At 43.5% G+C, this 57,671-nt stretch carries 56 protein-coding genes (2 of these 56 cut by a window edge); 29 read left to right on the forward strand and 27 right to left on the reverse strand.

All coding sequences use genetic code 11. From position 1 onward, the window contains the following. From ABIC84_RS22680 to ABIC84_RS22710, 7 genes are all read right to left on the reverse strand, one after another. Window positions 1–105 carry the beginning of a sodium:solute symporter family transporter gene (locus tag ABIC84_RS22680; protein WP_090528891.1) on the reverse strand. 1,596 nt of this gene lie to the left of the window's left edge, so only the first 105 of its 1,701 coding nucleotides appear in the window; it begins with the start codon at window positions 103–105; its stop codon lies off the left edge, out of view. 513 nt (window positions 106–618) lie between these two features. Next, window positions 619–2,109, reverse strand: a complete 1,491-nt coding sequence (gene araA / locus ABIC84_RS22685) for an L-arabinose isomerase (RefSeq protein WP_429265031.1) — start codon at window positions 2,107–2,109, stop codon at window positions 619–621. A 46-nt stretch (window positions 2,110–2,155) separates the two neighbouring features. Beyond that, window positions 2,156–3,517 carry a glycoside hydrolase family 27 protein gene (locus ABIC84_RS22690; RefSeq protein ID WP_429265032.1) on the reverse strand — a complete coding sequence of 454 codons (1,362 nt, stop codon included), beginning with the start codon at window positions 3,515–3,517 and terminating at the stop codon, window positions 2,156–2,158. Between the two features lie 5 nt (window positions 3,518–3,522). After that, a complete protein-coding gene (locus ABIC84_RS22695) occupies window positions 3,523–4,221 on the reverse strand; it encodes an L-ribulose-5-phosphate 4-epimerase (protein WP_176627999.1) in 699 nt (232 codons plus the stop codon). Between the two features lie 7 nt (window positions 4,222–4,228). Continuing rightward, window positions 4,229–5,935 carry a ribulokinase gene (locus ABIC84_RS22700; RefSeq protein ID WP_429265033.1) on the reverse strand — a complete coding sequence of 569 codons (1,707 nt, stop codon included), beginning with the start codon at window positions 5,933–5,935 and terminating at the stop codon, window positions 4,229–4,231. Window positions 5,936–6,362: 427 nt separating this feature from the next. After that, complete coding sequence (locus ABIC84_RS22705; protein ID WP_429265034.1) at window positions 6,363–7,178, reverse strand: alpha/beta hydrolase; 816 nt, start codon at window positions 7,176–7,178, stop codon at window positions 6,363–6,365. A gap of 148 nt (window positions 7,179–7,326) precedes the next feature. Then, entirely contained in the window at window positions 7,327–8,001 is a 675-nt protein-coding gene (locus tag ABIC84_RS22710; protein ID WP_429265035.1) for an NAD-dependent epimerase/dehydratase family protein, read from the reverse strand. A gap of 141 nt (window positions 8,002–8,142) precedes the next feature. Between ABIC84_RS22710 and ABIC84_RS22715 the strand changes: the two genes are divergently transcribed. Beyond that, window positions 8,143–10,653: an AsmA-like C-terminal region-containing protein gene (locus tag ABIC84_RS22715; RefSeq protein ID WP_429265036.1), complete on the forward strand. Its 2,511-nt coding sequence runs from the start codon at window positions 8,143–8,145 to the stop codon at window positions 10,651–10,653. A gap of 333 nt (window positions 10,654–10,986) precedes the next feature. After that, window positions 10,987–11,847: a sigma-70 family RNA polymerase sigma factor gene (locus ABIC84_RS22720; protein WP_090528912.1), complete on the forward strand. Its 861-nt coding sequence runs from the start codon at window positions 10,987–10,989 to the stop codon at window positions 11,845–11,847. Between the two features lie 219 nt (window positions 11,848–12,066). On the opposite strand, the gene ABIC84_RS22725 is transcribed toward ABIC84_RS22720, so the two are convergent. Both ABIC84_RS22725 and carA read right to left on the reverse strand, forming a co-directional pair. Then, on the reverse strand, window positions 12,067–12,564 hold the full coding sequence (locus ABIC84_RS22725) for a helix-hairpin-helix domain-containing protein (protein ID WP_373612666.1): 498 nt from the start codon (window positions 12,562–12,564) through the stop codon (window positions 12,067–12,069). 122 nt (window positions 12,565–12,686) lie between these two features. Further along, window positions 12,687–13,787, reverse strand: a complete 1,101-nt coding sequence (carA, locus tag ABIC84_RS22730; RefSeq protein ID WP_176627995.1) for a glutamine-hydrolyzing carbamoyl-phosphate synthase small subunit — start codon at window positions 13,785–13,787, stop codon at window positions 12,687–12,689. Between the two features lie 348 nt (window positions 13,788–14,135). Between carA and panB the strand changes: the two genes are divergently transcribed. Together panB and ABIC84_RS22740 are read left to right on the forward strand one after the other, a co-directional pair. Next, window positions 14,136–14,951, forward strand: a complete 816-nt coding sequence (panB, locus tag ABIC84_RS22735; protein ID WP_429265037.1) for a 3-methyl-2-oxobutanoate hydroxymethyltransferase — start codon at window positions 14,136–14,138, stop codon at window positions 14,949–14,951. A gap of 60 nt (window positions 14,952–15,011) precedes the next feature. Next, window positions 15,012–15,758 carry an RluA family pseudouridine synthase gene (locus ABIC84_RS22740; RefSeq protein ID WP_090528924.1) on the forward strand — a complete coding sequence of 249 codons (747 nt, stop codon included), beginning with the start codon at window positions 15,012–15,014 and terminating at the stop codon, window positions 15,756–15,758. Window positions 15,759–15,783: 25 nt separating this feature from the next. Here the strand turns inward: ABIC84_RS22740 and yiaK are convergent, their stop codons facing one another. Next, window positions 15,784–16,767 carry a 3-dehydro-L-gulonate 2-dehydrogenase gene (yiaK, locus tag ABIC84_RS22745; RefSeq protein WP_429265038.1) on the reverse strand — a complete coding sequence of 328 codons (984 nt, stop codon included), beginning with the start codon at window positions 16,765–16,767 and terminating at the stop codon, window positions 15,784–15,786. Window positions 16,768–16,856: 89 nt separating this feature from the next. Between yiaK and ABIC84_RS22750 the strand changes: the two genes are divergently transcribed. Both ABIC84_RS22750 and purN read left to right on the forward strand, forming a co-directional pair. Then, window positions 16,857–17,363: a DUF5004 domain-containing protein gene (locus ABIC84_RS22750; protein WP_429265039.1), complete on the forward strand. Its 507-nt coding sequence runs from the start codon at window positions 16,857–16,859 to the stop codon at window positions 17,361–17,363. 107 nt (window positions 17,364–17,470) lie between these two features. Then, on the forward strand, window positions 17,471–18,049 hold the full coding sequence (purN, locus tag ABIC84_RS22755; RefSeq protein WP_090528933.1) for a phosphoribosylglycinamide formyltransferase: 579 nt from the start codon (window positions 17,471–17,473) through the stop codon (window positions 18,047–18,049). 44 nt (window positions 18,050–18,093) lie between these two features. Here purN and ABIC84_RS22760 read toward each other — a convergent pair whose 3' ends face one another. Both ABIC84_RS22760 and ABIC84_RS22765 read right to left on the reverse strand, forming a co-directional pair. After that, complete coding sequence (locus ABIC84_RS22760; RefSeq protein ID WP_176627992.1) at window positions 18,094–18,378, reverse strand: type II toxin-antitoxin system RelE/ParE family toxin; 285 nt, start codon at window positions 18,376–18,378, stop codon at window positions 18,094–18,096. Between the two features lie 14 nt (window positions 18,379–18,392). Further along, complete coding sequence (locus ABIC84_RS22765; RefSeq protein WP_176627991.1) at window positions 18,393–18,629, reverse strand: hypothetical protein; 237 nt, start codon at window positions 18,627–18,629, stop codon at window positions 18,393–18,395. Window positions 18,630–18,824: 195 nt separating this feature from the next. Between ABIC84_RS22765 and purH the strand changes: the two genes are divergently transcribed. The 6 genes from purH to rodA all read left to right on the forward strand — a co-directional run bounded on the left by purH (window position 18,825) and on the right by rodA (window position 26,410). Continuing rightward, window positions 18,825–20,351: a bifunctional phosphoribosylaminoimidazolecarboxamide formyltransferase/IMP cyclohydrolase gene (purH, locus tag ABIC84_RS22770; RefSeq protein ID WP_429265040.1), complete on the forward strand. Its 1,527-nt coding sequence runs from the start codon at window positions 18,825–18,827 to the stop codon at window positions 20,349–20,351. 273 nt (window positions 20,352–20,624) lie between these two features. Next, complete coding sequence (locus tag ABIC84_RS22775) at window positions 20,625–21,647, forward strand: rod shape-determining protein (protein ID WP_090528947.1); 1,023 nt, start codon at window positions 20,625–20,627, stop codon at window positions 21,645–21,647. 126 nt (window positions 21,648–21,773) lie between these two features. Beyond that, window positions 21,774–22,607, forward strand: coding sequence for a rod shape-determining protein MreC (mreC, locus tag ABIC84_RS22780; protein ID WP_429265041.1), 834 nt, complete (start codon window positions 21,774–21,776; stop codon window positions 22,605–22,607). After that, entirely contained in the window at window positions 22,600–23,118 is a 519-nt protein-coding gene (locus ABIC84_RS22785; protein WP_090528953.1) for a rod shape-determining protein MreD, read from the forward strand. The genes mreC and ABIC84_RS22785 overlap by 8 nt, the downstream gene beginning before the upstream one ends. Beyond that, the gene (mrdA, locus tag ABIC84_RS22790; protein WP_429265042.1) at window positions 23,115–25,148 is read left to right on the forward strand and encodes a penicillin-binding protein 2; all 2,034 of its coding nucleotides are present in this window, start codon (window positions 23,115–23,117) and stop codon (window positions 25,146–25,148) included. Before ABIC84_RS22785 ends, mrdA begins: the two co-directional genes overlap by 4 nt. Beyond that, window positions 25,145–26,410 carry a rod shape-determining protein RodA gene (gene rodA / locus ABIC84_RS22795; protein ID WP_429265043.1) on the forward strand — a complete coding sequence of 422 codons (1,266 nt, stop codon included), beginning with the start codon at window positions 25,145–25,147 and terminating at the stop codon, window positions 26,408–26,410. The genes mrdA and rodA overlap by 4 nt, the downstream gene beginning before the upstream one ends. An 87-nt stretch (window positions 26,411–26,497) precedes the next feature. Here rodA and ABIC84_RS22800 read toward each other — a convergent pair whose 3' ends face one another. Continuing rightward, a complete protein-coding gene (locus tag ABIC84_RS22800; protein ID WP_429265044.1) occupies window positions 26,498–27,565 on the reverse strand; it encodes a hypothetical protein in 1,068 nt (355 codons plus the stop codon). A gap of 73 nt (window positions 27,566–27,638) precedes the next feature. Between ABIC84_RS22800 and ABIC84_RS22805 the strand changes: the two genes are divergently transcribed. The 13 genes from ABIC84_RS22805 (at window position 27,639) to ABIC84_RS22865 (ending at window position 40,389) form a co-directional block, all read left to right on the forward strand. Then, a complete protein-coding gene (locus ABIC84_RS22805) occupies window positions 27,639–28,220 on the forward strand; it encodes a thymidine kinase (RefSeq protein WP_090528965.1) in 582 nt (193 codons plus the stop codon). Window positions 28,221–28,352: 132 nt separating this feature from the next. Then, a complete protein-coding gene (locus tag ABIC84_RS22810; protein ID WP_354485984.1) occupies window positions 28,353–28,721 on the forward strand; it encodes a response regulator in 369 nt (122 codons plus the stop codon). A 367-nt stretch (window positions 28,722–29,088) separates the two neighbouring features. Next, the gene (locus tag ABIC84_RS22815; RefSeq protein WP_090528970.1) at window positions 29,089–29,415 is read left to right on the forward strand and encodes a DUF6686 family protein; all 327 of its coding nucleotides are present in this window, start codon (window positions 29,089–29,091) and stop codon (window positions 29,413–29,415) included. Window positions 29,416–29,579: 164 nt separating this feature from the next. Continuing rightward, window positions 29,580–30,431: a helix-turn-helix domain-containing protein gene (locus tag ABIC84_RS22820; RefSeq protein WP_426584954.1), complete on the forward strand. Its 852-nt coding sequence runs from the start codon at window positions 29,580–29,582 to the stop codon at window positions 30,429–30,431. 76 nt (window positions 30,432–30,507) lie between these two features. Then, window positions 30,508–31,221, forward strand: a complete 714-nt coding sequence (locus ABIC84_RS22825) for a hypothetical protein (protein WP_426584952.1) — start codon at window positions 30,508–30,510, stop codon at window positions 31,219–31,221. A 676-nt stretch (window positions 31,222–31,897) separates the two neighbouring features. Next, the gene (locus ABIC84_RS22830) at window positions 31,898–32,104 is read left to right on the forward strand and encodes a DUF2945 domain-containing protein (RefSeq protein WP_429265045.1); all 207 of its coding nucleotides are present in this window, start codon (window positions 31,898–31,900) and stop codon (window positions 32,102–32,104) included. A 766-nt stretch (window positions 32,105–32,870) separates the two neighbouring features. Continuing rightward, complete coding sequence (locus tag ABIC84_RS22835) at window positions 32,871–33,635, forward strand: ABC transporter ATP-binding protein (protein ID WP_091165640.1); 765 nt, start codon at window positions 32,871–32,873, stop codon at window positions 33,633–33,635. Window positions 33,636–33,742: 107 nt separating this feature from the next. Beyond that, entirely contained in the window at window positions 33,743–34,867 is a 1,125-nt protein-coding gene (locus ABIC84_RS22840) for an ABC transporter permease (RefSeq protein WP_429265046.1), read from the forward strand. Between the two features lie 234 nt (window positions 34,868–35,101). Further along, window positions 35,102–35,839, forward strand: a complete 738-nt coding sequence (locus ABIC84_RS22845; protein ID WP_426584947.1) for a DUF2490 domain-containing protein — start codon at window positions 35,102–35,104, stop codon at window positions 35,837–35,839. A gap of 418 nt (window positions 35,840–36,257) precedes the next feature. Further along, a complete protein-coding gene (gene eno / locus ABIC84_RS22850) occupies window positions 36,258–37,553 on the forward strand; it encodes a phosphopyruvate hydratase (protein WP_090528991.1) in 1,296 nt (431 codons plus the stop codon). A gap of 273 nt (window positions 37,554–37,826) precedes the next feature. Further along, complete coding sequence (gene lspA, locus ABIC84_RS22855; RefSeq protein ID WP_429265047.1) at window positions 37,827–38,363, forward strand: signal peptidase II; 537 nt, start codon at window positions 37,827–37,829, stop codon at window positions 38,361–38,363. Between the two features lie 153 nt (window positions 38,364–38,516). Beyond that, complete coding sequence (locus tag ABIC84_RS22860; protein ID WP_429265048.1) at window positions 38,517–39,884, forward strand: DEAD/DEAH box helicase; 1,368 nt, start codon at window positions 38,517–38,519, stop codon at window positions 39,882–39,884. Between the two features lie 181 nt (window positions 39,885–40,065). Beyond that, complete coding sequence (locus ABIC84_RS22865) at window positions 40,066–40,389, forward strand: FtsB family cell division protein (protein ID WP_413321701.1); 324 nt, start codon at window positions 40,066–40,068, stop codon at window positions 40,387–40,389. A 66-nt stretch (window positions 40,390–40,455) separates the two neighbouring features. Here the strand turns inward: ABIC84_RS22865 and ABIC84_RS22870 are convergent, their stop codons facing one another. The 5 genes from ABIC84_RS22870 to ABIC84_RS22890 form a co-directional block, all read right to left on the reverse strand. Then, window positions 40,456–40,878: an endonuclease domain-containing protein gene (locus tag ABIC84_RS22870; RefSeq protein WP_429265049.1), complete on the reverse strand. Its 423-nt coding sequence runs from the start codon at window positions 40,876–40,878 to the stop codon at window positions 40,456–40,458. Between the two features lie 225 nt (window positions 40,879–41,103). After that, a complete protein-coding gene (locus tag ABIC84_RS22875) occupies window positions 41,104–43,185 on the reverse strand; it encodes a hypothetical protein (RefSeq protein ID WP_429265050.1) in 2,082 nt (693 codons plus the stop codon). A gap of 183 nt (window positions 43,186–43,368) precedes the next feature. Beyond that, on the reverse strand, window positions 43,369–44,112 hold the full coding sequence (gene fabG / locus ABIC84_RS22880; RefSeq protein ID WP_090529006.1) for a 3-oxoacyl-[acyl-carrier-protein] reductase: 744 nt from the start codon (window positions 44,110–44,112) through the stop codon (window positions 43,369–43,371). 191 nt (window positions 44,113–44,303) lie between these two features. Continuing rightward, a complete protein-coding gene (locus tag ABIC84_RS22885) occupies window positions 44,304–44,831 on the reverse strand; it encodes a hypothetical protein (protein ID WP_429265051.1) in 528 nt (175 codons plus the stop codon). Between the two features lie 220 nt (window positions 44,832–45,051). Further along, complete coding sequence (locus ABIC84_RS22890) at window positions 45,052–47,409, reverse strand: TonB-dependent receptor (RefSeq protein ID WP_429265052.1); 2,358 nt, start codon at window positions 47,407–47,409, stop codon at window positions 45,052–45,054. 203 nt (window positions 47,410–47,612) lie between these two features. Here ABIC84_RS22890 and ABIC84_RS22895 point away from each other — a divergent pair, with 203 nt between their 5' ends. Continuing rightward, complete coding sequence (locus ABIC84_RS22895) at window positions 47,613–47,816, forward strand: hypothetical protein (RefSeq protein WP_426584932.1); 204 nt, start codon at window positions 47,613–47,615, stop codon at window positions 47,814–47,816. 250 nt (window positions 47,817–48,066) lie between these two features. Here the strand turns inward: ABIC84_RS22895 and ahcY are convergent, their stop codons facing one another. The 3 genes from ahcY to ABIC84_RS22910 form a co-directional block, all read right to left on the reverse strand. Next, window positions 48,067–49,383: an adenosylhomocysteinase gene (gene ahcY / locus ABIC84_RS22900; protein ID WP_429265053.1), complete on the reverse strand. Its 1,317-nt coding sequence runs from the start codon at window positions 49,381–49,383 to the stop codon at window positions 48,067–48,069. A gap of 160 nt (window positions 49,384–49,543) precedes the next feature. Further along, on the reverse strand, window positions 49,544–49,885 hold the full coding sequence (locus ABIC84_RS22905) for a bactofilin family protein (RefSeq protein ID WP_429265054.1): 342 nt from the start codon (window positions 49,883–49,885) through the stop codon (window positions 49,544–49,546). A gap of 123 nt (window positions 49,886–50,008) precedes the next feature. Then, window positions 50,009–50,875, reverse strand: a complete 867-nt coding sequence (locus tag ABIC84_RS22910; protein WP_429265055.1) for a M23 family metallopeptidase — start codon at window positions 50,873–50,875, stop codon at window positions 50,009–50,011. Between the two features lie 202 nt (window positions 50,876–51,077). On the opposite strand from ABIC84_RS22910, the gene ABIC84_RS22915 reads away from it, so the two are divergent. Further along, the gene (locus tag ABIC84_RS22915; RefSeq protein WP_090529680.1) at window positions 51,078–51,488 is read left to right on the forward strand and encodes a BrxA/BrxB family bacilliredoxin; all 411 of its coding nucleotides are present in this window, start codon (window positions 51,078–51,080) and stop codon (window positions 51,486–51,488) included. Between the two features lie 137 nt (window positions 51,489–51,625). Here the strand turns inward: ABIC84_RS22915 and ABIC84_RS22920 are convergent, their stop codons facing one another. Next, window positions 51,626–52,183 (reverse strand): hypothetical protein, encoded by a 558-nt coding sequence (locus ABIC84_RS22920; protein ID WP_090529033.1) that lies wholly within the window; start codon window positions 52,181–52,183, stop codon window positions 51,626–51,628. A gap of 78 nt (window positions 52,184–52,261) precedes the next feature. Here ABIC84_RS22920 and purD point away from each other — a divergent pair, with 78 nt between their 5' ends. Beyond that, window positions 52,262–53,536 carry a phosphoribosylamine--glycine ligase gene (gene purD / locus ABIC84_RS22925; protein WP_429265056.1) on the forward strand — a complete coding sequence of 425 codons (1,275 nt, stop codon included), beginning with the start codon at window positions 52,262–52,264 and terminating at the stop codon, window positions 53,534–53,536. A gap of 111 nt (window positions 53,537–53,647) precedes the next feature. Here the strand turns inward: purD and ispG are convergent, their stop codons facing one another. Further along, the gene (gene ispG, locus ABIC84_RS22930) at window positions 53,648–55,720 is read right to left on the reverse strand and encodes a (E)-4-hydroxy-3-methylbut-2-enyl-diphosphate synthase (RefSeq protein WP_429265057.1); all 2,073 of its coding nucleotides are present in this window, start codon (window positions 55,718–55,720) and stop codon (window positions 53,648–53,650) included. A 135-nt stretch (window positions 55,721–55,855) separates the two neighbouring features. Between ispG and ABIC84_RS22935 the strand changes: the two genes are divergently transcribed. Continuing rightward, window positions 55,856–56,062, forward strand: a complete 207-nt coding sequence (locus ABIC84_RS22935) for a hypothetical protein (protein WP_429265058.1) — start codon at window positions 55,856–55,858, stop codon at window positions 56,060–56,062. On the opposite strand, the gene ABIC84_RS22940 is transcribed toward ABIC84_RS22935, so the two are convergent. From ABIC84_RS22940 to ABIC84_RS22955, 4 genes are all read right to left on the reverse strand, one after another. Continuing rightward, entirely contained in the window at window positions 56,059–56,316 is a 258-nt protein-coding gene (locus ABIC84_RS22940; protein ID WP_429265059.1) for a Txe/YoeB family addiction module toxin, read from the reverse strand. The two genes, ABIC84_RS22935 and ABIC84_RS22940, sit on opposite strands and share 4 nt — an antisense overlap. After that, window positions 56,307–56,504 carry a DUF2683 family protein gene (locus ABIC84_RS22945; RefSeq protein ID WP_129569119.1) on the reverse strand — a complete coding sequence of 66 codons (198 nt, stop codon included), beginning with the start codon at window positions 56,502–56,504 and terminating at the stop codon, window positions 56,307–56,309. The genes ABIC84_RS22940 and ABIC84_RS22945 overlap by 10 nt, the downstream gene beginning before the upstream one ends. Window positions 56,505–56,544: 40 nt before the next feature. Continuing rightward, window positions 56,545–57,156, reverse strand: a complete 612-nt coding sequence (locus tag ABIC84_RS22950; RefSeq protein WP_426584919.1) for an RDD family protein — start codon at window positions 57,154–57,156, stop codon at window positions 56,545–56,547. A 137-nt stretch (window positions 57,157–57,293) separates the two neighbouring features. Next, a protein-coding gene (locus tag ABIC84_RS22955; protein WP_429265060.1) for an MBL fold metallo-hydrolase crosses the window boundary here: on the reverse strand, window positions 57,294–57,671 show its end. The gene runs 621 nt beyond the window's last position; the window shows 378 of its 999 coding nt (coding positions 622–999); its start codon lies off the right edge, out of view; the stop codon is at window positions 57,294–57,296.

Here is a 57,671-nt window from a genome sequence, read left to right on the forward strand (position 1 = left end):
TACGCCTTTGATCTTTTTACGGCTGTATACCCAGTACCCGTAGCTCGTAACTACAATAAAATAGATTACGAAGATCACGTAATCGATAGTGGAAAATTTGTTCATTATTTGGTTTAAATTAGTTGCCCCTCCCAACCCTCCCCTAAAGGGTGAGGGCTTTTTAAAGCATTGGTTAAGTTTATACTCTTCTCATTTTTGCCTGAACCGAAACCTGTGGAATAAAGAAATTAATATCATACTAAATAAATTCCTTAATTCCATGAATTCGAGTTCAGACAATTCCGAAATCGAAAATTCACATGGCGTTGCCTGCGGCCGGGCTATCCGCTCATACTGCACAAGGCCTTAGCCACGTGGCCGGTATCCGCTTCTATCCCTAACGCGAAACAGCGCAGAACTTAAGACTTACGAAGTTTTAAAAACTTCGTAAGTCTTTAAAAAAAAACGCCGCCGCTCGGCTTCAGCCGAGTGGCTATTATCCCCAGGCCTCTGGCCTGCTACTCCAATCCCGGCGGCCAGAGGCCGCTTAATAGTTGCCACTCGGCCGGAGCCGAGCGGCAGCTATCTTATATTTTTTTCCAAGTCTCCCCTTCTGGGGGAGATTTAGAGGGGCTGGGGCTATTTATACGCCGCGTCATTCCACCTGATCTCGTTCCTGAACTGATCAAGCTTGGTGTCTTTGCCTATACGCAAAAACTCGATACCAGCCATATCTGCGAAATCATTGATCAACTCGGCCGACAGATTTTGGCTGTATGCGGTGTGGTGTGCACCACCGGCGTAGATCCAGGCCGCGCAACCGGTTTTCATATCCGGCAGTGGTTTCCAAAGCACCCTTGCAACTGGCAATTTCGGTAGATCTTCAACCGGCTCGATGGCTTCAACCTCGTTAACAATTAAACGGAAACGGTTGCCCATATCCACAATTGAAGCATTGAGCGCAGCACCACCGGCTACATTAAATACCAAACGTGCAGGATCGGCCTTGCCACCAATACCTAAGGCATGTACTTCTAATGCTGCTTTACCATTAGCTAAGCTGCTATCAACCTCGAGCATGTGTGAGCCTAAAACCAAGGCATTGTTCGGATCGAAGTGATAAGTATAATCTTCCATGAAAGCGTTACCGCCAGGCAAGCCGGCACCCATTACTTTGAATGCACGTACCAGGGCAGCAGTTTTCCAGTCGCCTTCACCAGCAAAACCGTAACCATCGGCCATTAAGCGCTGCGAAGCAATACCCGGTAACTGGATCATGCCGTGCAGGTCTTCAAAAGTATCGCTGAAACCTTTGTAGCCGCCGTCCTGTAAAAACTTACGTAAGCCAAGCTCAATTTTAGCAGCGTCATAAACCGACTGATACCTTGCGCCGCCTTGCTTAAGGTCATCGGCCATAGTGTAAGTAGCTTCGTACTCATCTGTAAGGGCTTTAACTTCAGCATCGCTGATACTGTCAACTACAGCTACTAAATCACCAATACCATAAGTATTTACAGCGAAACCAAATTTCAATTCGGCCTCAACTTTATCACCATCGGTAACAGCTACAAAGCGCATGTTATCGCCAAAGCGAACAAACTTAGCACCTTGCCAATCGTACCAGCCGGCAGCTGCACGGCTCCAGCTTTCAATATCTTTCAACACCTCGCTATCCTGCCAGTGGCCAACAACCACTTTACGGTTCATGCGCATGCGTGATACCATGAAACCAAACTCCCTGTCGCCATGGGCGCTTTGGTTCAGGTTCATGAAATCCATATCAATTGAACTCCATGGAATATCGCGGTTATATTGGGTATGCAGGTGCAGCATCGGTTTTTTAAGGATACTTAAGCCCCTGATCCACATTTTGGCAGGCGAAAAAGTATGCATCCAGGCAATAACACCGATACAGTTTTCGGCAACGTTAGCCTGCTGTAAAGTGTTATAGATTTCTTCGGTTGATTTAACAACTGGTTTGTACACTACCCGCACAGGAATATTGGCAGCGCCATCAATACCTTTAGCAATTTCCTGCGAGTGCTCGGCAACTTTTTTCAGTGTTTCTTCTCCGTATAAATTCTGGCTCCCGGTTATGAACCATACTTCAAATGTTTTCAGATCGATCATTATAATTAATTATTGATTTAGCGAATGAGTGATTTAGTGAATTGGTTTAGTTTTTTGGCGACAGCCTGAATAATGCTGCGCCGTGCTTGTTTATTTTTTGCTGATAGCTTGTTTTGTACTGGCCAACATCCTGTTTTTTCCACAGGTCACGTACGGTTACCTTGCCTTTCAGGTCCAGGTCTTTGAAGTTCAGGGATACGGATTTATCATCATCGCCGATATTGAAAAAGGCGGCATAAATATCCTTGCTGCCGGGGATCTGCGAATACCAGATCATGGCGCCACCTTTTTTGTATAACTGCTTGGGGTTCGATCCTTTTTGGTTTACCGCAATTACCTCATCATTGGTAAAAAGCTTCAACTCAAAATCGCGGTTCTCGGGCAGGTTGCCTCCTATCATCAGTGGTGAACGGAAGATACTCCAAAACGTCATATGGGTATATTCCTCATCTTCAGTAAAACGGCTAAAGCGCTCCTGGCCTACAGGTCCACGTTTACTCAGCTTGCCAATCTGGATCATGTCGCAATCGGGCCAGTGACCGGGGCCGCTTACGCCTTCCCAGCTTTTAGCATAATCAAACATGTGCAGGATCTCTTTCCAGTTATCCCAAAAATCATCAGCCATGCGCCACATATTGGCATATTTGGTAGCATGAGCCGCTTGCGCAACCGGGGTTTCACCGGGCGATAAGCTTAATACAACAGGCCTGCCGCATTGCTGAATGGCTTTCTGATAACCTTCAACCTCGGCATTACTATATGGGCGTGAAAGGTCATCTACCTTAATAAAATCAACTCCCCACGAAGCATAAAGCTCCAGCAGCGAGTTCAGGTATTCCTGCGCGCCGGGCTTTTTCATATCCAGCCCGTACATGTGGTTCATCCATGGGCATTTTGAGTTGGTGTCAGCCACCATATCGGCAGTAATGCCATTGGTACCTTTAACCGGCGATTTTGACCAAACAGCTTGTCTCGGGATGCCGCGCATTACGTGGATCCCAAATTTTAAGCCTTTGCTGTGAATATAATCGCCCAGCGGTTTAAAACCGTTACCGCCAAATGCTGATGGAAATTTAGTGGGTTGCGGAGTTAACCTTCCCCATTTATCCATAGTTAACCATGGAACATATGAACCATCCTGTAAACGCAATTGGAAGGGGTTGCCGATATTGCTGCCCGGAGGGTTATCGTACGACCATAAAAAGTCGACTACCACATACTCCCAGCCATGTTGTTTCAGATGCTCTGCCATATAATCGGCATTGGCCTTAACTTCATCTTCATGTACTGCCGAACCAAAACAGTTATAACTGTTCCAGCCCATAGGCGGTGTAGCTGCCACCTGTGCCGATAAACGGGTGCAGGCAAAAAAACAAAGCAGCAGGAAAAACAGGTTTATTTTTTTCATCAGGCTTATTGTCCGTAATATGAATCGGGTCCGTGTTTACGTTCGTAATGCTTTTTAATTAGTGCATCTTTTAAGCGGGGGGCGCTTTTATCAATTTGCTCGGTAAGGTAAGCCATCTGGGCTACAGCTTCCAGTACGGCGCTGTTATACACCGCTTTTTCGGCGGTTTTACCCCAGGTAAACGGCGCGTGGTTACCAACCAACACCATTTCAACCTCTTTATAATCCAGGCCTTTTTCCTCAAAACATTCCATGATTTGGAAACCGGTTTGGTACTCGTAGTTGCCTTTAATCATTTCATCATTCATAGGCGGTGCGCAAGGGATATCAACCGTTAAATGATCGGCATGGGTAGTACCGAAGATAGGGATATCCCGCTGCGATTGTGCCCAGGCTGTTCCGTAGGTAGAGTGCGTATGCACAATACCATTGATGCCTTCCCAGTGTTTATAAAGTACGGCATGTGTTTTGGTATCGCTTGATGGGCGCAGATCGCCTTCGATGGTGTTGCCATCAAAATCAACGATTACCATTTTTTCCGGTGACAAGTCTTCATAAGGCACGCCGCTTGGTTTTATCGCAAATACACCTAATTCCCTGTCGGCGGCGCTTACGTTACCAAAAGTGAACAGCACCAGGCCCAATTTGGGCAGCTGCATATTGGCATTATAGGCACTAAGCCTTATATGATCATATTTACTCATGTCTTTATTAAGCGTTTTGCAGTTCAGGATTATTTTTCAAAGCAACTTCGGCAGCTACAAACTTGCCCAATATGCTGTATTGGTTATAGCGTTGCTGATAAACTTCCTTCAACGCGATGTTTGGCTCATAAACCACGTCAAAGCCGCGGCCCATGGCTGTCATAGCCTCTTCGATAGTTGGGTAGATGCCAGCAACCACCGCAGCAAACATCGCAGCGCCCAAAGCACAGGTATGTTTAAACTGGTGAATGCGGATAGGCATTCCCAAAACATCGGCCATCATTTGCATCACGAAAGGTGATTTTTTTGCTACGCCGCCGATACCGATGATCCCTTTAACCGGGATACCCTCGCTGATAAAACGATCAACAATGCTCTTGGCACCAAAGCAGGTAGCCTCGGCCAGCGCACGGAATACCCGTGGTGCATCACTGCCCAAACCTAAACCGGTAATAGCGCCCTTCAATTCCTGGTTAGCATCCGGTGTGCGACGGCCGTTAAACCAGTCGATAGCCAGCTCATTGCTTTCTTCAATTGGTAATAAAGCTGCCTGCCTGCTTAGCTCAGGGATGATCATTTCTGAAATCTCCTCTTTCAACGCTTCGGCAGTGGCCGCGTCAATTACCTGCGATTGCGAAAGCAGGTTATTCAATGGCCAGGCCAGGATATTTTTAAACCAGGCATAAGTATCGCCAAAAGCCGATTGACCAGCCTCTAAACCTGCCATTCCCGGAATAACCGAACCATTCACCTGTCCGCAGATTCCGCGTACCAGTTTGCCTTCCATCTCTGATGTTGGAGCAACCAGGATATCGCAGGTTGATGTGCCCATTACCTTGCTCAGGTGGTAAGGCTCAATTTGCCCGCCAACAGCACCCATGTGTGCGTCAAAAGCGCCGGTACCTACAATCACATCGGTTGAGAGTCCCAATATCTCCGCCCACTCCGCGCTAAGGTTTCCGGCTGCTTCATCGGCCGTGTATGTATCTTCATATAATTTATCCCTGAAACCAGCCAGCACCGGATCAAGGGAAACAAAAAATTCTTCGGGGGGCAGGCCATTAAATTCCTCGGCCCAAAGGGCTTTATGCCCTGCAGAGCAACGGCCACGTTTAATAGCTTTAACATCATTACCGCCGGTTAATAGAAAAGGGATCCAGTCGCAATGCTCAACCCATGAGGCAGCGGCATCACGTACACTTTTATCAACCCTTAGCACATGCAGCAGCTTAGCCCAAAACCACTCAGACGAGTAAATGCCGCCAACATATTTCAAATAATTGGTATCAAATTTTGTAGCATGTTCATTGATCTGCGCTGCTTCTTTAACCGAAGTATGATCTTTCCACAATACAAACATGGCATTGGGGTTAGTTTCAAAACCGGGGGTTAAGGCAAGCGGAGTACCGGCAGCATCAACCGCAACGGGGGTTGAGCCGGTGGTATCAACAGAAATGCCTTTTATATTTTTTGCAATGGCTTCACCGCCGGCCTGTGCAATACAATCTTTAATGGTGGCTTTAAGTCCGTCGATGTAATCCTGCGGATGCTGGCGGAACTGGTTTTCGGCAGGTACACAATACTTGCCATCGCGCCAACGGGGATAATTAAATACTGATGATGCTATTTCTTCTCCGTTGGCCGCGTTTACTATCACGGAGCGCACGGAGTCAGACCCGTAATCAACCCCGATCACTAATTGGTTATTGCTCATATAAAGATTTATAATTATTGTCGAAATAACACTTAATTTTTGACAAAGAAAAATTTTATTTAAAATTTTATTCAGATAAAATGCATTATTTACTTAAAGGAACCTTTTGGCCTGTAAAAAAGTCATTACATAGTTCAAGTACCTGTCGAAAAAATCGCCGGTACGTCTATTCAGCCCGGCAATAATTAGTGTTGTTTTAACAATATAAAATAAGCTTTACAAAACGGATTGGCTGTTTTGGGATGGTAAAACGTTTAATTTACTCATAAAGTATATAGCATTGCCGTTACTAAAAATGAATCCGGCGCACTGGGAAAATCAAATAACATCTTTGCCCTTGTGACAACACTTTTCCGGCAAACCAATAAAAAAGCGGAACAGTCAATCATGACCAATTCCGCTTAAAACTGTAACAAAAACTATCTGATTATTTAACGCCATTTGCCGCGTCGATGATGACTTTGGCAACGGCCTCGGGCTGCGAAATGAAGATCACGTGGCTGCCTTTTACCTCTGTTACTTTTGCACCGGCACGTTTGTACATGGTACGCTCAACATCGGGCACAATGCTTTTATCTTCGGTGGCCACTATAGCATAGCTTGGTTTGGTTTTCCATGCCGCTTCGGCAACAGGCGTAACAAAACATTGAACCGAAGTTGGCCCCTGCGATGCAAACATGAAGTCGGCTTCGGCTTTACTTAGGTCGCCGGCAAAACCGCCATGAAATTTGGCTTTATCATAGTAAACAAAACCTTTATCATCTGGCGGCAAAATACCGTTTTCGGGAGCCGGAGGAGCCGACTGTACCCATTTTATCGTATTTTCCCCTTTATCGGGCATAAAAGCGGCTATATAAACCAATGCTACTACTTTTGAATTATTCCCGGCTTCGGTAATTACCGTGCCGCCATAAGAGTGGCCTACCAATACCGTCGGGCCATCCTGTTTATCCAGGATCCGGTTGGCAGCGTCAACGTCGTCCTTTAAAGAAGTAAGCGGATTTTGCACTACGGTAACATTATAACCTTTTTTGGTAAGGATATTGTACACGGCCTTAAAGCCCGAGCCATCGGCAAAGGCCCCATGCACTAATACAATGTTTTTAACGGGCTGTGCCTGGGCAGCGGCCTTAAAAGTAAAGGCAAACAAGCTGCCTAATAAAATAGTCGCCGCAATTAAATGTGCTTTTAAGCGGCCTTTCATGAATTTTGTGTTCATTTTTTGCTGGAGTTTAAGTTTCATAAATAATAATGTTGACAGTACCATTTCAAAGCTTGCTCCAAAAACACAAAATACTATTAATCAATGCATTAATTAAAATACAGCTACCCAACATTTACGATATATCGGGTTTTACACGATAGCCTTCTCCATATATCATTACCCACTGTTAGCTATTCGCCATGGCAACAATATCTTTTCCATCTAATATCCAGCGGCCGGCGCCGCGGTTCGCGGTATTGATCATGGCTTTGCCAACTTCCTCCAGCGTAATAAAACCCTTTGGGTAAATAAGGCGGCCTATGGGGTACATCCAACTGATGTATTTATAAAATGGCAGGGTATTTTTTGCCCCCTTAAAGCTTTTCATAAACCCCGGCCTGAAGTTGACTACCTGTTTGAAGGGCAGCTTCATCAAATCATTTTCGGTTTTACCTTTTACCCGGGCCCACATACTACAGCCCTTTTCAGTACTGTCGGTACCGGCACCAGATACATAACAAAAAGTCATATCCGGATTAATTCGGCTCAAAATTTCGGCCACGTGCATGGTTAGCAGGTAAGTTACTTTATAATAAGCTTCTTCGCTCATCCCTACCGACGAAACGCCTAAACAAAAAAAGCAGGCATTGTAACCTTCTAACTGATGCTGAATGGGTGTAAGGTTAAAAAAATCAGTATGTACAATTTCCTTCAGTTTAGGATGGTTTACGCCGCTTGGCTTACGGTTAATAATCAATACTGCTTCAACCTTATCGCTCAATAAGCATTGATGCAATACCCCCTCGCCTACCATGCCGGTAGCTCCTGTTATAATAGCCCTTATTTTATTAGCTGTTTCCATGATACTGATGTAGCCGATTATACCTTTAAAATATTGTATCTTATAGCAGATTTATTTGCCTATTCCTATACCGTGTGTTAATTATATGTTACAATACAAACAATTATATAACCATAACGCTTTAACAGTAAATTAGTTGAAATGCCAAAATGGTTAAAAATAACCTTAAAGATCGCCGGAGCGCTTGTTGGTTTAATTATAATTATGTTCATCGCCCTTACTGTTTATGTTAGTTATAACAAACAGAAAGTACTTGCTATGATCACCTCCGAGCTTAACAAAAACCTAAACGGCACTTTAACTATCGGCACCATTGATCCAACGTTGTTCAAAGGTTTTCCCGGTGTATCTGTTGAGTTGAAAAATGTGGTATTGAAAGATAACCGCTGGGCGCAACATCATCATACACTGCTTACCGCTAAAGATTTTGAAGTATCTGTAAATGCTTCGGCCCTTTTAAAAGGCGAAGTGGTGATCAATAAAATAGATATCAGCAATGCCGATATCGACCTGTTTACCGACAGCAGTGGTTATAGCAATACATCTATATTTAAAACAAAACCTACAGTTGAAAAAAACCCAAAAGAAAAACAAACCAGCTCTTCCACACAAATTAGGAGGTTTTCGTTAAACAAGGTAAACTTTGTTGTTGATGACCGTCATGCTTATAAACTATTCAAATTTGCAGTTAATGATATCCGGGGCCGCCTGGATTACCCTGCTAAAGGATGGAACGCCGATATCGACCTGAATACCATGGTAAACAGCTTTTCCTTTAATACCAAAAAGGGGAGCTTCATGAAAAACAGGCTGCTCAAGGGGCATTTTGATATTAGCTATAATTATGACTCGCAGGTTATTAACGTAGCACCTAATAACTTAAATATAGGTGATGACACATTCAACGTTACTGCCAGGTTTGAGCTTAAAAAACCTGAGACCCCATTTACCATTAACCTCAAAGTTGATGATATTTTATGGAACGATGCTGCCAACCTGTTAGCTGCCAACATCACCAAAAGCCTCAAAATGTTTGATCTGAAAAAGCCCATTGATGTTACCTGCGATCTGAAAGGGGCTTTCGGCGTTAGCGGCGATCCATCTATTTACGTTACTGCCAAGGCAAAGAATAACGTTTTGAAAACCCAGGGCGGTACAATCGAAAATTGCAGCTTTAACGGAACGTTCAGCAATAACTATATTAATGGCAGGGGTCTGGGCGATGAAAATTCGGTAATCAGGCTTTATCATTTTAACGGCAACTATAAAGAAATCCCTTTTACTATCGATACTGCGTTTATCAACAACCTGAATACACCTGTCGCCACAGGGATTTTCAGGTCACGCTTTCCGGTTAGCAAACTCAACGCCATCATAGGTGATGAAAGCCTTAAATTTACTAAGGGGATTGCCGATCTGAAACTGGCTTATAAGGCCGATATCGTGAATTTCAAATTCACCAAACCCTTCGTTACCGGTAATGTAGATATAAAAAATGCAGATGTAAGTTACCTGCCCCGCAACCTGGTATTCAAAAACAACTCTATTGCCTTAAAATTCACCGATAAAGATCTCTACATAAATAATATCCGCCTGCAAAATGGCGGTAGCGTAGTGTACATGCAGGGTAAGGTGAGCAATTTCCTCAACCTGTATTATACCGATCCACAAAAGATTTTGATTGTATGGCAGATCACCAGTCCGCAGATATATCTTGGCGAGTTTTTAGGCTTCCTGAACAACCGCGGATACGAACGCAGTAAAAGCAGTGCAGGAACGGGCAAAAGGATGTCCAATGCCAAAATTACCAATCAACTTAATACCGCCTTTGATAAAGGGCAGGCCGAACTTCATCTGCGCTTAGCCAAAGTATATTATAAAAAGTTTTTGGCGACAGATGTTAATGCCGATATCCTTTTAGCCGACAACACCATGAAAATGCGCAATGTAAGCCTTAAAAGCTCGGGCGGGTCATTAAACTTAAGCGGCCTGGTACAGCAGGGACCAATCAATAATTTTGCTATCAGTACTACCATTAACCATGTGAATACTAATACATTCTTTGCATCGTTTAACAATTTTGGGTTAAAGGATTTTACGAGTGATAACCTCAGGGGCTTCCTTTCGGCAAGGGCCGATATTAAGGGGGGGATCAATAATGCGGGTAACCTGGTACCTAAATCAATAAGGGGAACCGCTATGGTAAACCTGAAAGAGGGTGCCCTGGTCAATTTTTCGCCGATAAAAAGTGTGGGTAAGTTTGCTTTTCCCTTCCGCGATCTGGATAACATTACTTTTAGTGACCTGAAAGCCCAATTTGATATCAATGGCGATAAAATCAAAATTGCGCCCATGCAAATTAACTCCAGCGTGCTCAATATGGACATTCAGGGTACTTATTCGCTATCGCGGGGTACTAACATTGCACTTGATGTACCGATACGAAACCCAAAGAATGACAGCAAAATAGCAGATGAAACCGAACGTAATAAAAAACGTATGAAAGGCATTGTTTTACACATACTTGCCACCGATGGCGATGATGGTAAAATAAAAATCAAGTGGAATAAGAACCATAAAAAAACAAAAGCAGTTGATGATGAGCAGAAGACAGATGACACCCAACAAGCGCCCGAACCTAAACAAGATTAGTTTAATTTCAAAAAATATTTACATTAACCGTTGTTTCATGGTGTTTAAATGACACTATAATAGCAAATAAATGCTTACCTTTGTGCTGTTCATTATAGGGTAATATGTTGATTACACATTCTGGTTAGCACATTATTTTAAAACTTTTAAACCGCTCGCTCCTTACAGCAATAATATCAGTAGCAAACCCTCGTTTTAAATATTAAATACTTATCCCGGGTTCACAAATAAAGAAGGAAGCAAAGTTTAATGTAGTCTGTTTTAACTCCGGTTGTTTAACCCGGCACATGTATCTTATTGAACCGTTTTTAGCTTAATAATCTGTATTAAAAAATGAGACAACTTAAAATATCCCAATCAATCACTAACCGCGAATCGGCATCGCTCGAAAAATACCTGCATGATATTGGCAAGGTAGATTTGATCACAGCTGAGGAGGAAGTGATCCTGGCGCAAAAGATCCGTGAGGGCGACCAGGTAGCGTTAGAACGTTTGACAAAAACAAACCTTCGCTTTGTGGTATCGGTTGCTAAGCAGTACCAAAACCAGGGCCTTACCCTGGGCGACTTAATAAACGAAGGAAACCTTGGTTTAATTAAAGCGGCAAAACGCTTTGACGAAACCAAAGGCTTTAAATTTATTTCATATGCCGTATGGTGGATCCGTCAGTCAATCCTGTCGGCCATTGCCGAGCAATCGCGTATTGTGCGTTTACCACTGAACCAAATTGGTTCATTGAGCAAAATACACAAAGCAGCTTCAAAACTGGAGCAGGAATTTGAAAGACAGCCAACACCCGAAGAACTTGCAGACAACCTGGAAATTTCGGTTGATAAAATTGCCGATTCGATGAATAACGCCGGCAGGCAGATTTCAATGGACGCGCCTTTTATTCAGGGTGAAGAAAACACCTTACTTGACGTATTGGCCAGCTCTGATGCTGCAACCGATACTGAAGTAATGGCCGATTCATTATCGCAGGAAATTAAACGCTCGTTAGGTATCCTTGCCGAACGTGACCGTGAAGTGTTAATGTTATTCTTTGGCCTTGGTGGTCATGCTCCTCATTCGTTAGAGGAAATAGGTGAAAAATTTGATTTAACCCGCGAGCGTGTTCGCCAGTTGAAAGACAAGGCTTTGATGCGTTTACGCCACAATTCAAAATCAAACCTGTTACAATCATACTTAAACTAATCCAGGATATCCGCCTGAGTTTTTATACCAAAACCGCGACTGAGATTTCATTCGCGGTTTTTTTGTGGGATGATGTTTTTAATTCCCTCCCTTGGGAGGGGTGTGTTGGAATGAGCAGTGGCAGGGAGGGGCTATACGCTATTTCAAACGAATAAGCATATCGATGAAACCCCTCCCTACACCCTCCCAAGGGAGGGAATCGCACAATCCCGTACTTTTTTATTTACTCCCCACAAACTCTTTCCCGTTACGATACTGCGGCAACTCGTACCACGCCTTTGCAGGTCGGCTTGCAGGGAAGCCATGCTCGGCCCGGTAAGCCTTACGCTCGGCGGTAAAATGCCACCAGCTTTTTCCGGTGTCGCCATGCTTAATATAGTGTGATAATAATCGGTATGAATCCTCCACACATGGATCGGCCCAGGCGCCTACGTGGCGTTCAAATGCATTAAAAAGTTCAACTGGGTCTTTGCCTTTTAATTGTTCTAAAGAATAATAGCCTTGCTGTATCAGCTCAGTCGCAAAATTGATCCCTAATGATGGGATACTTTGAAATTCAATCAATGCATTTATCTCCCTGGCGCGTTCGGCATCTGCATTTAATATCATTGCAACTTCATCCGGGGCGAAGGTAACGAGATCGGCAATCTTGGTTTTTTGAGCCCGGAGAATAGCTTTTTCTTCTGCTGTAAGGAGCAGATTAATGGATTTCTTCATAATTCAGGCGGATATAACAACTAATTTAGAAAGGAATTATGAAAAATAAAAAAGCCTTCCAAACTAAATTGAAAGGCTTCGGACATCCGCACATTTAAAATCTGTACAGGTGCAATCAAAATTTATTTCATCAGCTTGATAAAGTCATCAAACAAATACCTTGAATCGTGCGGACCAGGTGACGATTCAGGGTGATATTGTACCGAGAAAGCTTTTTTGCCTTTTACACGAATGCCTTCGATGGATTGGTCGTTCAGGTTAACGTGGGTGATCTCTACCTTATCCGAAGCGCGTACAGCTTCCGGTACTACACCAAAACCGTGGTTTTGTGAAGTAACCTCGCAATGGTTAATGATGATGTTTTTTACCGGGTGGTTTAAACCACGGTGACCGTTAAACATTTTTTGAGTTGGGATATCGTTAGCCAAAGCCAGCAACTGGTGGCCTAAGCAAATCCCGAACATCGGCTTATCAGCAGCTAAAATTTCTTTTACAGTTTCAACCGCGTAAGGCATAGCTGATGGATCGCCGGGGCCGTTTGAAATAAAGTAGCCTGTAGGGGCAAAATCTTTTTCCATTTCGGCGTAGGTTGTTTTAGCCGGGAATACTTTGGCATAAACCTCGCGCGAATCAAAATTGCGAAGGATGTTTTTCTTTACACCAAGGTCAAGCACCGCTACACGGTAAGGAGCATCTTCGCTGCCAAAAGTATAAGTTTCGGTAGTTGATACCTGCGATGAAAGCTCCAGGCCATCCATCGAAGGCACCAGGTCAAGCTTTGCTTTCAGTTCATCCAGATCCAATATTTCTGATGAAATGATGGCATTCATAGCGCCTTTATCACGAATGTGGCGAACAAGCTGACGGGTATCTATATCAGATATACCAACTATGTTTTGCTCCTGGAAATAATCCTGTATCGATTCATCGGCCTGTTTACGGCTGTAGGCAATGTTATAATTTTTGCAAACCAGACCTGCAATCTGGATCCTGCCCGATTCAACCTCTTCATTAGCAATACCGTAGTTACCAATGTGCGCATTGGTGGTTACCATAATTTGCCCAAAGTATGAAGGGTCGGTAAAAATTTCCTGGTAGCCGGTCATGCCGGTATTAAAACAAATCTCGCCGGTGGTAGTACCCATTTTGCCAGCAGCTTTACCGTAAAAAACGGTGCCGTCGGCAAGCAGCAATATAGCCGGTAATTTGGTGAAATAATTCATCGCTTAAAAAAATTGAAAGGGTTAAATGATCGGATCGCCTGGTTCAAAGCCCCGTGAAAACTGATAGAAATATTGAAGTAAGGAACTTCCGGATTCACGGCGCAAAAGTAGAAAATAATTTCGGTATTCGGATGTGAGATTTCTGATTTATTTTGATTTCGGATTTCGAATGTGGGATTTCGGATTTATTAGTAATGAATACGCTCCCTGCCAATCAAAATAACAAATCAAAAACAGAAAAATCCGAAATCGAAATTCCGAAATTCGAAATCCAAAAATCACCTTCGAAATCAAAATTCCGAAATCCGAAATCATGCTTACCTTTGCACTGCGATAACACATTTATCAATGTCTGTAAATAAAGAAATAAAGCGTATCACCACCAATACCATCCAGGAGATGAAGGTTCGTGGCGAAAAGATCTCTATGCTTACCGCATATGACTATTCGATGGCTACCATAGTCGACGATGCCGGGACTGATATCATCCTTGTTGGTGATTCGGCCTCCAATGTGATGGCGGGTCACGAAACTACGCTGCCTATAACGCTCGACCAGATGATCTATCATGCATCATCTGTAGTACGTGCGGCCAAACGTGCATTGGTGGTTGTCGATCTGCCTTTTGGATCATACCAGGGCAACTCAAAGGAAGCGCTGAACTCAGCTATCCGCATTATGAAGGAAGCCGGGGCGCACGCCGTTAAAATTGAAGGCGGCGTTGAAATAGCCGAATCAGTTAGCCGGATCTTAACCGCCGGCATCCCGGTAATGGGACACCTTGGCCTTACACCGCAATCCATATATAAGTTTGGAACATACACTGTACGCGCCAAACATGAAGCCGAGGCACAAAAACTGCGTGAGGATGCCCTTAAACTCCAAGAACTTGGCTGCTTTGGTATCGTACTGGAAAAGATCCCGGCCAAACTGGCCCAGGAGGTCTCCGATAGCCTGCAGATCCCAACAATAGGTATCGGCGCCGGTCAGCATTGCGACGGCCAGGTATTAGTGATCCATGATATGCTGGGGATTAACAAAGGCTTTAAACCCCGCTTTTTACGCCAGTACTCTAACCTGTATGACATCATGCACGATGCGATCAAAAATTACAATACCGACGTAAAAAGTAACAGTTTCCCTAACGAGAAGGAGCAGTATTAATTAGCCTATAGTTGATAGTTCATAGATCATAGTAAAAATGATGGCCATGAACTATTAACCATGAACCATGAACTAACACAAATGGCCCGTCCTGAATTTAATTATAGCAATGCCGATATTACCGATAAGGATGTTCTTTATGAGGACAACCACCTTATTGCCATAAATAAACGCGCGGGAGACATTGTACAGGTTGATGAAACCGGTGATGAGCCCTTGGACGAAAAAGTAAAAAAATACATCGCCAAAAAATACAGCAAGCCCAACGGCGCATTTTTAGGCGTGGTGCACCGGCTGGACAGACCGGTAAGCGGCGTGATCCTGTTTGCCAAAACCAGTAAAGCGCTCGACCGGATCAACAAAATGTTTAAAGCCCGTGAAATGCATAAAACCTATTATGCAGTAGTGCGCAAAAAACCATTCCCCGAAGAAGGCACCCTGGTACACTGGCTGGTAAAAAACTCACAGAAAAATGTAACCAAAGCCCATGACCGCGAAGTGCAGGGCAGCTTACGTTCGGAGCTAAGTTATAAGTTAGTGGGCGAGCTAAACGGATACTATTTAATTGAGGTTGACCCGATAACCGGCCGCCCGCACCAGATCAGGGTGCAGCTTTCAACTTTGGGCTGCCCCATTGTGGGCGATAATAAATATGGTTATCCCCGTGGCAGTCTGCGCAAAAGTATTTGCCTGCATGCACGCAAGCTTACGTTTGTACACCCGGTAAAAAACGAACCGGTTGCTATTATCGCTCCCGTACCGCGCGATGGCTTTTGGGAAAAATTTGAGGGAATGATGGTAGGGTAAATTTGTCAGTAGTCAATCCATCGGTTCACATCGCCAAAACCCTTTCCCAGATCTCCTCATTAACAGGTATCCCATCCCGTAAATTCCGCTCTCTTGTTTTGAGCATATTTTCGCCAGGGTATGAAACCTGTTCACCATCAACAGGATTGCTGCTTTTGGTGTAATCCAGGATCTCATTTATCAAACGCTCATTTTGCTCAGTGTCTGTCTTTAGGCAGATAAATACCTGCGATACGCCCCACTCCTTTTCGTGTTCGCTGATTTTTGAGGTAGATTTTCCGCCGCTTAATAAGGTCGCCAGCAGATCAAGCATCAGCGATAAACCCGACCCTTTCCAAAAACCAATAGGCAACATCCGTTTTGACTGCAAAATGGCATCGGCATCAGTACTTAAATTCCCTTCATGATCATAGCCGCCGGGCAATGGCAAAGGTTTATTTTGCGATTTGCTCTCCATCAGCTTACCTACCGAGTATTGCGAAATAGCCATGTCCAATAAGACATGTCCGCCCTTACGCGGCACCGCAATAACCAGGGGATTATTACCAAGCCGCGGGTCGAGCCCGCCCCAGGGCGGCAGGTTAGCAATGGTGTTTGTAAAACAAATGCCTATAAATCCGGCATCAGCCGCCTGCAAGCCATAAGTACCGCCACGCATCCAGTGATTGGTATTTTTGATAGCAACACAGCCAATGCCGTACTCACCGGCCAGTTCAACAGCCCGGCTCATGCACCTGTTTGCGTTTAACATACCAAGACCAAAATTACCGTTCCATTGCTCAATTGCACCCAGGTTGTTTACCATTACAGCTTCCGCATCCGGTTTAAACAAGCCTTCCTTTACAGTTTGTACAAAAGCAGGAAACCGGTTAAGGCCATGACTGTAAACACCATCCCTGCTGTTGGCGGCGAAAATGGCGGCGCATTGCCGGGCTTTTGCAAGCGGCAGATCAATACTTAATAGTACTCTTTCAAATTCGGCTTCAAGTTTTTGGTATGGAACGCGCATTGGTTTTGAAATAAATTTAATTTATAGCGTTTATTACAGTGTACTGATGCAAGGTAATCAACCATATTTTATAATTTTGCCTTTAATAAATGAAAAGAACCCCGCTGTTGTTTTTCCTGTTTTTAATAAGTATTGCGCTGATTGTTAATTCATGCAAGAAAGATAACTTAAGCCATATACCCGGATTATTAGCAGGTAACTGGCAATTGGCTTCTATAACCGTTACCAATTATGTGGGTGATGCCCAGGTTTCTTTAGATACCTTAAACCAAACTTGCCAGGATACCCAACTTTTTACCTTCAATGACGACAATTCCTGCAGCTACACTAATTTTCAATGCAAATCAGATACCGCGAAGGGCCGCTGGTCGCTTACTGCAAATAAATTATTTTTAATTTCGGACATGGTTTGTAAAGATACCACCAAAGCATCGGGCGGTACCTCAAAGCCATTTGAAAACACTAAAATAGTTACCTTGGGTAATTATTCGCTGGTATTAGAAACAGGGGATGTTGAACCAAACTATTCGGCAACAAAAAAACGACGCATTATGCGTTACGGGTTTATCAGGCAAAAAGTAACTGCCACCCAATAGTTATAATATTTTTAATTGTAAAATGGTTTTAATAGTTTCAATGCCAAGTAAACAGTCAGCCCGATGAAACTATTGTAGCTTCGTCTTCGTTGAAAAACAAATTATCGATGAAAAAAAGAATTGCCATTTTCGCTTCAGGTTCCGGCTCAAACGCGCAAAAGTTAATGGAGCATTTTAAACGCAATGCCGATGCCGAAGTTGTGCTGATACTTACCAATAATCCTCAAGCTTACGTTTTACAGCGTGCCGATAACTTTGAGGTACCCTCGCATATTTTCAGTCGCCATGAGTTTTATGAAACAGACGGTGTTATCCGCCTGCTAAAAAACTTACAGGTTGATCTGATTGTGCTCGCCGGTTTTTTATGGCTTGTGCCCCAATCATTATTAAAAGCTTTCCCCAATAAGATTATTAACCTGCATCCTGCCCTGTTACCCAAATATGGCGGCAAAGGCATGTACGGCGATAACGTACACCGCAAAATATTGGAAGACAAAGAAGAGGAAAGCGGCATCACCATTCACTTCGTTAACGAAAACTTTGACGAAGGCGAGATTATCCACCAGTCGAAATTTAAAATTGAACCGGGCGATACGCTTGAGATCGTAAAATTTAAAGGCCAGCAGTTAGAGCATAATCATTTCCCGAAAGTTGTTGAGGCGCTGTTGAAAAAGATGAAAAGCTGAGTTTTTTAGTGATTAGGGGGGTATCTAAGTTCTTTTATGGGTTATTAAAACAACAATGACCCATGTATAATTTCGTAAACAGTCAATTCACCATCAACAATTTTAAAGGCTATAACCCAGTCATTGAAATGACTGCAAGAATATTTGAACGCGGCTAAAACCTCATGGTTACAAATGGAATGCTGTACTCCGGGTACAGCTAATCTTTTGATAGCTGTCTTGAATTTCAAAGCAAATCTTGCACCGCTTCCCGGCGTATTTTTCGATTCTACAAAATCAACAATCGCATCAATAACCTTTAAGGCCTTAGGCTTAATAGTAACGTTCAAAATACAGAATGGGCTTATTGAGTATATTTAGAAAAAGCTTTATCTAACGGGATAGCTTCTTCATCAAGATCTTTATTTAAATAATTAATCAGCTCTTCGTTTGTTGCTTTTCTTCCAATCCCCCTCGCGACGTCAATTGTATTCAAATCCTTAACTTCTTGTGTTTGCGCAGAAAGACCAAGCTCTTCAGCAAGCTGCATCAACAAGCGGGTCTTTTTTTCCGAATTTGATTGAATAATCACCGTAGTCATATACTAAGTTACCAATTATTTATGAATACCTCAACAATTAGCCTATCGAACGCACGGTAATACACATTAAATATCGCCTGCTATAAAATTTCGATGTGGATAAATATCGATCCTATGCTAATAACTAATCTCTAATTAACTAACCTCCAATTAACTAAATATCACTACCTTTGCGGCTCAAAAAACAGTGTGTACATGAGCCAGTCAGTTCAAATAAAAAATGCTTTAATTTCTGTTTATTACAAAGATAACTTAGAGCCCATCATTCATGAGTTAAACCGCCTTGGTGTAAATATCTATTCAACCGGAGGTACCGAAACTTTTATCCGCAATTTAGGTGTAAATGTGATCCCGGTTGAGGACCTTACTTCATACCCTTCGATACTGGGTGGCCGTGTTAAAACCCTGCACCCTAAGGTTTTCGGTGGTATTTTGGCCCGCAGGAGCTTTGATGGAGATAAACAACAATTAGAGCAATATGAAATTCCTGAAATTGATTTGGTAATTGTTGACTTGTACCCGTTCGAGGAAACTGTACAATCAGGTGCCGGTGCCGAAGATGTGATCGAAAAGATCGATATCGGTGGTATTTCTTTGATCCGTGCAGCTGCAAAAAACTTTAAAGATGTAGTAATCGTGGCTTCAAAAGATGACTACGCCGGCCTGGAAAATATCCTGAAAACACAGGATGGTACTACTACAATTGATCAGCGCCGTTCATTCGCTCAAAAAGCATTCAACATCTCGTCGAACTACGATACACATATTTTCAACTATTTTAACGAAGCCGAGCCGCTTCCGGTGTTTAAACAAAGTATCCAAACCAGCCAGGTTTTACGTTACGGCGAAAACCCGCATCAAAAAGGCACTTTCTATGGTAACCTTGATGCCATGTTCAACAAACTGAACGGCAAAGAGCTTTCATACAACAACCTGGTTGATGTTGATGCTGCAGTTGCTATTATTGATGAGTTTACCGAGCCTACTATCGCTATCCTTAAGCATACCAATGCCTGCGGTGTAGCTTCACGTTCATTTATTAAAGAAGCATGGATCGATGCTTTAGCCTGCGACCCGGTATCTGCCTTTGGTGGTGTAATTATTGCCAATGCCGAAATCGACGCAGAAACTGCTACCGAGATCGACAAGATATTTTATGAGGTGCTGATCGCTCCGGCATTTACAGACGAAGCAGTACGGATCCTATCAGGCAAAAAGAACCGCATCCTGTTGGTTCGCCAGCCGGTTGAACTGCCTGTTAAGCATTTCAAAACTTTATTGAATGGTGTAATTGAGCAGGATAAAGACGCCGTCATTGAAGGTCCGGCCCAAATGACTACTGTTACTGAAAAAGCACCGACTGAGGCTGAATTGAAAGACCTGTTCTTCGCTAATAAAATTGTAAAGCATACCAAATCGAACACCATTGTATTTGCTAAAAATAACCAGCTAATGGCAAGTGGCGTTGGTCAAACCTCAAGGGTTGATGCACTTAAGCAAGCCATTATTAAAGCTCAAAGCTTTGGTTTCGACCTGAACGGTGCGGTAATGGCGTCCGACGCTTTCTTCCCCTTCCCTGATTGTGCCGAACTGGCTGCCGAAGCTGGGATCACCGCCATTTTACAACCAGGCGGATCAATTAATGACAAGCTTTCGGTTGCCATGTGCAATGAAAAAGGTTTGGCTATGGTTACTACCGGCGTACGTCACTTTAAACACTAACATTTAAGGTTGACCGGGTTGATTTGGTGAGTAGTTTATTAGGTTAAAAACGTTTGATTGAAGAGTAGGGATTGATTTGGTGAAAAGGAAAAATGTTTTTAACCTGTTTTAACTTAATTTACCTGTAAATCCGGTCAACCATCTAATAAATAAGCTCTATCAACCCAACCCCAACACAATAAATGTGATTTTTTAACGCTTAAGTTTGCAAAATGCTAATTTATTTAAGCGTATTTTTATAAACTTTGCATAACATACTGAAAGAAATACCAGATGGGTTTATTTAACTTTTTTACACAAGAAATTGCTATCGATTTAGGTACAGCAAATACCCTCATTATACATAACGACAAAGTTGTTGTTGACGAACCCTCGATTGTGGCGTTCGACAGGACAACGAATAAAGTGATTGCCATTGGCAGGCAGGCCATGCAAATGGAAGGTAAAACGCACGATAATATCCGTACCGTGCGCCCGCTTAAAGACGGTGTAATTGCCGACTTTAACGCCGCCGAGCACATGATCCGTGGGATGATCAAAATGATTAACCAGGGCAAGGGATGGTTCTTCCCATCATTGCGTATGGTGATCTGTATCCCATCAGGTATTACCGAGGTTGAGAAACGCGCAGTACGCGATTCGGCCGAGATTGCCGGCGCTAAAGAGGTTTACCTCATCCACGAGCCAATGGCTGCAGCTGTAGGTATCGGCATCGACGTGGAAGAGCCTATGGGCAACATGATCATCGATATTGGTGGTGGTACTACCGAAATTGCCGTTATTGCTTTATCAGGTATTGTGTGCGACCAGTCAATCCGTGTTGCAGGAGACAACTTTGATTCGGACATTGTTCAATATATCCGTCGCCAACATAACATCATGATTGGTGACCGTACTGCCGAAAAAATTAAAATTGAGGTTGGCGCCGCGCTTCCTGAACTAAGCGAGCCACCGGGTGATTTTGCCGTACAAGGCCGTGACCTGATGACCGGTGTTCCAAAACAAATTATGGTATCATATACCGAGATTGCGCATTGCCTTGATAAATCAATTTCAAAAATTGAGGAAGCGATATTAAAAGCGTTGGAAATTACCCCTCCCGAGCTTTCGGCCGATATTTATCAAACCGGTATCTACTTAACCGGTGGCGGTGCGTTATTGCGCGGTTTGGATAAGCGTGTGGCTGCCAAAACCAAACTACCCGTTCACGTTGCCGAAGACCCTCTTCGCGCCGTAGTACGCGGAACCGGCACCGCCCTTAAAAACATTGGCAATTTTAAATTTTTAATGCAGTAACTGAGTTAGTGATTAGAGGTTAGTGATTGGAGATTAGTTATTATTAAAATACTTATCTCCGATTCCTAATTTCTAATTTTGCTATACACAACTAATCTCTGATCTCCAATTAACTAATCTCCAACAATGCGTAACCTTTGGATATTTATAACTAAGTATAACGCGTTTTTTTTATTCCTGATTTTTGAGATTAGTTCGCTGCTTATATATATTAAATACAACTCGTTTCAAAAAGCGTCTTTTATTAATTCAACCAATAAGGTAACCGGTACCTTGTACAGCCAGGTTGATGCTTTAAAAGAATACCTGTCATTAAAAGAAACCAACGATAGCCTTGCCCGCGAAAATGCCAAACTTCGCGGCCAGCTCAAAGCTTCTATGTATGTTGATACTGTTGAAAAACACAAGGTTAATGATACCGTTTACAAACAACAATATACTTATATTGTAGCCAAGGTAATCAATAATTCGTTCAATAAACGCAGCAACTATATTACTATTAACCGGGGTAGCAGGGACGGCATCCAAAAAGATATGGGTGTAATAACAGGTGCAGGCGTTGTGGGCCAGGTTATTGCCGCAACCGAGCATTTGGCTATTATTCAATCGGTTTTGCATAAAAACACGCGGTTTAGCGCCATGCTTTCAGGTACTAAAGATATAGGCTCGTTTGTATGGGGTAACGATCTTGATCCGCACAGGGGTGTATTGATAGATATCCAGAATAATGCCCAGCCCAAAATTGGCGATACGGTGGTTACATCGGGCTATTCGCTTTTCCCTACCGGTATACCGTTTGGCAAAGTTACCAACCTGCATGCCAAAGGCGGCGGTTTACTCATCAACGTTGAGGTAGCCTTAGCTGTTGATTTTACAAAGCTTCAATACGTTTACGTGGTAAATAACAAATTTGCCGGTGAACAAACGGTACTGGAGGCCGTACAAAACAAAAATGAGTAGAACTATCCTTGTTAACCTTGTTAGGTTTATAGTTTTGGTTTTTATGCAGGTTTTCCTGTTAAAAAACATAACGTTTTATAATCTTGCTACCCCTTATTTCTATATCCTTTTCATTTTGTTGCTTCCCTTTGAAGTACCTAATCCACTGCTGTTTGTACTCTCGTTCCTGACAGGCCTCACTATTGATGCATTTTATGATACACCGGGGCTTCATGCTGCGGCCTGCGTTGTGCTGGCATTGGTACGTGTACTTTTTATCAGCATCACGGTACAAAAGGATGGCTTTGATAACGAGCCCGAACCTACTTTGAGTATCATGGGTTTCAGGTGGTTTTTTACTTATGTGTTGATACTTACTTTATTCCACCACTTTTTCCTGCTTAATTTAGAGGTTTTTAGTTTTTCTGAAATACAATACACACTAAGCCGTGTTGTTTTGAGTTCATTGTTTACCGTATTTTTAATACTAATTTCGGGCCTGCTATTTTTCAGAAGGAAAGAACGTAAATGAATAAGTTTTTTGAACGCCGCTACGTTGTTACCGGTATTTTTATAGCTATCATATTAGCCCTGCTGGGAAGGCTTTACTATATCCAGATAGTTGATGACAAGTACGAGATCTATGCCAACAGTAACGTAAGACGCACAACCATACTTTACCCTGCCCGCGGGCCTATACTTGACCGTAACGGCAAAATCCTTGTACAAAACGAACCCATTTATGATGTTACCGTTAACCCCAAGGAAGTAAAACCTTTTGATACCTTGTTGTTTTGCAAAATGATAGGTATTGATAAGGAAGGTTTCGACAAACGCTTTGCCAAGGCTAAAAAACAATCGCCCAATACAGCATCCGTATTTGAAAAACAACTTTCTGTTCAGTTGTATGCTTCATTGCAGGAAAAGCTGTTTGAGTTTCCGGGCTTCGCTATAGTGCCCCGCACCATACGCACTTATCCCGACTCGGTAGCCGCACAGTTTTTAGGTTTTATTGGCGAGGTCACCGACAGGGATATCAAACGCTCAAACGGATATTACCGCCTTGGCGATTATATCGGCGTTACCGGCGTTGAAAAGGCATACGAAAATGTATTGCGCGGTCAGCGCGGCGTACAGGTACAAATGGTTGATTCGCACGGTGTACCCAAGGGTTCATTTGCCAATGGCGCGCTTGATACCGTACCCCGTTCGGGCGAACGTCTGACCTCGTCGTTAGACGTTGACCTGCAAAGGCTTGGTGAAAAACTAATGCAAAACAAGTTGGGCAGTATTGTGGCCATAGAGCCATCATCGGGCGAGATCTTATGTTATGTGAGCAGCCCTACCTATGACCCTAACCTCATGGTAGGCCGTCAGCGCGGTAATAACCTTGCCAAAATGTACAATAACCCGTATAAGCCATTTTTCATAAGGCCTATCCAGGCGCAATATCCTCCCGGTTCATCATTTAAACCATTAAGTGCCCTTATCGCTTTACAGGAAGGCATTATTAACCCCAGCGAAACTTTTTATTGTACTGGTAATTACCGGGCGGGCAACCGAATTGTACACTGTAACCATGGCGAAGCACATGGCACTGTAAATATGGCCCGGGCGGTAGCCGAATCATGCAACGGTTACTTCTCGATGGTTTTTCAGCGTATTGTTGACCGGTACGGCGTGAAACGGACTGAAGCCAATTTTGCGGCGTGGCGAAATAATGTAATGAAATTTGGCCTTGGCGCCCGGCTTGACCTGGATATGCCAGCCGAAAGTCGTGGCAACGTGCCCACGCCGCTACATTATGATAACGTTTACAAAAAAGGCGGCTGGCGCTCAAGCACCATAGTCCCGCTGGCTATTGGCCAGGGCGAGCTTTTGGCAACCCCATTGCAAATGGCTAACCTGGAGTGTACTATTGCCAATCGCGGGTATTATTATAAACCGCATTTAATTAAAGCCATAGGTACCAAAAACGTAATTAAAAAAGAATACGTTGAAAAAAACTACGTTGGGATAGATTCGGGATATTTTGAACCTGTTATTAACGGGATGCAGGCGGTAGTTGAAAACGGTACAGCCCGCAGGTCAAAGATACCTGATATTATTATGTGCGGTAAAACCGGTACCGCGCAAAACCCGCATGGTGAGGACAACTCGGTATTCGTGGCCTTCGCCCCACGCGATAATCCTAAGATAGCGATTGCTGTTGTAGTTGAAAACTCGGGCGAGGGTGCGCATTGGGCCGCTCCTATTGCAAGCTTCATAGTTGAAAAATATCTAAAAGGTAAGATTACCCCGCGCGAATCGGGAATTACAGTTGATTATTATGCAAATGCTAATCGCCTGCCCGATCTTAGCCTTTATGCTCAAGACCTGCAAAAAGAACGCAGGCGTGACAGTATCAGGGCGGCAAAGGTTGATTCCATCAAAAAGTTCAAAGCCGATTCAATTAAAAAATTCAAGGCCGATTCGATAAAAAAAGAAAGGCGCGAATCAGCTTATAACAATAGGCCTGCGAACTGGATTAAATCATTAACGGGCGGGAGGGCAAGATCATGAGCACTCAGCAGCGGAGTTTCTTTTTTAATGTAGACTGGCTTACGGTTTTTCTGTACCTGATATTATGTACCATTGGCTGGTTCAATATCCATGCTGCAGTTTATGACCCAAATCATCAAAGCTTAGTCGATGCCTCTACCAATTACGGCAAGCAGTTTATTTACATCTGCGTATCCATTGTGGTCGGTATTGTGATCCTCCTGCTCGAAAGCCGGTTTATTGCAGCCTTAGCCCCGGCATTTTACGTGGTGATTGTGCTGTTATTGATACTGGTGCTGGTAATAGGCCGAAACGTAGGCGGTAATCAGGCCTGGATCAACATGGGCGGCGGCTTCCGGCTGCAGCCTTCGGAGTTTGCCAAGTTTGCAACCTGTTTATTGCTTGCGCGATATTTAAGCGGCACCAACATCCGGGTTACCGAACCCAAATCATTTTTAACGGCCGCCGTGATTATCGGGTTCCCGATGTTGCTGATCATGCTGCAGCCCGATACCGGTTCGACACTGGTATTTTGCTCTTTGATATTTGTTTTATACCGCGAAGGGCTTTCGCCTTATTTCCTGGTGATAGCGGGGTTGTTCATCACCCTTTTCGTTACGTCGCTATTATACAATCCGCTATATATTATCCTGATCCTGGCTGTAATAACCGCTTTCATTATCTTTTTATTTAAGCGTAACAGGCAGCTCATCAAAACCGTGATCATCGGCCTTGCAATCTCTATAGCGTTTATATTCAGTGTAAAGTTTATTTATACCCACGTTTTAAAGAAACATCAAACAGAGCGTATTAACATACTACTGGGTATCACTACGGATTTAAAGGGAAAAGGCTATAATGTAAACCAGTCGAAAATAGCTATAGGCTCCGGAAAAATGTGGGGTAAAGGCTATTTACATGGTACACAAACCCAATACTCGTTTGTACCCGAGCAAAGTACCGACTTTATTTTCTGTACCGTCGGCGAAGAATGGGGCTTTGCAGGCTCATTAACCGTAATAAGCCTTTTCATGTTCCTGATATTACGGGTAATTCTCATTGCCGAACGGCAGCGATCGCCTTTTACGCGTATTTACGGTTACGGTGTAGCTTCCGTGCTGTTTTTTCACGTAGTGATCAATATCGGTATGACCATTGGCGTAGTGCCCGTTATTGGAATCCCCCTACCGTTTATCAGCTATGGAGGCTCGTCATTACTAAGTTTTACCATGCTCCTGTTCACGCTTATCAAACTCGATTCAAACAGGAAATCGAATGTTTGATAATTTTAGTCAGAAGTCCGTAAGTCAGAAAGTTGGGGTACCTCTAAAATTGTCTTCACCATGAACCATCAACTATGAACTAAACCGCTACGAAGCAGGATATCTCCGTCGTAACAAAGCGTAAAACTTATCGGCTGTTGATGCTTTACTTTCCCAGTTATTTTTAACTACGTAGTTTGTTTTCAGGAAACGTTCGGCTTCTTCAAAAGTGTTAAATCGGTTTACTATCTCAATAGCTTCACTATAGGCCAGGCTGTAACCATTAAACAGATCTTTTATATAAAGCAGCTTATCATTCAGGTTTATGGCCGATTTAAGATCGGTAACCGGCAGCTCGGCAGTGGTGCTTGCCGCGTTGTTCGCTTTCTCGGCCTTTTGGGCCATGATCCTTTGATTAAAGGTCAGTACCTGCTGGTTGTTGCTTGTATCTGCTGAAGGAGCTGTAGCAACAACAGGTTCTGCTGTGGGTTTTACGGGCTCAATTACCGGCACGGGCTGTTCGGCTATGGGTATTATCTCCACCGGCTTTTCGGGAAGTTCACCAATCAGTTCTTCCTGCTCAAACCTGTCAGCCTCATCATCCCAGGTATCAGCCTCGTTTAAATTTAGTTCAAAACCGCTTCCTTCCGGAATCTCCTGTTGAAAAGAATAAGTGTCTGCCTCTTTTTCGGCAGCAATATTTATTTGCGGTTCGGGCGTTTCTTTTATTTCGGGAGCGGGATTGATCACCTCTATTTTTACCGGGTTAAACGGCACCGGGGCCGGCGGTTCGGCATCGCTGGTAAGTTCTATCTTATCAACCGGCACAGGGACATGCTGTTGTACTACCGGTTCAAAAAAGCGCTGCTCATGCAAAGCTTCCTCCTTTGCAGGCGGAGGTGTTGCCGGCACCGGAGCGGGAGGTAACACCAGTGTCACCGGTGTGTGTTCTTCAGCTGCCGGCTGGTTTTTTTCTGCAAGCAGTGCAGGAGCAGCCGAGCGCTCGTTGATGCGGCGCAGTATTTCGGCATGGTCTTTTAAAAAATGGGCATTGGCTACAAAAAGTTCTAATTCAAGCTCGTTAAGTTCGCTGGGATCAGCTGCGAGGTAGTCGTATTGATCATTAAGCTCCTTTAAAATCCCACCTATCTTTTTAAATACATCCATTTGCTTCATGGCCTCAATGTTAGGAAAATGCTTACCAAAAATAGGATTAAATTCTGATATTTGCCGACTATAAAAGTCATAAATGGTATATCACGAAGAGGTTTTCAGGCGTAAAAGCGAAGTAGGCGGCAGTATTGAGGTTATCTGCGGATCAATGTTTTCGGGCAAAACCGAAGAGCTGATCAGGAGGCTTAACCGTGCCCGCATTGCCAAGCTTAAGGTTGAGATTTTTAGCCCTAAAGCCGATACCCGTTATGGCGAGGATGCCATCATTTCGCATAATGCCAGCAAAATAACTTCTACCCCGGTTGATAGCGCTTCGGCTATCTTACTGCTGGCCAGTGATGCCCATGTAATAGGTGTTGATGAGGCACAATTTTTTGACGATGAACTCCCCGAGGTATGTACCGTATTGGCCAACCGCGGCGTACGTGTAATTGTAGCTGGCTTGGATATGGATTTTAAGGGCCGTCCATTTGGCTCTATGCCCAACATTATGGCCATTGCCGAATCGGTAACCAAGCTGCAGGCCGTTTGCGTAAGGTGCGGCAACCCGGCTCAATATTCATACCGCCTGGTACATGATAATTCAAAAATATTATTAGGCGAAAAGGAAAGCTATGAGCCCCGCTGCCGGGCCTGCTATAATACCGTTGCGGGTTAACATTTAATTAAATAATATATTTTTTATTTAATACTATAACTAAAACAAATACCGGGTATTTGATTGTTATGTACTTAAACACAGCCGCTTCAAAAAGAAGCCGCTTTAATAAAGTATAAAGTAATCAAGCTTATGGCCAAAAAGGTTTTAGTTATAGAGGACGACAAAGATATTCGCGATACGGTAGTATATGTATTGGAGGAAGAAGGTTACGAAGTAATACAATCCGACAATGCCCGTATCCTGCGTACCCTGACTACTATTAACCCCCACCTTATTTTGCTTGATAACTGGCTCACCGATTGGAGCAGTGACGCAAACGGGCAGCAGCTAAGTAAAAGCATAAAAGACAATCCGGCTACCAGCCACATCCCCGTGATCATTATTTCGGCCGTGAGCAATATCAAAGAAATAGCCAAAGCCGGCAATGCCGATGGGTACCTTGCCAAGCCATTTGATCTGACATCACTTTCAGAGATCGTAAAAAAGCATATCAAGTAAGCAATCCTTATCAGTATAAATAAACGGCCCTCTATTAATTTGAAGGGCCGTTTTGTTAAAAACCTAAGTCCTCTCCAAAAGAGAATATTTAGAATAAAACTCGTTGATATACAAATACTTAATTAAGCTCCTCCCCTCAAAGTCCGAACATTTTTTGGATATTCTTTATTTTTATTTGGATTTATTCTAAATAACATATTTCTTTGTTGCTGTTAATATACTATGCGCAACAGAACCCGCAAGCTCATTAACAATTATTTGATTATTAGTGCTTAAAATATAAAGTCCTGTTCTGTAGTTTAATTGTTTATATCAAACATTTAATCAGCAGAGCAGGCACCAATTCATTTTTAAATTACCGGAATTTATGTGCGATGCTAAAATACTCAGCCAAAAGGGAACATCGGTAGTAAGCCGTTGCTCCGAATGCCAATGCCTATTTATATGGCACCATAACCTGATCCTTAGCTTTACACCCGATCAATTTATCCAGTTTAAAAATTTCGCTATCGATCTTGATTTCGGTGATCATTCTTTCCCATTTCCCGACGGACAGGAACGCGTGGTAATGCGTACGCCGGTCAATGATATCCAGCTTACCTTTACTGTTGATGAATGGGAAGACTTTCATGTTGCGATGGATGAAGCCATTTACATGCAGGAGATTTATGCACTGGTTGATGGCGGTAAATAATCTGCCAATTAATGTAATTATATAGCTGAAAGCAGAATGCACAAAACCAAAAGCTAATTTGGGTGAATAAATTAACAGATTCCATATAAAATAAATTCCTTAGCCTGGAAAAAATGTACCTCCCGGTTAAAGATTGCGTTACCATAAAAAAATTACCCTGCAAAATGAAAGATATACCTGTGCACCAGCTACATGAACGAACAAATTCGGGATTTGAGATCAGGCACTTTGAAAGTGGTGAAGAAGATTTGAGAAAAGGGCCAATGGGAGCCCATCGTGACGATCATTACCTGTTCTTTTTGGTTGAAAACGGTACAGCATCCCTCATGATAGATTTTAACGAGATTCATTTTTGTGAAAACACATTGTATTATATTTTACCGGGGCAGGTACACCATCGGATACGTAATGAGATTGCCGGCGGCTGGTATGTAGCCATCGATTCACAGCATATTCCGGCCGACTTCCGCAATATTTTTGAAAACCAGCTTTTTTTGCAACAGCCTTATCAACTCAACGATATTGAATTAAAGCAATACCAGCAGCTCCTTTGCCTGTTGCGTGAAAAAAACAACGAGGATGATAACAGCGCTTTCTTTTTGCCGGTTTTGCAATCGCTCATACAATCATTTACCGGTATGGCGGCGGCCACTTTCAGTAACGTTTATACGCCAGAAAAGCAACTTTCAAGGCCGGCGCAAATTTCACATCAGTTTAAAAAGCTGTTGTTGAGGCATGTGCGCACAGTTAAAGGCCCTTCGGCATACGCGGGTATGCTTAATGTTTCCGAATCATATCTTAACGAGGTTTTAAAGAAAACCACCGGGTTCCCGGTAAGTTACTGGATAACTCAGGAGGTAATGCTGGAAGCAAAACGATTACTGTATTACAGCGGCCTCAACGTAAAGGAGATTGCGCATGCACTGGGCTATGATGATCATACCTATTTTTCCCGGATGTTTAAAAAAGCGGCGTGCATCACCCCTCTTGAGTTTAGGGATAAACACCGTAAATAATCCAATATTTACCATGAAATTACTATTTTATTGAGCTAAAATTCAATGTTTCTTTGTATTATTAAAACAATACACCATGGAAACATCCACTCTTCGTAAATTAAAAAGAAAGGCTGGCAACTTGTTTGAAAACCAACTTTTACAAAGCGGCAGGGTACTTGAGGTAAGGCACTGGGAGCCATCTACCATGATTGAGATCGACCTGCACTTACCACAGGCCGATATGCAAAACTGGCACGAAATACCCTACATAAAAGTAAAAGTTGATAACCTCACCTACCGCGATTATACCCCGGCCGGCTGGGATACCGAAACCAGCACCTGCACCCTGTATATTGATGCAGCTCATAGCGGCCCCGGCAGTAAATGGGCTAAACAACTTCAAAAAAACGATACCGTACGCTATTTAAAAATCCGTTCTACCCGGCACGCGCCGGCCGGCACCCCGGCCATAATAGGCCTTGGCGATGAAAGCAGCATGGGGCATATGCTGGCCTTACAGCAAATGGTTTTACCCGCAACGCGTTTTTCGGGTGCTATAGTTATGGCCGATGAAAATCACAGGGGGTTATTTGGAGAGTATTTCAAATCGCCGTTAAAACCTATTGAACGTAATGATGTGTACGGCCACCACAGCCTTATCCAGTGGGTAATGGAACAACAGTATAACCTTGAACACTCGGTATTTTACATTGCCGGCAACCACACCATGGTAGGCGAATTACGTAAATTATTAAAACTGCAGGGGTACCCGTCAAGCCAGATCAGGATCCAGGGTTTTTGGTCGTAGAAGCATGTTTAAAAGTGCTTCTCCCATACCGGAAACTCGTTCACCGACATTTTATGCCGTTTCACCTAAAATAGCTGTTTAGCAACAAGCTAACGGCACATCTTTGCGGCAAATAACATTATCATGAAAACATTCTACAATCCACTTATAGCTGTTATGATCTCCCTGCAGGAGCATACCGTAACCGTTACCCAGGCGTTGGCTAACCTGATCAGTTAATATATCAGCTACCTATGAAACACAAAGCCGCTTTGTAAAATTGCAAAGCGGCTTTGTGTTTCAGTATGCGTAACATAGTTAAATAATATTAGCAGGAAACCTTAGCCATGAACCACTCCCCCAGGTTTTACCGACGATATCACTTTTTTACGGTATTTCTCCGATGTTTTACTGCCGTTCACCGATAACCGTACTTGCTTCGCCTAATAAGCCTAACGGCAGGGTGCCTTTTGTGTGCAATTTTGAATCACTAAACAATAACAAATAAATGCCATGAAAACTCTACTTGCAATTCAATTGATCCATTTGGTAATGAAAGCTGCAGAACACGCCGTAGCTATCGCTCACTCCTTAGGTCATTTAATAAAATAATGTCCCGGCACCCCGAGGGAGTGTTATTTCATCTTTGTCAAACCAATAATTAACTATACATGTTATCCTTTAAAAGGGTGAGCATATGAAAAAAGGAGATGAAGTAACCTGGAAATGGGGAAAATCCCAAGCCGAAGGGCATATTGTTAAAAAGCATGATAAGCCGGTAAGCAAAACTATAAAAGGCGCAAAAGTTAAGCGCAACGCCAGCAAACAGGAGCCCGCTTATGAAATTGAACAGAAAAACGGCAGCAAAGTGCTGAAATCTGAAAGTGAATTAAAGATTCCTTAACCCCTAAAAGGGTAACTTTTGCGGAGGATATTGTAAGCCCGTTTGCTATCATCCGGGCTTTTTTTGTGCGTTGAGTCGCTTAAATCCCTGGCCTCTGAATTCGAATGATATTAGGTGTGGAGGGCTTGTCATCCTGAATGTTTAAATCCGGAGGCCTCTGAAGGTAAAATGACAAAAAAGGGCCTGTCAGTCTGAGCCCGTCGAAGACTCGCGCGCAGAGGCCTGCCCACCATGCTTCGACGGGCTACCCATGACAAGATAAAAAATGTGGTTTTTGCAGCAGATCAGCTTCGGGTGAAAACGAACAGAACGATGCTGGGCGGTGCGGCTGCAGGGGCATAGCAAGTTTTTGCAGAAGCGGGGGCATTGCGTACGAATCGGGGCAAAATAATTGCAGCCCGTGGTTCTGTCCGTTTTGCAGGGTGAAGGCCGTGCCGATGGCTATGGGGCCAGGTTGTGCGCAAAGAAGCCTCTCTGCTGCAAGCCTTTTTGGTTACTTTTGTGGCGACAAAAGTAACTGGCCCCGCGCGGCCAAGAGCGCGACGATGTAAGTTTATAGAATAAAGTCTTTTATCTGCCTGCTGGGGATTGCTTCGTAACTCAGCAATGAGGTGGAGGAGATGTCATTGCTCCTTCAGAATCCAATGGATTTAAATCACTCAGCATGACACCCTTTTTTGATCTCCCAATCCGTATTCACCGTGAAAATTCCGTAGTTCGCCGAAAAACTCATGGTTATTTCATGAATGTGATGCATTTTTACCCTATGACAAAACAACCTATCATCACTGTAAACAACCTGGTAAAAAACTATGGTGATTTTGCAGCCGTTAAAGGCATTAGTTTTGAAGTTTATGAAGGCGAGATCTTCGGCCTGCTTGGCCCCAACGGTGCCGGTAAAACTACTACCCTCGAAATTATTGAAACCCTCCGCGATAAAACATCCGGCAGTATCATTGTTGATGGTTTCGACATTGAAACCGACGCTGATAGCATCAAAAAACGTATAGGCGTACAGTTACAAGCTGCCGGTTATTACCCCAACCTCAACCTGTCGGAGTTGATCGTACTGTTTTCGGGCCTGTACGGTATCGACAAAACACCTATGGAGATGCTGGAAAAAGTTGCTCTTACCGATAAGGCAAAGGCTAAATATAAAGACCTTTCCGGGGGGCAAAAACAGCGTTTTTCTATAGCCACTACATTAATCAATAACCCAAGGATCATATTTCTGGATGAGCCCACAACCGGCCTCGACCCGCAGGCACGCCGTAACCTCTGGGATTTGATCCGCGAGATCCGCGACCAGGGAACTACCGTGGTGATCACTACCCATTATATGGATGAAGCCGAAGTACTATGCGACCGTGTTGCCTTTGTTGACGGCGGGTACATCATTGGTATTGACACCCCCGATCATTTCATTGATGAACTGGTAGCCACAGGCTTCGAACGCAAAAAGCAGGTAAAACTGGCTAACCTGGAGGATGTATTCATTAATTTAACTGGCAAGGAATGGCGGGAAGGATAGTGCAGTTGGCAGTTTTGAGTTTGCAGTTGCAGTAATTACAACACGCCTGCATTCCCAATGCCATACCAGACTGCTAAGCACCAATGAACTAATGAACCATTGAACTAATGAACAATAAATACAGCAATACAAAAGCAACCCTGGCCATTGCCAAAGCCAGTTTCCGGTCGATATTACGCAGCCCTTCGGCGGTGGTGTTTACATTGGCTTTCCCGTTAATATTTATCATTGTTTTTGCCAATATTGGCGGGGGCGGAATGTCAATTGATGTAGGTGTTGCCAAAGGCAGCGATACATCCGCTAATAACCCGGTTTACACCGCACTGAAAAAAAACAAGATCATGCACCTTATCCATGATCAAACGGCTGATGAAATGAGCAAAAACCTGGCAAAAGGTAACCTTGATGCAATACTTGATCTTAAACCCTTTGCTCCACCCGCTTCGATGACTGTTCATGTACAGTACAGCCAGGCGTCGGGCGATAAAGGAAGTGTGTTAAAATCGGCCCTGAACAACATTTTTTATCGTATCCAGTCGGAAGAATTGAAGCGCATTCAGTCGTACACCACAGTTAAAGTCCCCAATCTCATCGACCTGAAAGAAGAAACCATAAGCGGTCGCCCGTATAAATACATTGATTTTATTTTACCGGGGCAACTGGGCTTTTCACTGCTAAGCAGTGGTGTTTTTGGTACCGCCTTCGTATTTCTGAGCTTACGGCTAACATTGGTTATCAAACGTTTTTTTGCAACCCCGGTTCAGCGGTACAGCATTGTTTTGGGCGAGGCTATTGCAAGGCTGGCCTTTTCGTTATTAGGATCCCTGTTCATCATACTGGTTGGGCATTATATGTTTGGTTTTACGCTGATCCACGGCGTTACGACTGTGCTTAATATGCTGGTACTCTCGGCCATAGGGCTCATCATTTTCATGGGCTTTGGCTTTACCGTATCCGGCATCGCGAAAAACGAAAGCTCGGTTCCACCGCTTTCAAATATTATAACATTGCCGCAATTCCTGCTTTCGGGTACTTTTTTTTCAATCACCGCGTTTCCAAACTGGCTGCAATATATCAGCAAGGTGTTACCGCTAACCCATTTAAATGACGCCATGCGCAAAGTGGCTTTTGAGGGCGCGGGCTTAGGTGACGTTACACACCAATTACTGATTCTTTTTGCCTGGTTTATTGGAATTTATGCGGTAGCGGTAAAAACGTTTAAGTGGGAATAACGGGAAAGATGCAGGATTTTTAGAAATAAGAGCCAGGAATTTGAAATTTATATTGCCGCCCCCCTCGCCGCCTCACTTTATCTCTATGAATTACAATGCAGCCCTACAAATTTTTAAAACGTATGTCTTCACTATAAGCCTCACCTAACTCTTAACATTATGTTAACATTAACAGCGTTAATATTAACATTAAGATAACATTTAGGAAATATATTTGCAGAAACAATCTCTGCAATGACAATCAAACCCATTAATTTCATCGCCTTAGTATTTTTTTTGTTAACTATATGTTCATTTACTGTTAAGGCGCAAGATTCAAAAGTTGGCACCTGGGGCATAGTTACGGTAGTTTTACCGGGCGATAGTTCCCACAAATGGGGTGGTTATACCGAGTTTCAAACCCGTACCAATAATGTATTCAGCCAGTTTCAGTATTACGAGGTAAAGGCTGGTGTAAGTTATGATATAGACAGAAACTTTACCGCGCTTTTAGGTACCGGCCGCTACACTACTTTTGATTATATGGATATTGGTAAAGGGCCTACCACTACCGAAACCCGTTTCTGGGAACAGATCACCAGCAACCAGTTCCTGTACCGCTTAAAGCTCGAACACCGCTACCGGGTAGAGCAACGCTGGGTTAACGGCGATTATCGTAACCGTTTCCGGTACAGGCTAAATGTGTTTGTGCCATTGAACAAAACCAAAATTGAAGCCAAAACCTGGTTCATTTCTGTTTTCGACGAAGTATTTCTTAATAATAAAGTACCTAACTTTGAACGTAATCGGATATCAGCCGCATTAGGTTACCAGTTTGATAAATCGTGGATCTTACAGGCTGGATGGATCAACCAATATAATTATTCGGCTGCTGCTAAAAGCGATAAGGACAATATCATGCTCATCCTTATGTATCGCATCCAGCGCAAAAATGCCGTGCAGCGTGAGCACGTACCTACTACGAGCGATTAATCACCGTTGATGGGGATGATTACGTTGATTTAGCTGATACGGTCATGATTTCCCCGGAGCAGTCAAATCAGCGTCATTAATTAATTGTAAAGTTTGCATTAGCGATAGTTATTAAGCGTGATTTTGGGGACTGAAGGATTGCCAGGATGCTTGTGTCTGAACCCGAATTAAACGAATTATCTGAATTTATTGAATCAATATCCATTCTTTAATTGGGCAAATTCAACAAATTCGGGTTCAGAAACCTTCCTTTTTATAAAAAAACAGCTCATTCCATATTAAATTTATGTTAAATCGCATCATTAATTGCCTATAATCGTTACAAATACAAAATTTCAATTGCGTTTTCCTTATTTAGGCATTAACTTAGCCGCCGTTATTAATAGTATTCATTCAAACCACACTCTGACAATTCACTATGAGCATAATAATTGATGTGCATGCCCGCCAGATCTTAGATTCGCGCGGTAACCCTACTATTGAGGTAGAAGTTTTAACCGAGAACGGCGCATTCGGTCGCGCTGCTGTACCTTCAGGTGCATCAACCGGCGTTCACGAAGCAGTTGAGCTTCGCGATAACGACAAATCAAAATACATGGGCAAAGGCGTTTTAAAAGCCGTTGAAAATGTAAACGAAGTTTTAGCTCCTGAATTAAAAGGTATCGATGTGTTTGAACAAAATGCTATCGACGCTTTAATGATCGAGATTGACGGCACCGAAAACAAAGGTAAAATTGGTGCTAACGCTATATTAGGTGTTTCATTAGCAGTGGCTAAAGCTGCTGCACAGGAAAGCCGCCAGCCTTTATACCGCTACATTGGTGGTGTAAATGCTAACACGCTGCCAATCCCGATGATGAACATTGTTAACGGTGGGTCCCACTCTGATGCTCCTATCGCTTTCCAGGAATTTATGATCATGCCGGTTGGCGCTCCTTCATTCTCTGAGGCTTTACGTTGGGGTACAGAAGTATTCCACAACCTGAAAAAAATCCTTCACGACCGTGGCTTATCAACTGCGGTTGGTGACGAAGGTGGTTTTGCTCCAACTTTTGAAGGTACTGAAGATGGTGTTGAAACCATTTTGAAAGCGATTGAAAAAGCAGGTTACAAAGCCGGCGAAGATATCTTCATCGCATTTGACTGTGCTGCATCTGAGTTTTACAAAGACGGTAAATACGACTATACTAAATTTGAAGGCGAAAAAGGTGCTATCCGTACCAGCGCTGAACAAGCTGATTACCTTGCCGAATTAGTAGCCAAATACCCGGTTATCTCTATCGAAGATGGTATGGCCGAAGACGATTGGGAAGGCTGGAAAATCTTAACCGACAAAATCGGTAAAAAAGTACAGTTAGTAGGTGACGATTTATTTGTAACCAACACTAAACGTTTACAAAGAGGTGTTAGCGAAGGTATTGCTAACTCAATCCTGGTAAAAGTAAACCAAATCGGTTCATTAACCGAAACCATCAACGCGGTTACTTTAGCTCAAACCAACGGCTTCACCTCAGTAATGAGCCACCGTTCGGGCGAAACTGAAGATTCAACCATTGCTGATCTTGCTGTAGCATTAAACTGCGGTCAGATCAAAACCGGTTCGGCTTCACGTTCAGACAGGATCGCTAAATACAACCAGTTGTTACGTATCGAAGAAGAATTAGGCGCTAACGCTAAATTCATCGGTAAAGATTTCAAATACTTTAAAAAGTAATTTTTTGATAATAATATGGAAGGCCATCTGTGTAAAGCAGGTGGTCTTTTTGTTTTAGCTAAAAAAGAGGGCCGTCACCCTGAGCCCGTCGAAGGCTCGCGCGCAGAGGCCTACCCACATGCTTCGAGGACCTCAGCATGACACCCTGATAGATGTGCATTGTTATAGTTATCTATCTCAATCACCTATTTTTTTATACCTTTGCCTCCTGCAACTAAAGCCATATAATTAAACTAAGGCAACCACGTTATAATAACTTGTTAAAATAAACTAATGAACAAAAAAGGGATTTTGAGGATATTGGGTATAGTGCTGGTATTAGTTTTAAGCATCGGGCTTGACAGGGTTACTAAAATTTACGTTAGGGAGCATATTCACATCAGCGATAACATTTTTGTTATCAAAAACTTTTTCACCATTCTGCATGCCGAAAACACGGGAGCTTTTTTAAGTCTTGGCGATTCGCTGCAAAACCCATGGAAATTCATCCTGCTATCATTGCTGCCCTTACTGGCCCTTGCCTTTGGCGTTTTTTATGTCATGCTAAAACCGTCGATAGGTAAATTAACCACCACAGGTATCGTTTTGGTTATTGCCGGTGGCGCAGGTAACCTGTACGACAGGATGCTTTATGGCAGCGTAACAGATTTTATGCACATGAACTTCGGAATCTTCCAAACAGGCGTATTTAATGTGGCCGATGTATCTATTATGATAGGTATGGGCTTAATCCTGCTGGAATCATGGCAAAAGGACCGTAGGGCCAAAAAGGAACAAGGAACTCCTGATACCGAAACGCTGGCAGCCTAATCCAGTGTAGTTCTTGCTCTTAAAAATTTCTTAACAATAAAAAGCGTATCTTTGCAGCTAATTACCCGTTCGCTTACGGTTTTGAGCCCAGCAAACTCTTCAGATCCGCTTATGCTTTCGCGTTAGCACATTATATATTACAAACAATCAAGAATGTCATTCGAAAATTTAAATTTAATTGAGCCAATCCTCAAGGCTTTAAAAACAGAGGGATATACCACACCTACTCCAATACAGGCACAAGCCATTCCTATTATATTACAACACCAGGATTTATTGGGCTGTGCCCAAACAGGCACCGGCAAAACCGCGGCTTTTGCTATCCCTACCCTGCAATTATTACACCAGGACAGGATAGCCCACAAAGAGCAAAAAACCATTAAAGCATTGGTTTTAACCCCAACCCGCGAGCTTGCCCTTCAAATTGGCGAAAGTTTTACCAATTATGGCAAACATACCGGCCTTAAAAACCTGGTTATATTTGGTGGTGTATCACAAAACCCGCAGGTTGATGCTTTGCGCCGCGGTGTTGATATTTTAGTGGCAACACCGGGCCGTTTGCTGGATTTAATGAACCGCCGTTATGTTCACCTGGAGCATGTTAAATTCCTGATACTGGATGAAGCCGACCGTATGTTAGATATGGGCTTTGTTAACGATGTTAAAAAGATCATAGCTAAAGTACCGGCAAAAAGGCAAACACTGTTCTTTTCGGCCACCATGCCAAAAGAGATCCAAAGCCTGGCAGATAGTATCCTGAATAACCCCGAAAAAGTTGAAGTTACCCCGGTTTCATCAACTGCGGATACCATTCAGCAAGCAGTTTATTATGTGGATAAGGGAGATAAGAAATCGTTGCTGATCCACATCCTGAAAGATAAGGACATTAAAACCGTTTTGGTATTTACCCGTACCAAACACGGTGCAGATAAAGTGGTTAAAGACCTGAACCGTGTAGGTATCACTGCCGAAGCCATCCACGGTAATAAATCACAAAATGCAAGGCAGCGGGCTTTAACTAACTTTAAAAACCGCACAACCCGAGTATTAATAGCTACAGATATCGCGGCCCGTGGTATTGATATTGATGACCTTACCCATGTTATCAACTATGAGTTGCCAAACGTACCCGAAACTTATGTACACCGTATTGGCCGTACGGGCCGGGCTGGTGCCAATGGCATAGCATTTTCATTTTGCGATGCTGAAGAGCTGGAATTTTTGAAAGATATCCACAAGCTAATAGCCAAACAGATTCCGATTGAGGAAGGTCATCCGTACCCGCTTAGTCCGGCGGCTATGGCAGCTAAAATAAACGAAGCGCCAAAAAAAGGAGGTTCGGGCGGTGGCCAGCGTGGTGGCGGTGGTCGCGGCAGTAACCGCAGGTCTGGTGGCAGCGGTGGCGGCAATAGCCGTTCGGCAGGCAACAGCCGCTCCGGCGGCAATAAAAGATCAGGCGGCAGCCGTTCAGAGGCAGGTCGCGGTGGGGCCAGCGGTATGAGTGGAGCTAAAAGAGGATAAATATTAAGTTGATTAAGTGAATGGTTGATCAAGTGAGTAGTTATAATTTCCGAAAACCAACCACTCACTTAATCAACCTAATCAACCACTCTCTACGAAAACAACCACTCACTATAAAAATTTCCCTGTTAATAAGTTAATAAGCATATTTGTATCCGTCGAAAAAATTAAATAGATTTAAATGAAAATCATTCAGCCGGTATCAATGAAACGCCTTATAGATCTTTTTAAGAACAAGTTTTTCCTGGTTACCATTGCTTTTGTGGTGTGGATGATATTTTTTGACAGGAACGATCTTTTTTCGCAATACCAATACCACCAGCAGGTTAAAAAATTAAGGCTCGAGCGCGATTTCTACAAAGCCCAAACCGACCAGGTGACCAAAGAGCTTAAAGAATTGACCACCAACCCCCAGCAAATGGAAAAATTTGCCCGCGAAAAGTACCTCATGAAAAAAGCCAATGAGGATGTTTACGTGGTGGTGCCGGAGAGTAAGGAGAAGTAAAGAGTAGTAAAGCTGGGGCCCGTGCGATTCCCCTCCCCTGGGAGGGTGCAGGGAGGGGTTTCTACGCTATTCCAACAATGTTCTATCAAAATCTTTCGGCAGTTCAATCGAAGAGTCGTCTTTCACAATCTCAATTATCATCCCTTCAATAGCCCGTAACGCATTAGGCAGATCATCTTTTACATCCGCCCCGGCGAACCTTAAAAATTTAACACCGAAGCTTTCTAATTTCGCTTGCCTGACATCATCCTTAATCAAAACATCCTCATAATTATGATACCGCCCATCTACTTCAATTGCCAGCATTAGTTCCTTGCAATTAAAGTCGACTATATAATTATCCATACAACGCTGACGATCAAAGTCGAAACCCAGTAGCTTATTTTCTTTTAATTCATTCCACAGGAGAACCTCGCCAAAAGTCATCTCTTTTCGAAGCTTTCTGGCGATTGCTTTTAGTTTGGGGTTGTATGGGATGATTTTAACCATTTTTTTATCGTTTTATGATAATTATTCGAGTCTTTTTATTCCCTCCCTTGGGAGGGGTGCGGTGGGATTGCGCATTGGCAGGGAGGGGTTATACGCTATTCCAAACGGGTAAGTATATCGATGAAACCCCTCCCTACACCCTCCCAAGGGAGGGAATCGCACATTCCCTGCTTTTTTTCTTTTCTCTTCTTGTCTCTTACATTTCATCGTCTTGACTCTACTACCCTACACTTCCCCTTCCCGCTTCCTCAAAAACCATTCTGCGGACAGCAGCAGCAGGATCAATACAAACAGCCATTTCAGATCTATCAAATCGCTGTAATGCTTATCTTCATAAACCACCGTTTTGATATTCTCATTTTTGCGGATCAGGTCGGCAAGCTGGCTTAGCTGCGATGGTTTGATCATTTGCCCGCCGCTTTGTTTGGCGAGGTTACTGAGCAATGTGTGATTGGCAGCACTTTGGCGGGTTTCGAGGTTAAGCGGCTTTATGGTGAATTGCCCGGTAGCTTTAAACTCCTGCTTGCCGTTTTGGGTTGATGCATTGTAGGTGTATTCGCCTATGGGGAGGGTACCCGCATCAAGTTGATAGCTTTGCCCCGTACGTGTAAACAGGAAGCTATAGTTTTTTCCGGCCGTGCTTTTCAGCTCTATCTTTACATCAGGGACGTTAATCAACTCAAGGGCTTCATTATATAACTCGGCATTAAGGATCACGCTTTCCCCTTCATCAAATACATTACGGGCCGGATAAACACGAAAACGCTGGCGATTGGCGTTAGCAGTTAGATACTGCACCGTTTGGCTCAGCAGCTCATCGGTAGCGTTGCGGTTTCCATAGTTTTGATATTCGGCCAGTTGCCAGCGCCACAGGCCTTCACCGGTTAATAGGGCGATACGCCGGCCGGCCTCATCGCCAAAGGCCAGTAAAGGATAGGTAGTAGCTACAGTCCCAATCTTTTGTTTCAATAAAACTGAAGCACCGGTAGCGGTTCCGTAACTGCCGAACGGCGCTACTAATGGCGGAAAGGCGGCAATCTTTTTTCGCGCTGAATCTGAGAGGGTGAAAGCCGTAAAATCATTGGTTGGCAGGGGCATCACTTCCTGCGTTTCAGCACGGCCTGCGCTTATGCGTACCGTGTTTTGCTCGCTGTTAACGGCCTGCAGGTTACTTTGTGAACCAATGATATACCAAACCGGTGTTTTGCTCGTAGCAATAAAACTTTTTACCGGCGAGTATTCGCCTGCCGAAAGCTGGTACAGGACCACCAGGCTATAATCTGCCGGTTTAATGCTTGAAGCATCAGCAAGCGAACTTGCCTTTACCTCAAAGTTCTTATTGGTTTCGATAGCCTGTTTAATCACCGTTAAATCGGGATGCGGACCGTTGTATAACAGCAGCACCTTTTGCCGGGCATCAAGCACCTCCACATAAATAGTTTCGGTATTGTTTTGGATGGACAGCTCGTTCTTAACAGGAGCAATGCTGATAGTATATTTTCTGATGCCTTTTTTAGCAGCGTTCAGCTTTATGGGGACGATCTTTTTAAAATCGTTCGCGGTTACCGCAATGCTTTGGGCATACACCTGTTTACCATCTTCATTAACGGACAGGTTCATACTTTCGCCCTTGCTTTGGTAGGCCGTGGCAAGCACTTCTATCACAAAATCGTTCCCTAAAAAGGCTGTTTTGTTATAATTCACGTTGCCGATGAGCAGGTCGCGCTTAGCTGTGGTATCGCCAAGGGCTATGGTGTAGATGCTGGTTTTGATATTCCTGGCTTCATACTGCGGATCATTACCCTGGTTGTATAAACCGTCAGTTGCCAATATCAGCGCGCCGATGTTTTGATTAGTGAACCTGTCGTTAAGCTGGTGAAGCGCCCCGGCTATATCAGTTTGCTTACCATTAATTTTTTTTGAAAGACCGGAATGCAGGCCTTTATCAAAGTTAAACTCCTGCACATCATATTTATCGCCCAACTCTTGTTTTAATTTAGCCAGCCCATCAACAAAAGCAGATGAGTTAAAGCCTGTAGCTTTAAAAGTATTGATGGACGATGAATTATCCTGCGCTATAAGCACTAAAGGTTTTTGCGGTTCATATTTAACCGATTTTACCAGGGGAGAGATGAGCAGCACCGTTATAAAAAAAACGGTTATCGCCCGGATAACTGCCAGGATATAGCGTAAATTTTTACTTAGGTCAACCGGCTTGCGGTACATGAGCCAGGCATATGCCAAACCAAGCAATAAGCCGGCAGGCAACCACCATCCCGAAACAGAACCCCATGTAAGTGAAAACATTTGTAGCTATAGTATCGTGTCAAGGGCGCGGGGCATCCGGCCCAATAAACATTACCTGCAAAATGCGAAATTATTGTGAAAGGCGGGGAATAAGTTTTAAACCTCACCCAACCCTCTCCAAAGGAGAGGGCTTAAAAGCTTTTTCAAGTCTCCCCTTTTGGGGAGATTTAGAGGGGTGCATTCTTACAACATACCACCATCAACAGGGATAACCTGTCCGGTGATGTAAGCGGCCATATCCGACGCAAGGAATACACAGGCATTAGCTACGTCCTCAGTTTCACCCGCGCGTTTAAGCGGAATACCTGCCGCCCAGCCTTCAACAACTTTAGGATCCAACACTTCGGTCATTTCGGTACGGATAAAGCCGGGAGCAACTACATTGGTACGGATATTACGTGATCCTAATTCTTTTGCTACTGATTTAGAGAAACCAATGATCCCTGCTTTTGAGGCAGCATAGTTGGCCTGACCGGCATTGCCCTGTACACCAACAACCGAGCTCATGTTAATGAACACACCTTTACGGTTTTTCATCATGATTTTTGAAGCGGCTTTGGTGACGTTGAATATCGATTTCAGGTTTACGTCGAGCACTTCGTCCCAGTTTTCTTCGGTCATGCGCATCAGCAAACCGTCTTTAGTGATACCGGCATTGTTGACAACAATATCAAGCGTGCCGAAATCAGCAACAATATCGGTAATCAGTTTATCAGCCTCGTCAAATTTGGAAGCATCAGAACGGTAACCTTTTACTTTAGTGCCGAAGCTTTGCAACTCCTGCTCAAGGGCCTGACCTTTTTCAACAGACGACAAATAAGTGAAAGCTACATTAGCGCCATGCTCGGCAAATTTTTCGGCAATCTTGCGGCCTATTCCTTTTGACGCGCCGGTAACCAACGCGGTTTTTCCTTCTAATAATTTCATAATTACAGTATATGATTTCAGGGCGGTGAAGTTAGCAGTTTTTTGTTTCTGTTCATAGTTGATGGTTGTTCATAGTTAATAGATCATGGTTCATGGTTTAGCTTCATTCATTTTTTATCACGACCTGTAAGCAGTTGCTATGATCTATGAACCATCAACTATGAACAACCATCAACCATGAACCAAAAAACTTACTTCAAATACTCCGCTGGTATCGGGTTATCCTTGCGCTCGCCATCATAAAACCAGGCGAGGATCCAGAAACGGGTGCCATCGTTAAATAGTTCAATGCTGTTGATGCCACGTTCGGTTACCGGCCCATCGACTGTGTTGCGCGATTCATAGGTGCTCCATACGTGGTAAATGCTGCCAAATTTTTCAACCCGCCGGGCTATCTCCCGCTCGTCAAAACCATTTTTTGACAATGATGGGTCGGCCAGTTTGTGGTATTCCTTCAGCGTCATATAGCTGAACTGCTGTTTGCCTTGTTTATCTGTATAGCCGGCGCCTACATGGGCGTTGGCAATATGCAGCAGGCTGTCGCGCTCATAGCTTACCTTTTCGCCTTTCTTAACAGTAACTACGCCATAATAGGCTTTCATGATACCGTCAAGAGTACTTACATTATCTCCGTATTTGGTAATAACCTGCGAGTGCGCGGGAAAACTGATAGCAATGGTAATTATAGCGATGAGCAGCGGCAGGATATTCTTTTTCATGATAATTCAGGGTTTATTAACAGTCAGATTTTGATTGAATTAACAAAAAATATCCGGGATAATATAGGGCAAAAAAATCATTGCATTTGAATAAGAATTACCGCAGGGTCAAGCGTCCACGCTTGATCTCATTTAAAAAGTAAGCATCCACGCTTACCCTAACCGGGAGCGTGGACGCTCAAAATAGTAATCATTCAAACGTGGACGTTTGAACGTGCCATTAAAAAGTAGTATTCAACGACACTCCGTACGTGCGTGGGTTACCTAAGTGCGTTGCGCCGAAATCATAGGCATAATCAATGTATTTTTTATTGGCGATATTGCTTTCCCAAAAGAACAGACCGAACCTTTTGGTACTTACACCTAACCTTGCATTGAATTTGTTGTAGCCCTTTTGTTCTATCTGGTTAGCGAGGTCAAAATACTGATCACCAAGATAGCGCCACTCGCCGCGGGCAATCAGCTTTGTTTTCAGCGGCCCGCCCAGATCATAGCCATATTGCAGGGCCAGCATGCTGGTGATGTTAGGCGTATAAATTTGCTTGTTGCCTTTTAAATTCACTTCTTCACCATTGCTGCCAACTACTAAAGTAGTATAACGGGCGTGGGTATAACCGAAATTGTAATCAAACTCCAGGCCTTTAATTGGGGTAGCATTAATCTCGGCCTCGATACCTTTACTGCTTAGCTTGCCTGCGTTTTTGGTAACGGTGATAGCATCAGGCAGAATCAGCGTAGGCACCTGGGCATCGGTAATGCGGGTGTAAAACGCGGTTACGTTTACACGGAGACGGTTATCTAAAAAGTCGTTTTTTGAGCCTATTTCAAAGTTGTTGCTATACTCAGGTTTGAAAGAATAAAGCGGCGGAGATGACGGATCAGAACCCAGCTCGGTAATGCCGCCCGCGCGGAAACCGCGGCTGTACGTAGCAAACAAATTATTATGTGCTGATACGTGGTAAGCCAAGCTCACTTTAGGCGTAAAGGCTTTGTAATGTGCCGTTGACGAAGTATCTGAACGGGTAACCACCGATTCGCCGCCCTTTGGCAAAAACTCGCCCATTACGTTTTCTTTTTTATGTTCATAGTCATAACGCAAACCAGCTGTGATATCAAACCGCTCATTCACAGCATAAATAGCCTGTCCGTAAACAGCTATGCCATAGTTCCGGTCGGTATTGGTGTTGATACTGGTAAAATCCGTCATCGGCGAGCCAACCGCGCCGGCATCGTCACCAAAGTAAGTACCCTGCCTGTTTGGCGCATAGTGATAAAAGCCATAAGTACCGGCTGCCCATTTCAATTTTGAGGTTGATGATGCCGGCGATGTAAACCTGAACTCCTGTATGGTGGTTTTTACCTTGTTCCATTTGCCGCCATAATTATTTATGATAGATACTGCGTCGATAGGGGAAAAATCGCCATCGATAGGTGTAGTATAATAACGGTTGTTTACCTGGTAGGATGTTTGCGAAGTGAAATTAAAATCATTGCCACTGTAGTTGGCCGTTAATGATGACTGGAAAGTATTATCAACCATTTTAGTCGTAGCGTTCTGGTTAACCTCGAAAGGATGACTTAAAGCATCATCAGGCGAACCTGCTAAGGTGAATGCGCCGTTGTTGCGGTTGTTGTAGTTTTTTACATTCAGCGTAAAGGCCAGTTTGGAGGTAGCCAAAAACTTCAGGTAATAGTTACCCAAAAAGTAATGCTGCTTATCGAAATGCGTATTGTTAAACGTATTGGTGTAAAAACCATTAAATCCCGAATAGATCCCAGCTACGTCTAAATACAATTTATCTTTTACTAATGGAGCCTTGATGCCCAATGTATAGCGCTGTTGATTATAATTACCCACATCAACACCGGCAAAACCGCTCAGGCTGTTTGATGGCTGTTTGGTGATCACATTGATAACACCGCCGGTAGCATTACGGCCATAAAGCGTTCCCTGCGGGCCGCGAAGCACTTCTATCCTATCCACATCCAATAACTGTGGGATATAAGTATCCAGTCCGTATTGGTTTACACCATCAACATAGGTTGCAACGGCGGGGTCATATGATGTGGTAACAATACCGCGGATGCCTGTAACGGTACGGCCATCGCCGGGAGCGCCTGAGTTTAAGTTAGGTACAATGGCAGTAAGATCCTTTAAATCCCAAAGCCTGTAATCCTGTATTTGTTTGGCCGAGAGCGTTGAAATGCTGAATGGCACACGTTGTGCCTGCTCTTCAGTTTTTTGGGCAGATACCGTAACCTCATCCAACTGGTTGCTGGCATCATTCAACTGAATTGTTATTGGGCGACTGGTACCGATCATAGTTACCGGGATGTTTTTAGCCGCATAGCCAATAGCGCTGATATGCAGGGTATATTTCCCGGCAGCTATACTTTTTAAAATAAATTTCCCGCTCCTGTCGGCACTGGTTTGGTAGTTGGTATTGAGTAGATATACCGAAGCGCCCGCGATAGGCTGGCTCTTGTTATCGGTAACGGTGCCCGAAAAATCGCCCCTGGTTTGGCTCCGGGCCGATAGTGCAATAACAACGAGCAATAAAGTAAAAAATTTATGCATAAAACAGGTATAAATGTGTACAGATCACACATTGTAATCGATTGTCAATATTAGCAAATGACAAACAATTAACAGTCATAACTACATAAATATTACCAATTTTTAATGGCTCTAAGTGTTGGCGAAAAATAAATTCTTATGAGTAATAATTTCTAAATTCGCTTAAACCTCAAACTACAACCTTAACAAACGGTATTAAAAAAATGAATTGGGAACTATTCTTCTACGGTACTTTCTCTTTAGCAATTGCATATTTATTTTACAGAATTTTTGTTAAAGGTAAGGACCCGTATTATGAAGACATGGGTGGGAAAATTTTAAAAATCAGCTACATTAAAAGTTGGGGTTTAGTCATTACAGCTATTATAACAGGAATATTACTGATTTTTCAATCCATATCAGCTTAAATATCAAATAACCTATCAATTACTGCCGCAAGTCCTCCCTGTTTGTGACGCGTCTTCAAGTGTGAAACACATTTCAACTGCACCCTCCAAAGGCTGATGCCCGGGATAGTTCATCGAACTTGACCCATGAAAAACGTCAGTCAAATCATATAAATCAAAAAAGGCCGCATCACCATGTGATACAGCCTCTCCATATTTTCCAAGCAAAGAGCCCTTCGGCTTTCTCCTTTATTGTTTAACCTTAAAAAGATTAATAACGGTAATATTCCGGTTTAAACGGACCTTCAACCGTTACGCCGATGTACTCAGCCTGATCCTGGTCAAGTACTTCCAGCTCAACACCGATTTTTGCAAGGTGCAGGCGGGCTACTTTTTCGTCCAGGTGTTTTGGCAGGGTGTAAACTTTGTTTTCGTAAGCCGCGCCATTTGTCCAAAGCTCTAATTGCGCTAAAGTTTGGTTAGTGAACGAGTTACTCATTACAAAGCTTGGGTGACCGGTAGCGCAACCTAAGTTAACCAAACGGCCTTCGGCTAACACAATAACGTCTTTACCTTCAATGGTATATTTATCAACCTGTGGTTTAATTTCAACTTTGGTATTGCCATAAGCACCGTTTAACCAGGCCATGTCAATCTCGTTATCAAAGTGACCGATGTTACAAACGATTGCTTTATCTTTCAACGCCCGGAAGTGCTGCTCGCGAACAATGTTCTTGTTGCCTGTAGCAGTAACCACGATATCAGCTTCAGTGATAGCAGTGCTTAGTTTTTTAACTTCAAAACCTTCCATTGCAGCCTGTAAAGCACAGATCGGGTCGATCTCGGTAACAATAACACGTACGCCGGAGTTGCGTAATGAATCGGCCGAACCTTTACCAACATCGCCATAACCGCAAACAACGGCCACTTTACCGGCCATCATCACGTCGGTAGCGCGACGGATAGCGTCAACCAATGATTCGCGGCAACCGTATTTGTTATCAAATTTTGATTTGGTAACCGAATCGTTAACGTTAATAGCAGGCATTGGCAGGGTTCCTGCTTTCATGCGCTCATATAAACGGTGTACGCCGGTGGTAGTTTCTTCTGATAAGCCTTTGATAGCAGCAGCCAGCTCAGGGTATTTATCCAATACCATGTTGGTTAAATCACCTCCATCATCAAGGATCATGTTAAGCGGCTGGCGGTCTTCGCCAAAAAATAAAGTTTGTTCAATGCACCAGTCAAATTCTTCGGCATTCATGCCTTTCCAGGCATAAACAGAAATACCGGCGGCAGCAATAGCAGCAGCGGCATGGTCCTGGGTTGAGAATATATTACATGACGACCAGGTAACTTCGGCACCAAGGGCAATCAAGGTTTCAATTAAAACAGCGGTTTGGATGGTCATGTGCAAACAACCGGCAATCCGTGCGCCCTTAAGCGGCTGGCTTGGCCCGTACTCTTTACGTAAAGCCATTAGACCAGGCATCTCAGCCTCAGCCAGTTCAATTTCCTTCCGGCCCCACTCTGCCAGCGACAGATCTTTTACTTTGTATTTAACGAATGCAGTTTCTACTGATGACATATCGATTTTATTTTGAGAGTGCAAAGTTAACTGATATCCTTGTGAAAATGAAATGTTTGGTCTTCATTGACAAGAACGGGCAATTGTGCTATTTAGCAGCAAGAACTTAAAAAAGCTATCTACGCCTGCAACTGCTTTTGCACCTCTCTCTGCTGCATGGTCAGGTTACCATTATAAACCCCGCCATTTTCACGGCCAGGTTCTGTGTTTTGATGTCGCCGGTTATACGGCCTGTAGCTTTTATTTCAAGCGAGGAGGTATTAATATCGCCCCTTACGGTGCCATAAACAAAGATCTCCTTAGTACTTATATTTCCCTTAACCTCTCCCTTTTCGCCCAGGATCAGGCCCTCATCAACCATTACATCGCCGTTAACCAGTCCGTCGATCCGTACAAAAGCCGGGGCTTTCAGGTTACCTTCTAATACACTGCCTTCACTAATGAGGGTTGAGATTGCCTGTAAATCAAGCGCAACCTTATCTTTTTTAGAAAAAATAGCCATATTTTTAAAGTCTTAACTTCTAAGTCCGAAGTCGATAGTTCTAAATCTGCATCATAATAATCCATGGTCAACTTCCGACTCTGGACTTAAGACTTCCGACTTAACAAACTTCCTTCTTAGAACTTATTTATTCAGGGTTAAAAAATTTACCGGGTTAATTGGTTTCCCGTTTTTACGTACTTCATAATGCAAGTGCGCACCTGTTGAGTGCCCGGTTGAACCTACCTTGCCAATATTATCGCCAACCGTAACCTGCTGCCCTACCTTCACTTCAATTTTTGAAAGGTGACCGTACAAGGTCTCCAGGTTATTAATATGCTGAATCCGGACACATTTACCATAACCACCGGCCCATCCCGCAAAAACAACTTTGCCGCTCGCCGTACATTTTACTGCATCGCCACGGTTACCTTTAAAATCAATACCAGGGTGAAACTCGGCATGCTCCGAATCAAAAGGGTCGCTCCTGTAACCAAAAAATGAGGTAAACGAGCTGATCCTCGGATAGCCCATAGGGGTAAATGCAATGGTGCTTGTTAAATGTTTAAGATAATCGTCATACAGGCTGTAAGCTTCGGTATCGGGTAGCTTTACCCCTTCCCTGTTGCCATCGCCCCCGGTACCCTTTACAGTAAAACCTTTAAGGCCGCGCCTTTTTAAATACTCATTTATAGTTTTAAGTTTAACCTCGATAGATTGAATGTACGACTGGGCAGTACCCTGCGTATTTACCTCTGCTTTAACAACCGGCATGGTGCCTTTAAGTTTAGCTATCTGCGCCTGTAACTGTTGGTTTTCGGCCTCCTGCACAGCGCTTTTGTGATGCAGGTAAAACACCAAGCCACCAAGTACGGCAACAACAGCAGCTATGCTCCACGCGTAGTGTTTAAGCCTGTTAAGGTGCTTGGTTTTTATTTGTAATGATTTTGTATGCTGTTGATTTTTGTTGATGATAACAACAGTGCTAATATCAGGTGTTTTAAGTTTCATCAAATTCAAAATAAATTAGGGGTATGCAAGTTAAAAATTACTGTTAATAAAACAATATTAAATGTACGTAAACAGGCTATCAATGAAATAGCCTTCTACGTTAATCGTCAACCAATTGTTATTATTGAGTTTTTATAAACGTAAACCAAGTATCATTTCTTATTTTTGTAACACTGATTTTATTGTAAAGCAAAAAAAAATGATGTATCCGGAATATTTAGTAGCCCCGATGCGGGAAGATCTGACCAGGGTTGGTTTTGAAGAATTAAAAGATGCCGATGCTGTAAAAAACGCTATTGAAAGCGAAGGTACAGTATTTGTAATGGTTAACTCGGTATGTGGCTGTGCTGCGGCAAACGCACGCCCGGCTGCTAAAATTGCCGCCGCAAACGGCAAACATCCTGATAAACTGGTAACCGTTTTCGCGGGCATGGAAAAAGAAGCTGTTGATACCGCGCGTAACTATATGCTGCCTTATCCGCCATCATCACCTGCTATGGCGCTGTTTAAAGATGGCAAGCTGGTGCATATGATTGAGCGCTACCAGATAGAAGGCCGCCCGGCACAAATGATTGCCGATAACCTGATTGACGCATTTGAACAATACTGCTAATTGAGCTGAAGGCCGAAGGCTTAAAGCAGAAAGCTAAAAAACATAAAAGAGCTGAGGGAAAATCCTTCAGCTTTTTTTGTTTTCAAAATCCGAAATCGAAAATTCGATATCCGAAATCAAATTGATGTCATTCTGCTTTATTTATCGTCGTCGTTTTTGTCCTCATCCTCTTCATCATCGTCAAAATCATTGAAGCTGCCCATGTCTTCGTCATCCTCGTTAAATTCTCCAAAAAAGCGGTCTTCATCAAACATCAGCTCTTCCATCTTTTCCTGTTCGGGCGTACTGGTGTCAAAGCGGATGGCCCAATTGTCGGGGATATCATAGCTTTTATCAAATCCCCTGATCCACTCAACAAAAACCAGGCGAAACTCCTCTACCTTTTCCCTCATCAACTGTACATAGTCCTCTTCATTAATTTTTACCATTGATGCAAAAGATACGGCATTAAACATATCCTGCACCGCAAGTTTAATGAGCACAGCATTTTGCATCCGCAGCGAATACAGGCTACCACCTTCGGCGCCGGCAATTTTTGCCTGGATCAGAGCGGCATTACTGCACATCTGTATGGCCAGATGTTCTTTCATGCTGTCTTCCTTTAATGATTCGGCAATTACATCTGCCAGGTCAAATAATTCCTGCGATTTTTGGTATACCGGGAGCTTTTCAAACTTTTCGAGTCTACGGGCCATGGAGTAAATTTACTACTTATAACACAAGTAGCCTCATATATAGTATTAAAGGCTTGTTAAAAAAACTATCTTTGCCGCATGAACATCCTGATTCTTGGTTCGGGCGGAAGGGAAAGTGCCTTCGCCTGGAAAGTAGCCCAAAGCGCTCATTGCGACAAACTTTTTATTGCTCCCGGCAATGCCGGCACCACCCAATACGGTACAAACGTAAATATTAAAGTTACCGACTTTGAAGGCATTAAAGCACTTGTTTTAAAAGAGGATATCAACCTGGTATTGGTTGGCCCCGAAGAGCCCCTGGTAAAAGGCGTTCATGATTTTTTCCTGGCCGATGAGCAATTGAAAAACATCCCGGTTGTTGGTCCGCAGCAGGAAGGCGCACAATTGGAAGGCAGTAAAGATTTCTCCAAGCAGTTTATGGAGAGACATAACATCCCTACTGCTGCTTACAGAACTTTCACCAAAGATACCCTGCAGGATGGTCTAACCTATTTAGCTACCGCCGGACTACCGGTGGTATTGAAAGCCGACGGCCTTGCAGCCGGAAAAGGCGTACTGATCTGCCTTACTTTAGAGGAAGCGCAAACCGAGCTTACTGCCATGCTGGCCGATGCCAAATTTGGCGAAGCAAGCTCACGCGTGGTTGTTGAACAATTTTTAACAGGCATTGAACTATCGGTTTTTGTGATGACCGATGGCAACAGCTATAAAATTTTACCCGAGGCTAAAGATTATAAACGTATTGGCGAAGGTGATACCGGATTAAATACCGGAGGCATGGGCTCTATCTCTCCCGTTCCGTTTGCCGACGCTGCTTACATGAAAAAGGTAGAGGAGCGCGTGATCATCCCGACCATTGAAGGTTTGAAGAAAGATGGCATCCCTTATAAAGGTTTTATTTTTATTGGCTTGATGAACAGCAATGGTGAACCCTGGGTTATTGAATACAACTGCCGTATGGGCGATCCGGAAACGGAAAGTGTGATGCGCCGTATAGATTCGGACTTTGTTGATTTGCTGTTAGGCGTTGCCGAAGGAAACCTGAACGAAAAAGGGATCATCATCAGCCCTAAAACAGCTGCCACTGTAGTCATGGTTGCAGGCGGTTACCCAGGCGAATACCTCAAAAATAAAGTGATCACCGGTACCGAAAACGTGCGCGACTCGATCGTGTTCCATGCAGGTACTTCAATGGATGGCAATGATGTAATAACTACCGGCGGCCGTGTATTGGCTATTACCACTGTACAGGACGATATGTTCAGCGCCCTGCAGCAGGCTACCGCCGATGCAAGCAGGATCTATTATGATGGCATGTACTTTAGGAAAGATATTGGCTTTGACCTGCTTTAATCATTGGGTCATTAGTCATTAAGTCATTTTTCTGAACCAGGATTTTTAGGATTTATGGATTCACCGGATGCATGGTGAATCGCCGGATTAGTTTAATCCCGGTTCAGATAATTACTCCTGCACCGCATCAATCCAATTGCCGTCGCCTTTAATAATATTGATGAGCTCATCGAGCGCATTGGCCGAGCTAATATTTTTCTTTACTGCTTCCTTGCCGCGGTAAAGGGTAATTTTATCGGTACCAGAGCCTACGTAACCGTAATCGGCATCAGCCATTTCGCCCGGACCATTTACGATACAGCCCATGATGCCAATCTTTAACCCTTTAAGGTGACTGGTACGGCTCCTGATCATTTGAGTAGTAACCATCAGATCAAACAAAGTACGACCGCAGCTTGGGCAGGAAATATATTCAGTTTTGGAAATGCGCGAACGGGTAGCCTGCAAAATGCCGAATGAAGTGGAGGTAATAACCCCGGTAGGCAATTCAGGTGCATCAATCCAGATACCATCGCCAAAACCATCAACCAATAAAGCGCCGAGGTCGGTAGAGGCGTAGAGTTGGAGAAGAGTTTGTCCATGGTCCATGGACCATGGACCATGGACAAACTCACTTCCGGACTTTCCGACTTCCGGACTTTCGGACTCAAAAATATAGCTTCTCTTCACTATCACCGGTACATCCAGACCCAGTTCTTCCATCTTGAAGAAGAACGAACGTTGCTCGGCCATGCCGTGTAAAGCATCTGTTTCAAGTACCAACACCAGCGACTTATCCAGTTGAATTGATCCGAAATCTTCCGAATCAATATCAGCAGGTTTTAAATGTACAAGGTTCAGTTTTGATGAACGATCGACATCGCCAATATATTCCTGTAAAGTAAATACCGGGTGGCAGTTGGTTTTATCGGCCAGTTTAAGCCAGGTATTATAATTATATAGTTGTTTTAAGTTGCCCGGTAAGGTAAATGAAGGCAATTCATCGGCCAGGTAAACAAAATCAACCGATTGCTCGGCCATGTTATACTTATCCAGCAAAGGCGAGTACAGGTAGCCTGCCTCGTTCAATACCGCCGGGTCTTTCAGGTTCTTTTTTGATAAGTCGACAACAACCCGTGGCACCAAATGCCCGCCTATGAAAGCGTTAGCCTCGTAGGTTTCGCGCTTTTTATATTCGTAGGGACTGTGTTTTGAAGGTGAAAGGTCAAAGGTTAAAGGCGAAAGGTTTTTAACTTTAGCTGCCGCTACCTTTTGCCTTTCGCCTTTCGCCTTTTCCCTCATAGTGTAACGTTTCACCAATTCAATAGCAACCGGAGCTTCGGCTTCGGGTTCTTCAGTGAGGGACACGCGTACGGTATCGCCAAGGCCGTCTTCTAATAAAGTGCCTATACCTACGGCAGATTTGATACGGCCGTCTTCACCATCACCGGCTTCGGTTACGCCAAGGTGCAGCGGATAGTTCATGCCCTCGGCAACCATGGTTTCAACCAGCAGGCGGTAAGCTTGTACCATCACCTGCGGATTACTCGATTTCATGGAGATCACGAGGTTATAAAAATTGAGCTGCTCGCACATCCGCATAAATTCCATGGCCGATTCAACCATGCCCTGCGGGGTATCGCCATAACGGCTCATAATCCTGTCGCTCAGCGAACCGTGATTGGTGCCAATGCGCATAGCGGTACCATATTCTTTACAAACTTTTACAAGCGGTGTAAATTTCTGGAAGATGCGTTCCAATTCGCCCTGGTACTCCAGGTCGGTATAATCTATCTGGTCGAATTTCTTTTTATCGGCGTAGTTGCCAGGGTTTACCCGCACTTTTTCAACTATACGGGCAGCCACCTCGGCAGCATTTGGGGTAAAGTGGATATCTGCAACCAAAGGCACCGTGTAGCCACGGGCGCGAAGCTGCTTTTTAATTTCGGCCAGGTTTTGGGCCTCTTTGATGCTGGGGGCTGTAATGCGCACGTATTCGCAACCGGCATCAACCATGCGGATGGATTGCTCAACCGTACCAATGGTATCCATAGTATCGGTAGTAGTCATGCTTTGGATGCGGATTGGGTTATTCCCACCCATAGGCACATCGCCAATATTAACCTCGCGGGTAATAAAGCGTGAATATTCGGTTAACGAGTTACAATAACGGCCGGGCAGCACTTTAACAGCATCAGTATTCATCAATGATGGAAATTAGATTACAAAAATACGAAAGTTGTTTGATGGGAGGAAGTTGTAATGTTTAAAGGCTGTAATGTTTGAGTTAACTGCAAATTCACTTGTTATCGAATCAAAGAATATTTACTAAATTTAAATATGGCAATTCAATTCATAACCAATCAAAAAGGCAAAAAAACTGCTGTAATCATTCCGATAAGTGAATATGAAAACTTGCTGTATCAGCGCCATATTAATCTGGAGTTAACTGACGAGTATAAAGCGATAATAGATTCAATGTTAGAGGAAGAGGGTAAAGGCGAGGCTAAATATATTTCGTTTGGGCAGATAAAAAAAACGTATTAATAATGGCCTTTTAAAGCATATATCTTTATCAGGTCATCACTCACGGCATAAATAATCCTATGTTCTTTATTTATGCGTCTCGACCATTTCCCCGATAGTTGATGTTTCAACGCTTCTGGTTTTCCTACCCCTTGAAATGGTGTCTCTCGAATGGATAGCAATAATTCCTGAATTTTTTTCTGAACGGCAATATTACCGCTCTTTTGCCATTCGCTCAAATGAGTTATGGCTTCAGGAGTAAAAACTATTTCCATAAATTGTCGATATCGACTTTAACTCCTTTTCCGGCTTTTAAATCTTCATCTCCCTTAAGAACCATTGCAACAAACTCAGGATCGTAATCAGATTTTTCTTCTTCAAAGGAAATCTTAAATGCTTTCATGAAAGTTTTCAGAGCATTTAATTGTTCTTTGTTTTGTGGATGTACAATTAATGATTCCATATTCAAATTTAAACATTAAACGTTAATGTTCAAAGCGTGTCTACACCAACCTATCCTTAATCACCAGTGTCCCCGCTATCATATCATGTAAACACTGTTGCTGTTTATTAAAAAATGCCATCAGATAGCCGATAAAAAAGGTCAATACCGAAAATATTTTAGCCAGGTTACGGCCTATGGCTTTGCCAACACTGATCCTGTTGCCATCCATATCAACTACTTTTATTTTGAGCATTTGCTTGCCGTAAGTGGCTTGCTTAGCTGAGCTTTCCATTATCACATGATAAATAAATTTGCCTATGGGCGTAAAAGCTACTATACCAATAGAAGTATAAATCCGCGCCTGCTTATCCGTAATGAACAGGAACACTGCCATAGCTGCAAGCAATACAAAAACGCCAAATAGGATAAACCAGTCTAATGCCGAAGCCAGCCAGCGCTGATCAAAACTGCCGTAGTACTGCATGAGTAATTTAGGACGGGCAAAGCCAAACAGTTCTCTTAATTCAGCTATTTCATTGGCTTCCTTGTAATCCACCATATCATCGGTTTTAACAAAATCACCGGGTTTGATGCCGCGCGTTTTGAGCTCGGGAATGGTAAACGGGCCTTCGGGTTTACCGTTGATAACTAATATGTAGGATTGGGACATGGAATGGTCGATTACATAACTATGTCATTGCGAGGAGGCACGACGAAGCAATCGCATACTATACAGGGCGGGACCTGCCTCCGTGCGATTGCCACGCTACGCTCGCAATGACATGTTTTTTATTGTTTTTTATTCTTCTAAGATAAATATTCCTTCCACCAATCAGAATTATAGGCACCTTTTACTTCGGTTGGCTCACCAGGTTTGGGTACAAATAAATCGATGTGTTTTTGTTTTGCCATAGCGGTTAGCCATTCAATAGGCTCGTACCAGGCATGCGGGGCCAGGTTAAACGTACCGTAATGGATGGGCATCATCAATTTGCCTTTCAGATCGAGATGGGCATTTGAAGCATTATCAGGCCCCATATGAATATCCGGCCAGAATTTTCCGTAAGCACCTATTTCCAGCATAGTCAAATCAAACGGACCAAAAGCCTCTCCTATCGCCTTAAATTCGGGCGAGTAACCCGAATCGGCGCCAAAGTAAATATTATGCTGCGGACCTTTGATCAC

It is taken from the genome of Mucilaginibacter sp. 3215, assembly GCF_050433785.1.
GTDB lineage: Bacteria > Bacteroidota > Bacteroidia > Sphingobacteriales > Sphingobacteriaceae > Mucilaginibacter.

Bases quoted from the DNA above. Each gene is read 5' to 3' on its own strand.
- araA (WP_429265031.1), bottom strand. From the start codon at position 2,109: ATGATCGATCTGAAAACATTTGAAGTATGGTTCATAACCGGGAGCCAG.
- ABIC84_RS22690 (WP_429265032.1), bottom strand. From the start codon at position 3,517: ATGAAAAAAATAAACCTGTTTTTCCTGCTGCTTTGTTTTTTTGCCTGC.
- ABIC84_RS22695 (WP_176627999.1), bottom strand. From the start codon at position 4,221: ATGAGTAAATATGATCATATAAGGCTTAGTGCCTATAATGCCAATATG.
- ABIC84_RS22700 (WP_429265033.1), bottom strand. From the start codon at position 5,935: ATGAGCAATAACCAATTAGTGATCGGGGTTGATTACGGGTCTGACTCC.
- ABIC84_RS22705 (WP_429265034.1), bottom strand. From the start codon at position 7,178: ATGAAACTTAAACTCCAGCAAAAAATGAACACAAAATTCATGAAAGGC.
- ABIC84_RS22710 (WP_429265035.1), bottom strand. From the start codon at position 8,001: ATGGAAACAGCTAATAAAATAAGGGCTATTATAACAGGAGCTACCGGC.
- ABIC84_RS22715 (WP_429265036.1), top strand. From the start codon at position 8,143: ATGCCAAAATGGTTAAAAATAACCTTAAAGATCGCCGGAGCGCTTGTT.
- ABIC84_RS22720 (WP_090528912.1), top strand. From the start codon at position 10,987: ATGAGACAACTTAAAATATCCCAATCAATCACTAACCGCGAATCGGCA.
- ABIC84_RS22725 (WP_373612666.1), bottom strand. From the start codon at position 12,564: ATGAAGAAATCCATTAATCTGCTCCTTACAGCAGAAGAAAAAGCTATT.
- carA (WP_176627995.1), bottom strand. From the start codon at position 13,787: ATGAATTATTTCACCAAATTACCGGCTATATTGCTGCTTGCCGACGGC.
- panB (WP_429265037.1), top strand. From the start codon at position 14,136: ATGTCTGTAAATAAAGAAATAAAGCGTATCACCACCAATACCATCCAG.
- ABIC84_RS22740 (WP_090528924.1), top strand. From the start codon at position 15,012: ATGAACCATGAACTAACACAAATGGCCCGTCCTGAATTTAATTATAGC.
- yiaK (WP_429265038.1), bottom strand. From the start codon at position 16,767: ATGCGCGTTCCATACCAAAAACTTGAAGCCGAATTTGAAAGAGTACTA.
- ABIC84_RS22750 (WP_429265039.1), top strand. From the start codon at position 16,857: ATGAAAAGAACCCCGCTGTTGTTTTTCCTGTTTTTAATAAGTATTGCG.
- purN (WP_090528933.1), top strand. From the start codon at position 17,471: ATGAAAAAAAGAATTGCCATTTTCGCTTCAGGTTCCGGCTCAAACGCG.
- ABIC84_RS22765 (WP_176627991.1), bottom strand. From the start codon at position 18,629: ATGACTACGGTGATTATTCAATCAAATTCGGAAAAAAAGACCCGCTTG.
- purH (WP_429265040.1), top strand. From the start codon at position 18,825: ATGAGCCAGTCAGTTCAAATAAAAAATGCTTTAATTTCTGTTTATTAC.
- ABIC84_RS22775 (WP_090528947.1), top strand. From the start codon at position 20,625: ATGGGTTTATTTAACTTTTTTACACAAGAAATTGCTATCGATTTAGGT.
- mreC (WP_429265041.1), top strand. From the start codon at position 21,774: ATGCGTAACCTTTGGATATTTATAACTAAGTATAACGCGTTTTTTTTA.
- ABIC84_RS22785 (WP_090528953.1), top strand. From the start codon at position 22,600: ATGAGTAGAACTATCCTTGTTAACCTTGTTAGGTTTATAGTTTTGGTT.
- mrdA (WP_429265042.1), top strand. From the start codon at position 23,115: ATGAATAAGTTTTTTGAACGCCGCTACGTTGTTACCGGTATTTTTATA.
- rodA (WP_429265043.1), top strand. From the start codon at position 25,145: ATGAGCACTCAGCAGCGGAGTTTCTTTTTTAATGTAGACTGGCTTACG.
- ABIC84_RS22800 (WP_429265044.1), bottom strand. From the start codon at position 27,565: ATGAAGCAAATGGATGTATTTAAAAAGATAGGTGGGATTTTAAAGGAG.
- ABIC84_RS22805 (WP_090528965.1), top strand. From the start codon at position 27,639: ATGGTATATCACGAAGAGGTTTTCAGGCGTAAAAGCGAAGTAGGCGGC.
- ABIC84_RS22810 (WP_354485984.1), top strand. From the start codon at position 28,353: ATGGCCAAAAAGGTTTTAGTTATAGAGGACGACAAAGATATTCGCGAT.
- ABIC84_RS22815 (WP_090528970.1), top strand. From the start codon at position 29,089: ATGTGCGATGCTAAAATACTCAGCCAAAAGGGAACATCGGTAGTAAGC.
- ABIC84_RS22820 (WP_426584954.1), top strand. From the start codon at position 29,580: ATGAAAGATATACCTGTGCACCAGCTACATGAACGAACAAATTCGGGA.
- ABIC84_RS22825 (WP_426584952.1), top strand. From the start codon at position 30,508: ATGGAAACATCCACTCTTCGTAAATTAAAAAGAAAGGCTGGCAACTTG.
- ABIC84_RS22830 (WP_429265045.1), top strand. From the start codon at position 31,898: ATGAAAAAAGGAGATGAAGTAACCTGGAAATGGGGAAAATCCCAAGCC.
- ABIC84_RS22835 (WP_091165640.1), top strand. From the start codon at position 32,871: ATGACAAAACAACCTATCATCACTGTAAACAACCTGGTAAAAAACTAT.
- ABIC84_RS22840 (WP_429265046.1), top strand. From the start codon at position 33,743: ATGAACAATAAATACAGCAATACAAAAGCAACCCTGGCCATTGCCAAA.
- ABIC84_RS22845 (WP_426584947.1), top strand. From the start codon at position 35,102: ATGACAATCAAACCCATTAATTTCATCGCCTTAGTATTTTTTTTGTTA.
- eno (WP_090528991.1), top strand. From the start codon at position 36,258: ATGAGCATAATAATTGATGTGCATGCCCGCCAGATCTTAGATTCGCGC.
- lspA (WP_429265047.1), top strand. From the start codon at position 37,827: ATGAACAAAAAAGGGATTTTGAGGATATTGGGTATAGTGCTGGTATTA.
- ABIC84_RS22860 (WP_429265048.1), top strand. From the start codon at position 38,517: ATGTCATTCGAAAATTTAAATTTAATTGAGCCAATCCTCAAGGCTTTA.
- ABIC84_RS22865 (WP_413321701.1), top strand. From the start codon at position 40,066: ATGAAAATCATTCAGCCGGTATCAATGAAACGCCTTATAGATCTTTTT.
- ABIC84_RS22870 (WP_429265049.1), bottom strand. From the start codon at position 40,878: ATGGTTAAAATCATCCCATACAACCCCAAACTAAAAGCAATCGCCAGA.
- ABIC84_RS22875 (WP_429265050.1), bottom strand. From the start codon at position 43,185: ATGTTTTCACTTACATGGGGTTCTGTTTCGGGATGGTGGTTGCCTGCC.
- fabG (WP_090529006.1), bottom strand. From the start codon at position 44,112: ATGAAATTATTAGAAGGAAAAACCGCGTTGGTTACCGGCGCGTCAAAA.
- ABIC84_RS22885 (WP_429265051.1), bottom strand. From the start codon at position 44,831: ATGAAAAAGAATATCCTGCCGCTGCTCATCGCTATAATTACCATTGCT.
- ABIC84_RS22890 (WP_429265052.1), bottom strand. From the start codon at position 47,409: ATGCATAAATTTTTTACTTTATTGCTCGTTGTTATTGCACTATCGGCC.
- ABIC84_RS22895 (WP_426584932.1), top strand. From the start codon at position 47,613: ATGAATTGGGAACTATTCTTCTACGGTACTTTCTCTTTAGCAATTGCA.
- ahcY (WP_429265053.1), bottom strand. From the start codon at position 49,383: ATGTCATCAGTAGAAACTGCATTCGTTAAATACAAAGTAAAAGATCTG.
- ABIC84_RS22905 (WP_429265054.1), bottom strand. From the start codon at position 49,885: ATGGCTATTTTTTCTAAAAAAGATAAGGTTGCGCTTGATTTACAGGCA.
- ABIC84_RS22910 (WP_429265055.1), bottom strand. From the start codon at position 50,875: ATGAAACTTAAAACACCTGATATTAGCACTGTTGTTATCATCAACAAA.
- ABIC84_RS22915 (WP_090529680.1), top strand. From the start codon at position 51,078: ATGTATCCGGAATATTTAGTAGCCCCGATGCGGGAAGATCTGACCAGG.
- ABIC84_RS22920 (WP_090529033.1), bottom strand. From the start codon at position 52,183: ATGGCCCGTAGACTCGAAAAGTTTGAAAAGCTCCCGGTATACCAAAAA.
- purD (WP_429265056.1), top strand. From the start codon at position 52,262: ATGAACATCCTGATTCTTGGTTCGGGCGGAAGGGAAAGTGCCTTCGCC.
- ispG (WP_429265057.1), bottom strand. From the start codon at position 55,720: ATGAATACTGATGCTGTTAAAGTGCTGCCCGGCCGTTATTGTAACTCG.
- ABIC84_RS22935 (WP_429265058.1), top strand. From the start codon at position 55,856: ATGGCAATTCAATTCATAACCAATCAAAAAGGCAAAAAAACTGCTGTA.
- ABIC84_RS22940 (WP_429265059.1), bottom strand. From the start codon at position 56,316: ATGGAAATAGTTTTTACTCCTGAAGCCATAACTCATTTGAGCGAATGG.
- ABIC84_RS22945 (WP_129569119.1), bottom strand. From the start codon at position 56,504: ATGGAATCATTAATTGTACATCCACAAAACAAAGAACAATTAAATGCT.
- ABIC84_RS22950 (WP_426584919.1), bottom strand. From the start codon at position 57,156: ATGTCCCAATCCTACATATTAGTTATCAACGGTAAACCCGAAGGCCCG.